Origin of the sequence: Microbacterium sp. NPDC076768 (assembly GCF_040687205.1) — a bacterium.
In the GTDB taxonomy this organism is placed as follows: domain Bacteria; phylum Actinomycetota; class Actinomycetes; order Actinomycetales; family Microbacteriaceae; genus Microbacterium.
In genome coordinates this window covers 54,003-108,534 of the sequence record NZ_JBFBMU010000001.1, presented here as the reverse complement: position 1 = coordinate 108,534, position 54,532 = coordinate 54,003, and the positions used below count along the sequence as shown (strand labels likewise).

Sequence of the window (54,532 nt, the reverse complement as noted above, 5' to 3'; positions counted from 1 at the left end):
TTCGGCGGCGTCACCGCCGTCGACGGTGCATCGGTGAACTTCAAAGAGGGGAAGGTCAACGGACTGATTGGGCCTAACGGCTCTGGCAAGACGACCTTCTTCAACTGCGTCACCGGCATGATCAAGCCGGATTCTGGGCAGGTGATGTACCGCGGCGAGAGCATCACCCGCAAATCTCCTGATCGGATCGCCCGGGCAGGTATCGGGCGCAGCTTCCAGCTGTGCCGGGTCTTTCCTCGCATGACCGTGATGGAGAACCTGCTCGTCGCCGTGCGCAGTCCCAGCCTGCTGCATCAACTGCGCTCGGCAGACGATCCCGAAGAACTCGAACGAGCACGAAGCTGGTTGCGTCGGGTCGGCATTGATCACCTCGAACATGCCGAGGCACGCAACCTGAGCTACGGCCAGCAGAAGCTACTTGAACTGGCCGGGGTGCTGATGGGGGAGCCGGACACGATCATGCTCGACGAACCAGCGGGTGGCGTGAACCCGGCCCTCATCGGGCGTATCGCCACGCTGGTGCGCGAGTTGAACGAAGAGGGCAAGACGTTCATCATCGTCGAGCACAACATGGAGATGGTCATGAGCCTGTGCGATCACGTGGTCGTCTTCGACCGTGGACGCCCGATCGCTGAGGGCACACCGGAGATCATCCAACAAGATCCGCGAGTCCTGGAGGCCTACCTTGGAGTCTGAGACGAAGAACCTGCTCGAGTTGCGAGACATCGAGGCGGGCTACGGACGTGCGGCGTTGGTGCTTCGAGGGCTGACGGTCGAGGTGCCGCCATCATCTGTGGTCTGCCTCGTCGGTCCCAACGGGGCGGGCAAGTCCACGGTGCTGAAGGTAGCGAGTGGAATGTTGAAGCCGCGCTCGGGCAGAATCCGCATCGATGGTCAAGATGTCACCGGTGATGGGCCGCAGAAGATGCTGCAAAACGGACTCGCGCACGTGCTGCAAGGGCACAGCGTCTTCCGCGAGATGACAGTCGGCGAGAACGTGATGCTCGGAGCCTTCACGATCAAAGATCAGGCGGTCATTCAAGAGCGCGTCGAGTTTGTGCAGAACCTCTTCCCGATCGTGGGGGAGCGCTGGAAGCAGCTTGCCGGGCTGCTTTCTGGTGGTCAGCAGAAACAGGTCGAGTTCGCGCGGTCGCTGATGGTGAGTCCGAAGGTGGTGCTCTTGGATGAGCCGTCTATGGGCCTCGATCCCAAGACCACAGCGAAGGTCTTCGAGCAGGTGGCCCGCATGAGAGACGCGGGCACAGCTGTGTTGCTCGTAGAACAGAATGCGCGACGTGCACTCGAGACGGCCGACATCGGCTGCGTCCTCGACCTTGGCAGGGTGCACATTTCGGGCCCTGCGCCCGAACTGCTCGCCGATCCGACGCTGGCGGCGCTGTACCTAGGGGGCAAGCCCTCGGCGGCCTGATCGACTCGACAAAGCGGGAGGGGGCGTCGTTCGCCGCCTCCCGCTTTGTGTTCCCCATCCGATTCATTCTTTCGGCGGCTACCCTCAAGGCATGCGTCGCTTCGTCGTTCTTCCGGTCCTGCTCGTATCCACCGCGGTTCTCGCGGGGTGCGCGCAGACTGCCCAGTTCGCCGGCGACGCGCTCGGAGTGGACGTGCAGGCGACGTGCACGACCATCGATGATGCCTACACCCAGTACCAGTCGCTCCTTGCCCAGGGTGAGGTTTCGGCGGAGCAGGCGGCGACCGCACGCGACGATCTGGTCGCCACGCTGGACGGACTTGCCGCAGACGTTGATGGTCAACTCGGCGACCTCATCGCCAGCGGCGCAGATCAGCTCGGTGGGCTGACCAACCTGCAAGCTCCCGAGACCATCGAGGCGGTCGAGCAGCTGAAGTCCTCGGCTTCCGCGTTCTGCGGCTGATCCGGAGTTCTCTCCGCGACCTCCCGACGCGATAACATCTGACTATGAACTTCAACCGTTCCGCATGGTGGTGGCTGCGATAGCAGCCGGTTGAAGCATGTTCACGGGCTGCACGGCAGTTCGTGACAGCACCAGAGAACTCCGTGTGGCTCCTTTGACAAGGAGAAGCACATGGAGTCATTCATCGCTACAGCGCAGCGCTCATCAGAGATCGCAGACGCCGCTGCCCAGCATCCTGAGAAGTACAGAGTTCTCACGGGGGAGCGGCCCACTGGACCCCTGCACCTGGGGCACTACTTCGGAACGATTCACGAGCGGGTGCGTCTGCAGCGCACCGGGGTCGAGATGTTCCTGGTGCTCGCGGACTATCAGGTCATCACAGACCGTGACACCACCGCCCGCGTGCGTGAGAACGTCCACGGTGCTGTGCTCGACTACCTCGCCGCGGGCATCGACCCAGACCGCGCGACGATCTTTGCCCATTCGGCTGTGCCCGAGTTGCACCAGCTGATGTTGCCTTTCTTGAGCCTCGTCACGGAGGCGGAGCTGCATCGGAACCCGACCGTCAAGTCAGAGTTCGAGTCGTCCGGTCGCGCGCTCAGCGCACTGTTGCTGACCTACCCTGTGCACCAAGCGGCCGACATCCTCTTCTGCAAAGGGAACCTCGTGCCGGTAGGAAAAGACAACCTGCCGCACGTAGAAATGGCGCGTGTGATCGCACGACGCTTCAATGAACGCTACGGCGATGTGTTTCCCGTTCCGGATGCGCTGGTCACTGCCAGCCCGGAGGTTCCAGGGCTGGACGGGAGAAAGATGTCGAAGAGCTATGGCAACGCGATTGCGTTGTCGATGACACCGGACGAAACAGTTGCGGCAATTCGTGGAACCCGCACCGACTCCGAACGTCGCATCACGTTCGATCCTCAACTCAGGCCGGGAGTCTCTGCCCTGCTATCAACAGCCGCACTATGCCTGGATGTATCACCGCTCGACTTGGCTGACCGGATTGGTGATGGCGGTAGTAATGCGCTGAAGAACGTGGTGGCTTCGGCCGTGAATGATTATCTTGAGCCGATGCGTGCGCGACGTGAGCAGCTTGCAAAGGATCCAGAGCTGGTGCGGTCTGTTCTTCGGCACGGCAACGAGAAGGCCCGCGCCGTTGCGGAGGTGACACTCGTGGAGGTCCGGGAGGCGATGGGAACCGTCTATTAGGCGGTAAGAGCGACTCCGCCGGCGATCAACGCAGCTCGGAGGGTCGCAACGTCGGTGTACAAGTGAGTATGTATCGACAGTCGCTCCGCGCCCAGGAGGTTCGAAGCGGAGTCGTCGACGAAAAGTACCTCAGATCCTTTCACCGATAAAGCGTCGAGCACGTGCTCGAAGGCCCGCCTGTCAGGCTTCGCGTGTCCGATCGTGGCCGAGTTGAAGATCGCGTCGAACTGGCACGCGATACCGAGGGCCGAAAGCTCTGCGCTGATGCTGTCCGTGCCGTTCGTCAGCACGGCCGTGCGCAGCCCGGCGTCGCGGACCTCCCGCATCAGCATGAGCACGCTGTCCTCTACCCGCGCGGGCTGCGCGCCCCATTCCTCGGCTGCTTGCGCAACACCGACCTGCTGCCCTATCCGGCGGATCCAGTCAGAACGAGTGATCTGGCCGGTGGTCACCTGATCGATAAGCGGATGCGCGAACGCGCAACTTGCCAACTTGCCGCGTTGCAGGTTGTATCGGTTCTCGATATCGGCCGTGTAGCTCGGGTCGAAATGACGGATCACGCCATCGAGGTCGAGAAGTACAACGCGAATCATTGAACCATCCTCGCGCACAGGGAATACCGAGATCGGTTCTCGCCTTACTTTCCACTGTGACTCTTTACGAATCGGCCGTTTTCGGCGCACTCCAGTTGTCCAATCGTGTCGTGATGGCACCGCTTACGCGCACTCGGGCGGATAACGATGGCGTGCCAACGACGACGATGGCGGAGTACTACCGGCAGCGAGCGGGTCAGGGACTTATTGTCTCCGAGGGCACCTGGCCGGCCTTCGAAGGCAAGTCGTATCCCGGGCAACCCGGCATCGTCACCGAGGCGCAGATCGAAGGATGGCGCGTTGTCACAGACGCAGTGCACGAAGCGGGCGGCACCATCGTCATGCAGTTGATGCACGGTGGTCGGGTGTCGCACCCGGCGATCTCCGGTGAGCCGCGCGTCGTTGCTCCCAGTGCGCTCGCCGCGCCTGGGCAGACACACACCGCCGAGGGCAAGGTAGACATGCCCGTCGCGCATGCCCTCACCCTCGACGAGATCCCCGAGGTGGTCGAGCAGTTCGCGCAGGCCGCGCGCAACGCGATCGCTGCCGGTTTCGATGGCGTCGAGGTGCACGGCGCGAACAGCTACCTCGTGCATGAGTTTCTCTCCCCGGAGTCCAACGTCCGGGACGATGTTTATGGGGGCTCACCCCAGAACCGCGCGCGTTTCGCGATCGAAGTAACCACCGCTGTCGCCGCCGCCGTTGGGGCTGAGCGCACCGGCATTCGGTTCTCGCCGCAGCACGAAATTCCTGGTGTGCGAGAGTCGGACGACGCTGATGCCTACGCAACCTACACGGCGGTCGCCGAAGGACTTGCACCACTCGGACTCGCCTTCGTTGATGTGCTCCACGTCGACCCAAAGAGTGATCTCGTGCAGCAGATCCGTCGCGTCTCTGGAGCACCGCTGATTGTCAACAACGGCTTTTCTGTCGCGACTCTGCGCGAAGAGTCTGAGGCGCTTGTCTCCGAGGGGTGGGCCGAAGCTGTCGCCGTTGGCCGCCCCGTTATCGCCAATCCCGACCTGGTCGAGCGCTGGCGCAATGAAGCCGAGCTCAACGAGCCACGGCCTCAGTTCTTCTACGGCTCCACCGCTGAGGGCTACACCGACTATCCCTCACTGGAAGCCGCACGCACACAGGGCTAACGGCTGCGTTAGGGGTTGAGGGGCAACGCAGAGCGGTGCAGATCGCGGACCTGCTGATCGGTCAGGGCTTGGTCCCAGATGCCGACCTTAGCGATCTCGCCCAGCCAACGCTCCGTGACACCGCTTTGGCTGCCGGGCCAACCGCCACCGGGGTATGTGTTCCCGATCACCCAATAGGCGGGCCGCCCGTTCGACTCGTATTGATAACCGGTCGTCACCGACGAGGCAGGCACGTTTTGTTCCGTGAGAGTCCCGGGCTCGAGCACGCCATCAATGTAGAGCTTGATGCCCTCTGGAGAGAGGGTAGCGGTGACCATGTGCCAAACCGGATCTAGGTAGTTATGGTAACCAGGAAAACCCTGAGCGGGAGTAGCGAGGGTGCGCTGACCGCCGGCGCCGCCGACGAAGACACCGAAATGGAGCCGGCCTGTGCTGTCAACATAGATCTTGCGGTCGTGCGACGTGCCATTCCCATTCTGTCTGTTGTTCATACCGATAAGCGCACCCCTTGTTGCGCTATCGCCACGAAACCACAGAGAGACTGTAAATTCGTTCCAGCGCGCGTCGGCGGTCCCTGTAATCCCGGCGACGTCGGGTGTGCCAACAGAGGCGTCTGTCTGGCCGAACCAAAGGCCCGTATCACCGTCGCGTCCGCAAGGTTGCGCACTTCCAAACTCATACCCGGTAACGGCTGTGCCTTCGACAACGCCGTTGTACCCCGCGCCTAAGGTGCCGAGATTCGTGGTGGCTGTCGATCCGGTTGGATCGCTGAGGGGATAGTAAATGATCGGGTTCGGTGTAAAAGCGGGTGAATCTGCGGCTTGGTTGCAGGTGAAGAGGGGCGCGGCGTCGAGCCCGTCGACCGGGGTAGTGATGGTGGGGCTGTCGGTGAAGTAGGCGATGGTGGACTGTGGCGCTGCGGCAGAGCCAATCGCGAGAAGAGGTATCAGCCCTAACGTTGCGAGCGGGCGTAGTGACTGCCGAGAGACCCGCTGCTTCTCGCTCGGTGAGTCCGCCGGCTCTTCGCTCCGCGAGCGCCATCCGATTACGAGGCAGGCTGCGAGGAGTGCAATGGCGCCACCGATGGCCCAGGGGGTGCTGGTGAGCTGAAGGAGGTATCCCGCGCCCGGTGCGTGCCCCACGACGGTGCGCGTCGAGTCGACAAGATAGACCTCGCTGTCTGCAGAACCGTTGGCATCACCTTTGAGGGTCAGGGCGACCTGGTCGCCGGCGGGCTCTGCCTCGACGACTCGGTGAGTGATTCGCACACCGTCGCTCGATATGACACTGACAATGTCGCCCGTCTGCACCTCCGTCGCGGCAACTGTGCGCGCAAAAGCGAGGTCACCGGTTTCTAACGTCGGCGACATAGAGCCACTCAACACAATCAGTGGAGTGATGCCAAGGAGCGCCAATCCGAGCGTCCACAGTATGCAGATTGCGCCGAGAATCGCGCCCAACGTGAGTATGAAAGAGCGGAGAAAAGGACGAGAGCGCGTCACGGTGCACCCACCTGCGTCGCGCGCACGATGAAGGCGGCGGTCCCCTGGGCGTTCAGCAGCGCTGTATCGGAGACCGTCGAGGCAGAAGAGTCGAGGGCGATGACAACACAGTAGGTGAACGACTCGCCTATGTTCAGGCGGTGCTTGTCCGGAGCAACCTCGAACGAGTTCGCGGCGTCTGGGCCAGCGATGGTTGCGTTGACCAACGTGCCGTCCCCGCACGATCCGGTGCGGTAGGAGTCGCTCGCCGGTGCAGTGAGTGGCTCAGGGTTTGTCGCGATGCCTCCTTCGTAGATCTCAAACCTGAACGATGGCCCGAGCGTACCGAGCGTGTATGCATTCAGGCGCACATCAAGAGGAATGGAGCCTGTGCCGTTGTTGGCGGCGACGATATTCACGGCCACGCTCTCACCAGGGAGCATGTCATCGGTAGTCCAGGCGTCGACAGCAAGTGTTCCGTCGCGGTTTGCGGGGCCAGCGAGTTCTCCGTTGACGGTGACGTCGAGGCTGCTCCCGGCGATTGCGCCAAGCTCTGCTGTAGAAGTGGCAGAAAACAGTGCCATCGTGCCGGTCGCGCCGAGGCCCAGCGCGAGGCCCATGCTGAGTCCTACTCGAACCCTGGTGCCGAGGCTCGCTCTGCGGCGGGGTTTTGAGGAACGCTCGCTCATTGTCGCGCCCCATCACTCACGGCGCTGTCTGCCGCTGTTCTGCGGCGGCGGGCAGCGGCGGTAAGGAAGGCACCAACGCTGAGGGCCACCACCGCAATCGACAGCAGTGCGGTGTTCAGCATTCCACCCGTCATCGGGAGTCCCGATGCATCCGGTGAGGTTGGTTCTTCAGGAATAACGGGCGGCGGCTCGGTGTGGCTGAGAGTGACAAGCAGATCGAAGTCCAGAGAGCGTGCTTGGGTGCTGTTTGGTGAAGAGAAGGGCAACGCAGCGCGCACCTGGATCGCACGGGTTTCGCCGGCGGCGATATCTGAGGCGGAGAGGTTCTGCAGCCCGGCCGTGCTCGTCGAAGTCCACTCACCGTTGTCGACGCGGGTGGAGATGATGAGATCGCCGATATCGATCAACTCATCGATCTCGGCGCTGAGAAAGTCGATCTGTAGCTCGGCGTCTTGTGCGGTGTCGTTACGCACGAAGAATTCAGCATCCCTGGTGTCACCAGGCACCCAAAGGATTTGGTCATCGAACAGCGGCGTTGCCAGCGTCTCTCCCCAGGTGGCGCCGTCGTTGCTCAACGAAATGCCCTCGACGGCGGATGCGCTCTGCGGAGTGAGAAAAACGAGAAGGAGCACGCCAAAAAGCGCTACTACCGAGTGCGGTAGCAACGTGCGCGTGCGCGTCTTCCCCGTCATCACTGTGTGGTCGTCTCCTCAGTGTGTTCGGTGTTCACGGATGCTGCTTCAGCTTCTTTCTCACGAGCTTGACGCCGTTCGCGCGCCGCCCCCCAGAACATCCACAGGGCGTAGACGATGAGGCCGATTGCGATCGCGGTGATGATCCACTGGCGTTCTCCACCGGTCAGGGCGGTGGAGACGTAGCCGAGGTAGGGCAACGAGTACCAAACCTCACCGCGCACCTGCACTGGCAGGCGCAGCTCGGTGTCTGGAGCGTCGTTGGCGTCACCCTTGGTCTCGAACAGCACGTCGCCGTCGAGCTGCTGAGCTATTCCGGAGACCCGGTGAGTCACGACCGTGTCTTCGCCGGACTCCAATTGCACCGTGATGACGTCGCCGACACGAATCTCCGAAGGGTCGACGGGCTTCACGATTACAAGCGTGCCGGGCGGGAGCGAGGGCTCCATCGAACTGGTGATGATGGTGTACGGGGTAGCTCCGGCTACTCGAGGCACAATAACGGCCGCGAGAATGATCGCCACAGAACCCAGAATCACCGTCCACGCCAGAACTCGACCCGCGAAGCTCAGTGCGGCGCGCATGGCGCTCCAGGCTAGTTCGGGTCAGACTGGGTAAGAGTGACCGTCAGGTCGTTGAGCACTGCTTCCCAGCTCTGAGTGTCGTTACCGTTGACGATAGGGGTTCCCGTTTCGTCGGTGCCATAAGGGAACGTAACGGAGAAGGCGGCAACAAGCGTGTCGCCATCGTTCGCCGCAGTGATGACGCCGTTGTCGGCGATTGCTGTGCCGCCGACCGTGTAACCGGCTGAAACCGTAGCGTTACCGCTGTCAGGAGTGGTGCCTCCCAGTGCCACGGTGCCTGGCGCGGAAAGTGTGGCGCTGAGGTTGTCTCCTGTAGCGCCGATCTCGAAACTGCACGATTTGGTAACGACATCGCCGGGGACCCAGTTGACGACCGTTTCGCCTTCGCTGGCGTTGCCGGCAGCGTAGACTCAGTTTGCGTCGCAGGTGGCCTCGGAAAGGGTCAGCGTGCCGGCCGTGATCGACCCACCAGCGGCGGTTCCGGTGGCGGTCCAGTAGGCGAGCGACGTGCCGCCTCCGAGGAGCAGGACGGCGGTAGCGGCGGCCGCTACGGCGCCTTTCGTCGACTTCTTCATGTGATTCTCCTGACGAGATCTTCGATTTTGCAAGACTGTGGGGGCATCTTTTCACCAGAGCGGTCCCAGTGAAACCCCTCGTAAACATCTCATGCCCCGCGGTGGTGCACAAGGCTACCTCATCCTCCTGGGGTGACAAAGGGCCTGGGTACTCCAGAAAACGGGCCTTAGTCGTCAGTGCGAAAGCCGGAGGCTTTGTGAGTGCCGTCACAGAACGGCTTGATTGAAGAGAGCCCGCAGCGACACAGAGCTGAGGTGCGTCGTCGTGTGACGATCGGTTCGCCGCTGGCCGTGCGAAGGTCGATGTCACCGCGAACGAGTAGCGGCCCATCGGGATAGGGGGTGATGGTGGTGCGCTCCTCACCAATAGTCATAGCGCCACCTCTTCGCGCAGGGACGAAACGTCTGCCGACCATGCGTCCAAGATGTGACTGCCGCCCCAGCCGTCGACTGTCAGGCAGGCTGCGGCACCGAAGAAGATGTCATGAAGAAGCTCTGGTCTGTCTTCGGCGAGGCTGCCGGCGAGATCGCGGGCGGCGATCTGCTCGTGCACCGCATCTGCTTCTACGTGCTCATCGAAGTAGTCGGAGACCTCTGCAGAGAAGCCCAGCCGTCGGAGCCCGTCGGCGTACAGCTTGCATGGAATCGACGACGTCATCTCGTAGGCGGCAAGATGCCCCACGATTGCTCCGACCAAGCGGCGGTTGAGACCAAACATCGACATCATGTTCAGCGAAGCGAGTGTGACGGCGGGAACCGCGTCTATGTGCGCCCCATAGGTGCTGTCGAGACCGGCAGCGCGCATCGCACGCGCGAAAAGCGTGGCGTGCACGCGGTCGGGGTGCCCGCCACCATACTCATCGGACTGGATCTCGACGATTGCGGCTTTGGCGCGTCCCTGCAGACGCGGAATCGCCCAGGAGTGCGGGTCCGCTTCGCGCAGTGTGTAGAGGGAGCGCTGGATCAGCATTTCCTTTGCCTGTTCCGCAGTCGCCTTGCGTGCGAAGTAGCGTGAAAGGCTCGGTCCCGTATCGCCGTCCGCGAGCGCGAAGAGCGCCCTTCCCACGGCGTCGACAGTCGGCTCTGGGAGTTCTGGCATCTCCACTCGCTCCCGAAGTTCGTTCTCGAACGCCGTCTCTAAAACGCGGCGAGTTCCCAGAAGCGCTGGGTCCCACTCCAGGTCGGCGTCGAGCTGGGGGAGGGAACCGTAAGAGGAGGCATAGAGCAGGAAAAGCGCGAGCTGAATGTCGTCATCTCGCGCGATGTCGCCGCTCGCTACAACTGCTTCTGTCGCCAGCGCAGTGTGGTTTACCGAGTCGTGCTCACCCGAGAAATGTGCAAGAAGTGCACGGCTCAAGGGGCCCCGATCGCCGAAGCCAAAGGAAGTGCTGGGCGCGGTTGCGAGGGCGGATGCGGTCATGTGTCGTGCTCCTATCAATACGTACACATGCATCATGCGTGAAGCAACAATTCGAGCACAGGGACTTGACGTATCGGCGTTTGCGAGGCAAGGAAGCGTCGTGACTAGGTTGTGGCGGAAACATCCGTCCTCGTGTTCCGCCGAATACCAAACCACGACACCACGCCACCGATCACAAACAGGCAAGCGGTGACCCAGGCCGCATTGTGGAAACCATCGAGATCTAGCGTTCCTCCGACAATCGTCGACAGCATTGCCACGACGAGTAGTCCTGCAACGCGCGAGATGGCGTTGTTGACGGCGGACGCAATACCCGAGTGATTCTCATCGATCGCGCCAAGAATCGCGGAAGTCAGCGGTGCGACCGTGAGAGAGAGGCCGAGGCCCATCACAATCATCGCCGGCAGCACCTGTCGCCAGTAGTCGAAGTCGGCGCCGACGAGGAGCAGCATCAATGCACCGACTGCCATCAGGAGCGGACCAGCCGTCATGAAGATGCGCGGGCCCCACCGACCAGCCCATTGGCCAGCCCGTGAGCTGACGAGAATCATCAAGATTGTCATGGGCAAGCTTGCAAGCCCCGCTGCGGTTGCGCTGAGCCCCGCGCCCTGTTGCAGGTACACCCCGATGACGAAACCGTTGAGTGACAAGGCGGCGTAAATGAAAAGCGTGGCCAGGTTGCCCCAGCCGAAGTCTCGTTCGCGGAACAGCCACAGCGGCATCAACGGCGTTGACGAGCGCTTCTGCCGCCAAAGGAAGAGGGCAAAAAGTGCAGCGCCGGCGGTGGCAGGAATCCAGATTGCCGGAGACTGCCAGCCAAGGTTCGGTTGCTCGATGAGCGCGAAGACCACAGCCCCGAGCCCTATCGCGCAGAGTGCTCCGCTCCACCAGTCCACCCGGATGCCGCGCGGATGCTCTGGCAATTTCAGCCTGGTGAGCAGTAGCAACGTGACACCGATGGGAATGACGTTGATGAGAAACACGAAGCGCCACGACAGGTAGTCCACGAACAGCCCGCCTAGAAGAGGCCCGATTAGTTGCGCTCCTGTGGTGAACGCGGTCCAGATTCCGATGGCACGCGACTGCACATCGGCGCGCATTGTGGCGGTGATCAGGGCCAGCGAGCTCGGCACAAGAAGTGCACCTGCTGCTCCTTGCGCAGCTCTGGCGATGATCAAGGAGAGGGGATCAAACGATGCGGCCACCGCGACAGAGGCCACCCCGAACGCAACGAGGCCGATGCGCATCACGAGCACACGGCCGTAGGCGTCAGACATCGACCCGGCCAGCAGGATGAGTGCGCTCAACGTGATGAGGTACGCATCGACCACCCACTGTTGAGTGGTGATGCCTCCGCCGAGTTCGCGACTAATCGCGGGGAGCGCGACGTTGACGACTGTTCCGTCGAGGAAGGTCACGAATGAGGCAAGCACCGCGATGGAGATCACGAGCCGCTGAAGCGGTGCCAAAGATGCCACAGACCGACCCTATCTGCGGCTCAGCCGGCGAGGCTCCTTTCGCGAGGATTCCCCTATATGGCCTATCGGACGGGTCCACGTCAACCCCCTCGGGGTAGATCGTTACTTCGGGATAGCGTGAGGGCACCGAGGCGTTGTTTGCGCCCCTAAGAGAAGGGAAAGATCGATGAACATCCTCCTGATCATCGTCATTGTCGCTGCAGTGATCCTCGCGATCACCGGAGGACTGGTGCAGTCGCTCCAGTTCCTGCTGTGGGTCGGACTCGTGCTGTTGGCTATTGCTGTCATCGCCTGGTTGATCCGATCAATCAGCGGTAACCGCAAGGTCTGACCCCGCTCAAGGTCTAAACCAAAAAATGAGCCCCGCCGGTCGGCGGGGCTCATTTTTTGCGTAGAACGCGAGAGTTTTACTTGTCGAAGGTGTCGCGTACGCTGTCGCCCGTCTTGTGAGCGGCGTCCTTCACGTTCTCGCCAGCCTGCTTGGTCGATGCCTTGACCTGGTCGGCCTGGCCTTCAGCCTCGAGCTTCTCGTTGTCGGTAACCTTCCCGACGCCTTCCTTGACCTTTCCGGCGGCCTTCTCGGCGGCGTTCTTGATGTCGTCTGCGGCACTCATGTGCTGCTCCTCTCGTCAACGGATGGGTTACTACCGACACTCTCACTGGTGTGAAAAAGTGACCACGGCATTGACAATCCGGCGAGGTCGTGGCACAACATCACACATGTGTCAGAGGGATGTGCGGGCCTGGACGTGCGCGAGCGCGGGGGCGGCCAGCGCTGTTGAACGACGCGCGAACTCGTCGAAGCTGCGCCGGCCAGGCCAATCGGCTGGCAACATCGATGGCGGTAGTCCTGGGTCGGTGTACGGAAGCACACGCCACCCATCGATAAGTTGCACGTAGGCCGCAAACGGTTCTGCGGGCAACGTCGTGAGCGACGCCTGGAAGGCAAGGTGCTCACCGCGCAGAGCATTCAGATCCCACCATTGAGCGGCGGCATCGACCAGCGACCCCGATGTGAGGGGAGTTGCAGCCTCGAACAGCGTGGCCCACTGTCGTGCGTCGAGCTCGTCCAGAATCTGCAACACTTCCTGCTGGAGATGACCGGGACAGATCCACAGTGCAGAAGACACTACCCCTGCACCGATCCAATGCAATCGTCGGCGGAGCTGGTGGCGGACGCTCCTGGCGCTCTCCGGAATAGAGAAGGAGATCAGACACCACGGAGCGTCGTCTGTCGTCTCCCGCATCTCGAAGATCCGCCGATCCCCACGTTCCAGCATCGCCGTAGCAGCCGGGTTAAGGCGGTAGCCGATCTGGTCTTCGCGCGCGGCGAGCAAAAGCCCCTTTTGTTTCAGGCGGGCGATGCCGGTGCGGGCAGGGCCAGCCTCGATCCCGAGGTCGGCGCTGAGCGCGACAAGATCGGCAGCGGAAATCCATCCACCGAGTGGACGCAGGAAGAGCCCGATGAAGGTGCGCAGCAGCGATGCTGTACTGCCGGGGCGGGCGTCGAAGTCATCGAGCACCCCCGCACCTGCAGGCTCAGAAATCACCGGACTCCAGCGCGTCGCGCACCGCGAGCACCCCGGTCAGCGTCTCTACGTGCGAAGTGCTGAGCGGTGAAAGACCCAGGCGAATGCCATCGGGGAAGCGGAAGTCCGGAATGATGCCGTCGTTCCACAGTGTGCGGGTCACCTCACGGAATGCCGGGTGACCAATCGTGACGTGACCTCCGCGCAGCGCTGCGTCTCGCGGACTGAGCAGTTTCACGCCCAGTGGGGCGAGCACTTCGTCGTATGCACGCACAGCGAAATCGGTCAGTGACTCTGACTTTGCACGCACACTGTCGATCGTTGACTCCTCGATGAGGTCGAGCATGCCCTGCATCGCCAACATCGACATGATCGGTGGTGTGCCGCTCAGCAGCTGCCGGATTCCGTCTGATGGCACGTACTCCGGTCCCATCGCGAAGATGTCTGCTGCACTCCACCACCCTTGGATCGGCTGGCGCAACATGCCGTGCAGATCACTGCGGAGGTAGGCGAACGCGGGGGATCCAGGGCCTCCATTGAGGTACTTGTAGGTGCAACCGACGGCGAGATCGACACCCCATTCGTCAAGCTGCATCGGAACCACGCCGGCGGAATGGCAGAGGTCCCACATCATCAACGCGCCTGCTTCGTGTACGGCTGCGGTGATGCCAGGCATATCTGCCAGCGCTCCTGAGCGGTAGTCCACATGGCTGAGTGACACGAGAGCGGTGCGCTCGGAGACCACTTGTTCGATGTCGGCGATGGTCACCCCGAGCACGGGGTCGGGTTCCAGCCAGCGCAGTGTCATCCCGGTCTCGGCCGCCACGCCTTCGGCGAGAAAGCGGTCGGTGGGAAAGTTGCCCGCCTCAATCACAATCTCGTTCCTGCCCCCGCTGGCTCCCTGAGCCCCTTCCGGTCCCTGAGCTTGTCGAAGGGTCAACACGTCCGCCCCCTGAACCGCCCCCTGAGCCACCCCTTCCGGTCCCTGAGCCTGTCGAAGGGCCACCCCTTCCGGTCCCTGAGCCTGTCGAAGGGCGGCGCGCATGAGTTTGTAGATGAGCACGCTGGTCGAGTCCGCGACCACCGTCTGCCCAGCGGCCGCACCGAGGGCGACGCTTCCGATGCGATCGCCGAGTTCCATCGGCAGTGCCATCCACTGCTCGTCCCACGACCGGATCAGTCGCGTTCCCCAGTCTTCGCGCACGAACGCTGCAATTCTCTCTGGAACGTCTCGCAACGGGCGCCCGAGCGAATTGCCGTCGAGGTAGGCCGTGACGCCAGGCGCGGTCGCGAATGCGTCGAGGTGAGGGCGGAGCGGGTCGGCTGCGTCGAGCGTGGTGGCAAGCTCCAGCAGAGCGGATTCGGGGGTCGTAGTCATGTCACACCTTCAGGTCTGCGGGGATGAGTGGGCGAGCGTCGACAGGATCAGCTGTCGCGGGAGAGCTATCGGGGATAACGAAAACGGTGCAAGACGGATCGCGCGGATCCGTAGGGGCGAGAGAGCGCCAGAGGGAGGCTTTGTCGAGTCCGGCATCACGAAGCGCAGAGACTTCGTCTTCGCTCAGATCGACGGGCGTCGCGCCGTTACCCATGTCGGTGCCATAGAGCACGGTGCCGCCAGTGGAGTGGAAGCGCCGCACGTTGTCGAGCGCGAGCGCACGCTCTGGACGTTCGTGAATAGACAATGTCGAAATCCACGTCGCCTTCTGCGCCTGCAGGGCGATCTCTTCATCGTCGAGGCGTTCGCTGAAAGGGGCGTGAGCGAGCATGGCGGCCCCGAGGCGCACGACCCGCTGCGCCTCGCCTTCGCCCTCGGCGTGCGCGACAACAGGAAGGTTGTGAGTATGCGCAAGTTCAACGATTGTGCGGAAGAGGTGATCTGAAAACACTGGCCCAGCGGAACGATTGCTGGCGATTTTGATGCAGGAAGCGCCCGCATGGGCCATTTCGGTCACGGCAATGCGGGCGGCGGCGGCATCGGCGACCTCGCGCACGGATCCGATCGGGGCCCATTGGCGGTCGGAGGGGTATCCACCAATCGGTGTAAGGAATGCTCCGGCGAACTTCGTGCGCACCGGGTGCCCCTCGAGCCCCGTCCACAATTCAGGAACATCGGCCTCAAACCGGTTCGGGCGGCCTGGATCGGCCGGGTGCGGGGTCGGTTTTCCTGAGTTGTGAGCGGGGGGCTGTTGTAACGCGGTGGGGTTGCCACCCAGATCTAGGACGCGGCTGAGGCGTGAGCGGTGCAAACACGAGGCGTCTATGAGCTGCAGATGCACGTGGTGGTCGGTGAATCCGCCGGTGACGACGCCGCTCAGCCGGGGGAAGCGGTCCGAGGGCGATGATTCTCGCAGCAGCACACGTCCATCGACAACCGAGACGACGCCATCGCGCCATTCGTCGCCGTCAAAGAACGTTGCGGCACGCATTAGCCACCGATTTCGGTGCGTACCGTGTAGAGCTCCGGAAAAAAGGTCAGATCAAGCGCGCGCTGCAGAAAGCCGACCCCACTCGACCCGCCGGTGCCGACCTTCATTCCAATAGTGCGAGCAACTGTTTTCAGGTGCCGGAAGCGCCAGAACTGGAAGTTGTCTTCCAGATCGACAAGGTCCTCGCACGCTTCGTAGAGGTCCCAGTAGGTCCCTGGGTTTTGGTAGATCTCGCGGATCGCCGACACCAGAGCGGGAGTCTCGCGGTACGGCTCTCGAACATCCCGTTCCAGTACGTCGGAGGGAATAGGAAGCCCTCGCCTGGCTGCAAGGCGCAGAAATTCGTCGTAGAGCGTGGGCTTTTCCCACTCTGCCGTGAGCATCGCCAGGTTCGCCGGATGGTCGCTGAAGACGCTCAGCATCTTCTCGTTCTTATTGCCCAGCGCAAACTCGACCGCGCGGTACTGCACAGACTGGAACCCGGAGGAGTTGCCGAGAGCTCCGCGAAACTGCGCGTACTCGGTGGGTGTGAGCGTCGCGAGGACGGACCACTGCTGCGTCATTACGTCTTGGATGCGCTTGATCCGCGCGATGCGCTTGAGCGCCTCGCGCAGGTCATCGCTGGCGAGTAGCTCGCGTGCGGAGGACAACTCGTGCACGAGCTGCTTGAGCCAGAGTTCAGTCGTCTGGTGCTGAATGATGAACAGCATCTCATCGTGATGCTGGGGCTCGCTGACCGGATGCTGAGCCGAGAGCAACTGGTCCAGCGCCAAATACGATCCGTAGGTCATCCGGCCAGATAGGTCGGTAACGATCCCGGATTCGAGGGGGCGTTCGTTCTCGGTGTGCATAAGGAAAACATATCACCAACGTGGCGAACGTCACCAAAGTGATATGTGCCGTCAGGTGTCGGGAGAATTCCTCCCACAGAGGCGGAGCGGGCTGTGTGCCCCGACAAACGGCCTTTCTCCCGACAAGTGGTTAGCGGCGGGTCTGGGAATCGAGAAAGTCGAGTGTGGCCTGAAGGGCGGTTTGCGCGTCTGGCAGGTCGAGGTGGAACTGGTACTCATGGGGGAGTGCCGGTGTGTGCTCCATCGGCCAGAAGAGTGTTGTCACCTCGACATCGAGCTCGTCGAGGCGCTGGGCCATCGGGATCGACTGCAGCCAAGTGAGGCCATCGCCGTTGCCGCCGGAGATGTAGGTCGCCGGGAAGTCTTCCGTGACCCAGTCGATGGTGGACATGGTGGCCCCGGTCGAATCCTCGGCCCACGTCTTCGTGCCCGAATATGCCCACATGGCCGACTTGAGCCCCCAACCAGCGATGCCGTCTAGCTGGGCAAGGCGCGACAGGTCGTACACGCCGCAATTGAGCACGGTGGCAACGATCTGCGTGCTGTCCACTGCAGGGGTCACGCCCATCACTTCGGCGTAGTCCTGATTCGTCGTCAGTGCGGTCATCTGACTCGCCAGTTGTGCGCCCGCGGAGTCTCCCGCAAGCACGATCTGATCGGCATCGACACCCAGCTCTTCCGCGTGTTCGTCGATGTATGCCAGGGCTTCGTTGAGCTGGTGTAGGGCGAGCGGATAGACGCCCTCTGGTCCAATCGTGTAGTTGACGGCGATGGCGGCGTATCCCTCGGCGGCAAGGATGCGCATATACGGATCGACGTTCTCTTTGGAGCCAGAGATCCAGGCCCCGCCGTGGATCCAGACGACGGCGGGTAACGCTCCGGGTTCGTCCGCAGGGCGAAAGACGTCCATCGTAGTGTCGGCCCCGTCGCTGCCGTAGGCGACGTCGAGCTGCTCCGAAAGCGAGGCATCGGAAACGTACTTGTCCATCTCGGCGGCAGTCTCATCACCGCCCTGGGCAAAAACGGCGCGGATGACCATGCTGGAGGGCCACGGGGTAATCGACCCGACGATAGCGACCACTGCGAGCACGCTGACGACGCTCGCTAGCGCTACCTTCGTGCGGTGCCACGGCCTGCGGGTCTTGGTGGAGTGGTCAGATTCTTCGGGGTGCGTCTTGGCGTGCATGGGCCCTCCCGCACCTCAGTGTGCCAGTGTTCGGGTGCCCCTGTTCAGCGTATGTCGACGCATTTAAGCCGTGAGCGCGCGGGTGAGCTGGTGTAAGCCGTACTCGAACGCGCGGTCGACGTCGCCGCCGAGGCGGAAGGCGCCGGATAGCTCCATCTGAAGAAATCCTGTCGCCCATGCAGTGAAGAGTCGCGCTGCGTCGAGAGCGTGCTCATCGCCCACGACCGCCGTTGCTGCGTGGAGCAGTGGCGCGGCAGAGCGGGTCAACGCGTCGTGCGGGGATGCGGAGGTGAACATGATTCTGAACCCTTCCGGGTGCTCTTGCGCGAAGCTTCGGTAGGCGCGAGCCAGGGTATCGAGATCGCTCCCGGCAGTTTCGAGGCGCTGAGTGAGGGCGTCGATAGAAGCCTCTGCCACCGCGGCATGAAGGGCCTCTCGATCCCGCACTCGCTTATAGAGCGATGGCGCGCGGACTCCGACGCGGGTGGCAACGGCTTGCATAGTGAGGCCTGCGGGCCCATCGGATTCGAGGATCTCTCGCCCGGCGGCGACGATCTGCTCAAAGGATGTGCGGTCAGGAGTAGGCATGACGTCCTCCGGGTTAGCTATTGACAATAGCCATCATAGCTATGTAGCTTAGCCATCGCAATCATTTGAGAGGAACCATCGTGAAACTCGCACCACACCTGCACCGCTTGGGTAACGACATCGTCGCTTCGTATTTGATCGACCTGCCAGAAGGGATCACGCTGATAGACGCCGGGCTTCCCGGTCACTGGCATGATCTGCAGCGCGAACTCACGCTGCTCAACCGGCCGCTTTCTGATGTGCGTGGCCTCATCCTGACGCACGGTGACAGCGACCACATCGGCTTTGCTGAGCGGCTGCGCCACGAGGCCGGAGTTTCGGTCTTTATTCATGAGGCTGACAGCAAGCGAGTGCGCACTGGTGAGAAGCCGAAGACACCGTCGGGCCCAGCGAAGTTGCGCCCCACACTGGAGTTCTTTGCCTACGGCATTCGCAAGAATGCTCTGCGCACGCGCTACGTCAAAGAGGTCGTGGAGGTGACAGACGGCGCGGTGCTAGATCTGCCCGGTGCACCAACGGTGGTTGGAGTGCCTGGGCATTCTCCTGGCAGCATCGCGGTGCACGTGCCTCGCGCCGGAGCACTGTTCGTGGGGGATGCGATGACTACCCGTCATGTGCTCACCGGTGCGACGGGAGCACAGCCTGCGCCGTTTACCGACGCGCCCGCGGAGGCTCTGGCATCGCTTGACCGCTTGTCTGCACTCGACGCTTCTTGGGTGCTCCCTGGCCATGGCGCCCCATGGCAGGGCTCACCAGCCGACCTCACGAAGGCCGTCAGCGCCTTCGCCGCAGCTCCCTGAGCCTCCCCGGCCCCTGAGCTTTCCTGGCCCCTGAGCTTTCCTGGCCCCTGAGCCTCCGCAGCTCCCTGAGCCTCCCCGGCCCCCTGAGCCGCCCTGGCCCCTGAGCTTCCCTGGCCCCTGAGCTTGTCGAAGGGCTCGCGCTCAACCTTTAAAGAACGACTGCGCGACCAACGCAAGGTCGTAAAGATCGCTCACTCCGGCGAGTTCACGGGCGGAGTGCATCGAAAGGATCGGAATGCCCACGTCGACGGTGCGGATGCCGAGACGAGTCGCGGTGATCGGTCCGATGGTCGACCCACAGGGCACGCTGTTGTTGGATACGAACTCCTGCGAGGTGACTCCCGCGCGTTCGCACCAGGTCAGCCAGGAGGCTGTGCCGACAGCATCGGTGGCGTATCGCTGGTTGGCGTTGAGTTTCAGGATCGGACCGGAGCCCAGTACCGGTTGCACCACGGGGTCGTGTTTAGCCGCGTAGTTGGGGTGTACCGAGTGGCCGACGTCGCTCGATAGGCACCAGGAGGAGGCGTAAGCCTGGCGACGGGTCGAACCGTCTGCGCCGAGGTTGGCGTACACGCGCTCAAGAATGTCTTCGAGGAAGGGGCCTGCGGCTCCGGAGCGAGAGGCGGATCCGAGCTCCTCGTGGTCGAAGGCGGCCAATATCGCGATCGGTCCCTGCTCTGGTGTTTCGTGGTCTGCCAGAGCGACCACCCCCGCGTGCACCGAAGCGAGGTCGTCGAGGCGGCCAGAAGCGAAGAATGCGCGGTCCTTGCCGAATACGGCGCCGCGGGCAGAATCAGCGACAACCACGTCGTATCCGCGGATCTCTGCGACGGGTACTTCGGCAGAGGATGCGAGCTCGGCAAGCACGTCGGCTTCGGCGGCGTCGCCAAGACCCCAGACGGGCTGTGTTTCGGTCTGCTTATCGAGGGCGAGGCCGTTGTTTACGCCTCGGTCGAGGTGGATCGCCAACTGTGGAAGTCGCAATAGGGCGCCAGTGTCGGCGAGGACGACGCTGCCGTCTGCAAGCGCGAGCCGTCCGGCAAGGCGAAGCTCGCGGTCGAGCCATGAATTCAGCAACGGCCCGCCGTAGACCTCGACTGCGGCCTGGAGCCAGCCGCGAGAGCCGGTAGTGGGCTGTGGCTTGAGTTTGAAGCCCGGAGAGTCTGTGTGTGCACCAAAGATCTGCGCAGGAGTGGTCGCTGCGGCATCTGTGGGGACGGTCCACGCAATGGCTGCGCCATCGCGCACGACGACGTAGCGGCCTCCGGCAAGCGCCGGCCACGAATCTTCCTCGTGGAGCCGGGTGAACCCTACTGCCTCTAGCCGTCGCGCAACCTCCGCAGCCGCGTGGTAGCTCGATGGTGAGGCGGCGACAAAGTCAGCGAGATCCTCGGCGTGCGCGAGTGCGGCGGGCGAAACTGGCATGAAGAGCCTTCCTGAAAGCGTGCGTCCTTCGAGCGTACTCGCCGCGCGTCTTCGTGCTCCGTCGCGGTTCAGCGGAAGCTGACGAGGCCAGCGTGCGCGGCCGTCACAAGAATCTGCACGCGGTCGCGCAGGTGCCACTTCGACATCATGCGGCCGAGGTGTGCCTTGACCGTGCCCTCTGAGACGATCAGCGTCTTGGCGATCTCTGAGTTGGACATGCCCTGCGCTAGGCAGTGCAAGACCTCTGTCTCACGATCAGTGAGGGGTTCCAGGGCATCGGCGTCTGCGGTGACCGGGGTCGAGTCGCGCACGTGGCGGATGAGCATTGACGCGATGCGCGGCGAGAGTGAGCTGGCTCCGCTGTGCACTTCGCGGAGGCCGGTGACGATGTCCTCAGCGCTCGAGTCCTTCAGAAGGTAACCGGAGGCTCCTGCGCTCAGCATGGGGAGCACAGTGTCGCTCCCGTCGAGGGTGGTCACTGCGAGCACGCGGACATGGGGCCAGCGTTCTGCGATGACGCCCGTAGCCTCGATGCCATCCATCTCGGGCATCTGGACGTCCATCATTACGACGTCTGGTTGCTCGCGCTCGACGGTGGCGATTGCCTCGAGGCCGTCTTCTGCTTGTGCGATCACGGTGATATCGGGGTCGCGCGAAACGAAGTGCGACAACGCCGATCGAACGAGTGGATCATCATCTACGATCACGACGCGGATTTCCTGCTGCATGAGGGAAGCCTAACGGCGAGCGGCACATCTGGACTCTATGTAGACCTTTAGCCAAAAACCTTTGGTCTTGAGGCAGATGTGCGCCGTGAGCGATGTCGAGAAGATTAATACAGACATCGACAAACGACTACAAAACGGAGGTGAACGTTATGTCTTTTTGGCAGCAGGTTGGCAAGCTCATCGGTCTCTACCGCTAGATTACCTGGCGAATAGGAGATAATGAACCATGGCCTTTGACCAGTCGCCCCGGATTCCTCGGGAGCATCTTCGACTGAATCGAGGCGAGACGCTCAGTACGCTCGAGCGGATCGTGGTCCTGGCGATCGTCTTCATTATCATCGCCCTCGACATCATTGGGATCGTCACTACTCCAGGTGCCGACCCCGTTACCTCTCTGGCAAGCGTTGCTTCAACAGCGGTACTTGCCCTCTATCTCTGGTCTCCGCTCATTGCGACTTGCGCGATGGGCGTCGTCTTTGGACTGTCGTTTCTGACGCAAACAGAAACCCAGGTCCTCCTCACCGCTGCGGTCGCCGCGGCTCTCGTCATGAGGCTCGGCTGGACCTCGCTGATCATGGCGTACACCGGGGGATTCCTGGTGGCGGCCACGATCATCGCCTACGGGGAAACTGCGGTCCCGGTAAATATTGGTATATACCTCATCTTCGCGACCATCGCTGGCGCGGTAGGGTTCGCATTGCGGCTGGCTTTCGCTCGCGGAAGTCGTCTAGAGCGCGAACTCGAGGCGCGCGCTGAACAAGAGCGCGAGGCGGTTCTCGCCGAGCGACGTTGGATCGCCGGCGAATTGCACGACAGCATCGCGCACCACCTCACCGTGGTGGCCTTGCATGTGCAGATGCTCGAAGATCCTGGCGCAAGCGCCGATTCGCAGGAAGCGATTCGTGTCGCAGCGCGCAAGGCAATGACTGATCTTCGCTTCGTCATCGAGCTCGCCGATGACGGCCCGCGGTCGTCGAACGTGCAGACTGGCGATCTCGCCGCCGCGATCGATGAGGCGCAAGGCGAGTTTGAAGCTGCAGGTCACTCGGTCGACCGTGAAGGGGACCCTCGTGACGAGCGGATTCCTCGCGCGGTAGAAATTGTGCTCGCACGGATCACGCGCGAATCGGCCACAAACATTCTCAAATACGCAGGGCCCGGTGAGGTGCAGATCCACCTTGCCGTGGACGATGACATTGCGCTGTTGACCATTCGCAGTCCGCTTCCGTTGACACCACGGCGCGAGCTCTCCTCTAGCCGCACTGGCCTCGGCCGGATGGCTGAGCGAGTAATGGGAGCGAGTGGTGAATTCAACGCGGGTGAGGTTGACGGATTCTGGGTCGTGTCGGCCCGACTTCCGGTTGCTTGATGCCCTAGAGTTTGGGAACACGCGGTTCCGCTTCCGTTAGCCTCTGGACGAAGGTCTAGGGGATTTTTGACGTTCGACTCTGTGGAGTCCGTTGTTTCGCGCTCTAGCCTGGTGTTTCCCCAGATAAAGCGTCCCCAGCGCTGCGATCGCGAGCGCGATCTTTCTGGCTTTCGAATCTTCATCGCGCTCGCGATCGCTTTTTGCTGTCTTGGCCTGTCTTCTGGCGGCGGCGAATGCAGGGTAAACGGCTGTTGAACTCTGTCGGGCGCGGAGCGTGTCTTGCCCTGGCACCTGGGAGAGTTTTGGTGATGTTCCTCCGCCCGAAAGGCCCTCATGGAGTCTCGCGCTCTCCCTGCGCTCACCAGTGTCGTAGCCACCAATTGGGGCTCGTGACATGGGAACGTTGCTGATCCGCCCGCCAGGCCACAGAAGAGACGTAGCGTTGCGTCCTGCCGCCTCCGCGATGGTGTGGGTGGGGGAGGGGCGCGCGCACGAAACGATTGCTGTACCAGGCGTCGCGCTTGCCGACCACGATGTGCTGGTAGCCGTCGAGTTATCGACCATCTGCGCCTCCGACGTGCATGTCGTCGTGGGGGAGCGATCTGCGCCAGCCCCGCTCGTGCTCGGGCACGAGAGTGTCGGGCGCGTGATCGCCACAGGTGACAAGGGCGCGTCGGCGGTGGACGGTGCTCCGGTGCGCATCGGCGACAGGGTCGTCTGGGCTCAGACGGTAGCGTGCGCGCGTTGCGATCAGTGTGCGGAAGGAATGCCGCAGCGATGCCGTGAGCGCGTCGAGTACGGACACGAGCGGATCGGGGCGCACGGCGAACTCAGCGGTGCGTTTGCAACCCACATTCAGCTCCGGGAAGGCACCGCCATTGCGCGAGTGCCCGAGACGCTCCCGGCCACCGCCCTCGCTCCCGCATGCTGCACTGCGGCGACGGCATGGGCGGCAGTGGCAGAAGCGGCGAGTCAGCGCGATCTCGCTCACGCCACGGTCCGGGTCTACGGCGCCGGGCTGCTTGGCCTCTCTGTTGCCGCGATTGCGGCAGATCGGGGGGCGACGGTTGAGGTGCACGATGCTGATCCGCAACGGCAGGCGCTCAGCCTGAAGTTCGGGGCATCTCTCTCGCTACCGAAGCGGCCAGATGTCGTCATCGAGACGTCGGGAGTCGCCGCGGCTGATGCGGTGCGTAGCGCGGCAACGGGCGCTCTCGTCGTGTTGCTCGATGGGGCACTCTCGTTCGCGGCACCAATGCGGAACGACCTAGAGTTGGACGCCGAAGACGTCGTCCTTCGTGCCCTCACAATTACGGGTGTTCGCGGCACCACAGCCGAAGACCTGGGTGAAGCAGTCGCGTTTCTCTGTGGGCGCGGGCGCGCCTACCCGTTCGCGGAGGCCGTCGGCGCCATCCACCCTCTGGCTGATCTCGATGAAGCGCTACGCGAAGCGGCAGAGCCGAACTCACCGCTCCGGGTCGGACTCCGCCCCGGGCGCTGATTGAGAGATGCACTCGACGATCTCGCCGGTGGTCTCGACCGAGAGCGAGCGCGCGATATCCGCCTGACTGACGATTCCCACAAGCCGCCGCTCGGCGATCACGGGCAGGCGACGCACCCTGTTGTCGCGCATCCGAGCTAGTGCAACCTGGATGTCGTCGTCTGCATCGACCGTGATCGGCGTCCCTTTGGCAAGCGCTTCTACCGGAGTGGTCTCCGGATCCATTCCCTGAGCGATCGCATCGACCACAATGTCGCGATCGGTGAGCATGCCCTTGAGCCGGCTATCTTCGCCGCAGATCGGCAACGCTCCCACATTGAGGTCTGCCATCACCGAGGCTGCAATGCTCAACGAGTCATTTACCCCGATGCAGCGCGGGCTCGATGTCATCAGATCGCGCGCCGTGGTCATCGCTCCTACTCCTCTTCGTAATCGGGACGAGGCGGCTGCAGCGGCTGGTCTGAGTATTCGCCCCCCGCGCGACCTCCGTAAGGGCGACCGTGGTCAGCGAACTCATCTCTTGCGAAGACGAGCGTCCACGGCCCTGCGGTGAAGTGGGCTCCCGTGCGCAGTGTCTCGGAGTCTTCGTCCTTGTGCGTGGCATCGACACCGAGCGAGGCGTTCGTCTCACCGGAGCCGTGCATTGTCAGCACATAATCGTCGCGGTCGTCGTGCGTAATCGTGGCGTGCACGGGGTCTGTGTCTGCGAGGCGCAACTCGTTGCCTTCCGCTGCGCCAATGCGCACGGAGTCTGCTTCGATAGCGAACTCAGAGCGTTCATCATCACGTGAGATGCGCAACCGTGGGTTTCCTGCACCCCACTCCGCATGCGTCGTTGTCGGCGTGTAGCCGCCCTCGGGGCGGTCGTCGATGTGTCGTGCGTTCATTCCAGTGCCCTCCTCGAGCTCGAGTGAGTCGACAGTAGGCCGCATGCGCCGGTTGTGCAGAGGGGGTTGACTTCCGGTACGAGAACACACCATCACAAAGGTGCGGATATTGCAGTGCGAAGCAGATGGATGCGCGAGAATAGAGCGAAGCCATTGTCTCGGCCAGACAACTACCAAGGAGTGCACGGAATGGGAAAGTTCGTCTACGAAGGTGGCGTGAAGACGGAAATCGAAGACCGTGCGCTCACGCATATGCAGCTCGTCATCACCGCGAAGCTGCGTCGAGGGGAGCCTTTTCCCTTTAGCTGGCGTGAAGACGCGAGTGTGGGAGGTGGGCGCACCACGGTGTGGATTCAGCCGGGGAGCGCACTTGTTTTCAAGTACTTCGGTAGCCGTCAGCCCTCCATCAACCGCGCCTGGATCGAGGCCCTCGCATTCACGGCGAACTCGCCGAGCGGGCTTTACCTCGTCCCAGAACCCGCCGAGCTGGGAGATGAGCCTGGTAGCGGAGACGTGCCGGTGACGCCGCCGCTGTGAGCGTTGTCTCGTCGGCTTTGACGAGCCATGAGCTGTTAGAAGCCGTTTAGCGCATGTCAACCCCCTGACGCTGGCTGTGGGGTTCGGCGATGGTGGTTCCTGTTCGACATATCGAGGAGGAACGCTGATGAGTGAAGACACCACAGACCCCCGCCACGCGTACCGCGAAGATGGGTTCCCCGCGCAGCACCAAAACCAGCCGGGCCTTACGGAGTTGACACGCCCAGGCCCCGACCATGGCGAAGACAGCTATGTCGGCCACGGACGCCTTGAGGGGCGACGCGCGCTCATCACCGGCGGCGATTCGGGTATTGGGCGAGCAGTGGCGATTGCCTTCGCTCGCGAAGGAGCCGACGTCGCCATCGCCCACATGCCTGAAGAGCAGGATGACGCGGAAGACACCCTTGCGTTGGTGCGCGAGGCTGGTCGTACGGGAGTGAGCCTTGCCGGGGACCTGCGCGACGAAGCATTCGCGACCGAGATTGTCACCACAACGCGTCGTGAACTTGGCGGGCTGGACATTCTTGTTCTCAACGCCGGATATCAGCACGACATCGACGGCTTCGAAAGCCTGGAAACCGAGCGGATGCGGCGGGTTTTCGACACCAACCTTGCCGGAATGGTGTTTACCGCACGGGCCGCCTACCCGCAGCTCGAACCGGGGGCCAGCATCATTGTCACAGCCTCGGTGCAAGCTTTCAACCCATCGCCAGGCCTCATCGACTACGCCATGACGAAGGCTGCTCAGGTGGCTTTCGTGAAGGCTCTCGCCGAAGAGGCGGGGCCGCGCGGCATTCGCGTAAATGCCGTTGCTCCTGGCCCAATCTGGACGCCGCTGATCCCCGCGACAGGGTGGGACGCCGAGCGTCTTGCGACTTTTGGAGCGGACACGCCGCTCGGGCGGGCTGGTCAGCCTGCGGAGCTCGCAGGGGCATACGTGTACCTTGCCTCTGACGACGCCTCGTACGTCTCGGGCTCCGTCACGGCAGTCACCGGAGGAAAAGCGCTCTAGCGCCCTCCGCTTTGGCGGGTGGGAGGGGATGCGGCACTTAGGCTTGCCTGGTGAAGGAGCCCGCCGTATCTCGTCCCCTCGTCGGGGTGGCGTTGGTCATCGGATCGACGCTGTCGCTCCCGTTCGGCGCCGCAGTTGCGGCGCAGCTGTTTCCGGTGCTCGGCCCCTGGGGCGTGACGTCACTGCGGGTGGCGATCGCTGCCATCCTGCTGGTGATCATCGTGCGTCCGAAGCCACGCGGGTGGAATAGATCGCAATGGCTGGCCGCGGTGCTTTTCGGGGTCTCGTTGGCGGCGATGAACGGCTTCTTCTATGCGGCGATCGACCGCATCCCACTGGGGCCAGCTGTGGCGATCGAGTTCCTTGGTCCGCTGGTCCTTGCGGCCGTGCTGACGAGACGGATCGCGGATGCGGCGTGGGTGGGGGTCGCCCTCCTTGGCATGGTGGTGCTGGGTCTTGACGGCCTTATTGGGGCAGAGCCGCTGGATCCCCTCGGCGTGATCTTCATCTTGATCGCTGCGGGCTTTTGGGCCATGTACATCCGGATGAGCGCGCGGGTTGGCGCCCTCATCCCCGGAAGTAGCGGGCTGGCGATGGGATTGCTCGTCGCCGCCGTGTTGCTCATCCCCGTCGGGGTTCCGGCGGCCGCGACCGCGCTGGCGGATCCGCAGCTGTTGTTGCTGGCTGCTATCACGGCGGTGCTCTCCTCTGTGATTCCGTACAGCTTTGAACTCGCCGCCCTCCGACGGCTCCCGCAACGAGTTTTTGGAGTGCTGCTGAGCCTCGAACCCGCGTTCGCGACTCTCGCCGGGTGGTTGATTCTCGGGCAAGACGCGACTCCGCTGCGGATGCTGGCGGTCGCCTTGGTGATCGCCGCGAGCGTCGGAACCACACTGGCGGTGCGGAGGGACCACCGGGATGGCGGCCCCTCCAGCACTTCCGGCCCTTTTACCGCCCCGATACCCCTGCCGGACTAACGGGAGAGCTCTGCCAGGGAAAGCGTCGACGAAGAGTCACGCGCTGCACAAGAGTCCAGACGACCGTGACAGTGAGATACAGCCCGGCGGCGAGCGGGACAAAGACGGCAAACACCGCGGTGAGGTAGTGCATGGCTGCAGCGACGCGCAACATGCCTGGACTGTTCATCGGCGAGTTGTCCCCCTGGGTCGGCACGGGGCGAAAGACACGGCGAGACACTTCAGCGGTGGCGATCATGACGGCGAGGAGCACGGCGTAGACGACAAGAGTGGCAAGGGTCGCGCTGCCCCCCAAAAGCGCCGACACCAGGCTCGTGCCGAGGGGAGCGCCGAAAAGATCCTGTGTCAACAGTTCGTTCGGGTGCCCTGCGATCTCAGTACGAAGAAACAGCGTGTAAAGAATCCCCACGACCGGTGCCTGCGCCAGCACCGGCAGGATGCCAGCAAACGGCGAGGCGTTCTCCTCCCGGTACAGGGCGAGGGTCTCTTTCTGCATACGCTCGGGCGACTTCTTATAGCGACGCTGGATCTCACGCAGCTTCGGGGCGAGCCGAGCCCTGGTCTGCTCGGCTTTGGCCTGAGAGATGCCGACGGGAATCAGGATCGCGCGCACCAGCAGGGTGACGAGCACGACGGCGAGGGCGGCGGCAGAGGCGACGGCGATGGGGGTGAGGAGGTCGGTGAGGCTTGTCAGCGCGCGGTAAGCGGCATCGAGAATGGCGGCGAGTGGAGCAAAGGCAAAGGGGTCCATGAAGTGTCCGTTCAGAGCGGCGGGAAGGGTCGACGAAAGCCGCGGTTCCCGTGTGAACGGACTACGCGGCGGTCGCGACTCCCGGCGCGCGAGGGCGCGGGTGCCCTGCGGCATCAGGATCGCTCTGTGTCAGGAGGGCGCCGATATCAATGGCACGCAAAGGATGCGGTGCGTCTGCAGCCGGTCCAGGACCGACATTGAGGACAACGGCGAGCGTCAGCGCGGCGACCGCCAACAGGGCAACGACAAGGCTGAGCGTTGCGGCATCCGGCACTGAGGCGAGACCGAGCGCGGTCGCGAGAAAGGCCATCATCTGCCCGAACAACTCGCTCATGTGCGCCCCCTTCTCTCGGTGAGATTACCACCAGGCTTCTGCCGTAGGCCTCCACAGGCGTAGCGTCGAGGTATGAGTGACCTTAGTGCCCTGCTCGGGATCGAGCATCCGATCATCCTCGGGCCTTTTGGAGGGCTTTCATCCCCGGCGCTCACCGCTGCCGTCAGCGACGCGGGCGGCCTCGGATCCTTCGGGTTTTATGGCTACGATGGCGCCCGGATCCGCTCCACTGGCTCCCAGCTGCGCCGTGCAACCGACCGGCCGTTCGCGGTCAACATCTGGCTCCCCACGGGCGATGAGGTCGCGCCCAATGCCCAACATTCGGTCTTTGCGCAGGCGCTCCAACCGTTTTACGAGGCGGTGGGTATCGGTTTGCCCGCTCGCCCAGAGAGCTACGCCCCCTCACTTGAGGAACAGCTCGACGCGATCTGGGAGATCGCGCCCGCAGTACTCAGCGTGGTCTTTGGTGTGCCAGATGCTGCAGTCGTCGCCGAGGCACATAGCCGGGGCATCCGGCTGGTGGGAACCGCGACGACGGTCGCCGAGGCAGTTGCGCTCGCCGATGGCGGTGTCGATGCCATCGTTGCCACTGGTGCGGAGGCTGCGGGGCATCGGGTATCTTTTCTGCGCGCTGCAGAAGAGTCGCTGATTGGCACGTTCACTCTGGTGCCGCAGGTGGTTGACGCTGTTGATGTGCCCGTCATCGCTGCAGGTGGGATTGCCGACCGCCGGGGTGTGGCGGCAGCTTTCGCGCTTGGAGCTGCGGGTGTGCAGGTCGGAACCGCCTTTCTGGCGACACAGGAGTCAGCCTCGAACGAGGCTCATCGACGCGCGATCCGTTCGACTGCCGCCGAAGACACTGTGCTCACGCGGGCAATGAGCGGTCGTCTTGCGCGGGGGGCGCGAAACCGTGCTGTGCGAGCGATTGAAGCGAGTGGCACAATCGCGCCGTTCCCCATGCAGAACTGGCTGACCGGGCGCTTCCGCTCGGCGGCAGGAGAGCAGAACCTGGGAGAGCTGCAGTCCCTGTGGATGGGCCAGTCCGCCCCGCTCAGTCGCTACGACACGGCTGCCGAAGCATTCGCCGAGCTCGCCCAAGGCCTTCCGCCCCACCCCTAGTTCGCTCCCGTCGCACTTTCTGTCGCTAAACCACGTACGCAACCGACAGAAAGTGCGACGGGAGCTTCAGTAGGCGGGGGCCGGAGGTGGGGACCGGAGGGGGGTTAGAGGATGACGGTGGATTTGCCGTGGACGATGACGCGGTCTTCCGCGTGCCACTGCACGGCGCGCGCGAGGACCAGACGCTCGACATCGGCTCCACGGCTCTGCAGATCTGCCGCGGATTCAGAGTGGGTGACACGCGTGACGTCCTGCTCGATGATGGGTCCCTCATCGAGGTCTGCCGTGGCATAGTGCGCGGTCGCACCGATCAGTTTGACCCCACGATCCTTCGCGCGCGCATACGGATTTGCACCGATGAACGCCGGGAGGAATGAGTGGTGAATGTTGATCACTGGCGCTTCGAGGCTCGTGATGAAATCGTCGGTGAGGATCTGCATGTACCGGGCAAGGACGACAAGGTCGACGTTGCCGCGCAACAGCTCGAGCTGACGCTGTTCCATCGCTGCCTTGTCGCCAGAGGGGATGTGCACGAAGGGCACGCCGAACATGCGGACGGCCTCGGCGAGATCCGGGTGGTTGGAGACAACCATGGTGATGTCGATATCGAGTTGACCGCGCTGGGTGCGCCAGAGTAGCTCCATCAGGCAGTGGTCGTACTTCGACACAAAGATGGCGACCCGCTTGCGCTTGGCGACATCGTGCAGCGACCACTCCATGCCGAAACGATCGGCTACATGCGCGATGTCGGCTTCGAGAGCGGGGCGCGCGGCCGCGAGACCATCGAGGTGGATCACGGTGCGCTGAAAGAACCGTCCTCCCTCAGAGTCGGTGGAGTGCTGGTCAAGCGAGATGATGTTCGCGCCGTGCTGGGCGAGAACGCCAGCCACGGCGGAGACGATGCCGGGCTGATCGTCGCAGGCGATCAGCAGGCGGGCGGTGTCGGGCTGAGACATGAGGGCTCCTCGAGGGTGTGCATCGATTCTGCCGTGGATGCGTCGAGCGGGCGAATCGATGCACGCGACTCGCTACGCTGAGTCAGTGGAAGCGAGTGACTTCGGCCTGGTGCTGATCCCCCTGTTGGCCGTTGCTGCACCCCTGCTTGCACGCGGGGTGCGCTCGGTGGTGCGAGTGCCGATCGTGGTGTTCGAGCTCGTGCTCGGCATTTTGGTGGGGCCAGCGGTGCTCGGCTGGGTAGAGCCGGGTGAGTTGCTGGAGAAGCTGAGCGACTTCGGCCTCGCCTTCCTGTTCTTCGTCGCTGGTACCGAGATCGACTTCAAGACGGTTGCAGGTAAGCCGCTGGCGCGTGCGTCTCTTGGGTGGGCTGTCAGCGTCGTTCTGGGCATCGGCCTGGCCTTCTTTGTCTCACCGGGCGACGGGATGGTCGTGATCGGCATTGCCCTCAGCTCGACAGCCTTGGGCACCCTGATGCCGATTCTGCGCGACGCGCGCGAGCTGGACACTCCTTTCGGGCGGGCGATCAGCACGGTCGGCGCCGTCGGCGAGTTCCTGCCACTGATCGCTATCTCGATCTTCCTCAGCACCAGAACAACACCCTTGGCCACAGCGATTTTGCTCACGTTCGTTGTGCTGGCTGGGTTGGCCGTCTTGCTGGCACGCCGCGTGCCACACGGTCGCCTGCACGGCATCGTGCGTGCCACTCTGCACACATCAGCCCAGTTCGGGGTGCGGTTCGTGCTCCTGCTGATCGCCGCTCTCGTGGCTCTCAGCGTGGTGCTCGATCTCGACATGTTGCTCGGGGCATTCGTTGCCGGAGCGGTGTGGCGCATCATCATGGCTCGGGCGCCGAAGAAGGATGCCGAAGAGGTAGAGAGCAAGATCGAGGCGATCGCCTTTGGCTTCCTCGTGCCGATTTTCTTCCTTTACACCGGAGTGACGTTCGACTTGCAGGCGCTCCTCACCTCGCCATCGGTGCTGGCGCTGGTGCCTATCTTCTTGGTTGCGCTGTTGGTGATCAGAGGCTCGGCAGCTCAGCTGTCTGCGCCTGAGGGGGCGAGTGTGCGTGATCGAGCAGCGCTCGGTTTGCTCGCTGCCACCGGATTGCCGATTATTGTCGCGGTCACCGCCATCGGAGTCGACCAAGACATGATCGACACAGGGACAGCCGCTGCGCTGGTGGGAGCTGGCATGCTTTCCGTGCTGTTGTATCCGCTGATCGGCATGACGCTGCGCGGCGATAGAGATGAGGTCGTCGGACCGCAACGGGTCGGGGAGTCTCCGCAGGGGGAACTGTGACGACGGCTTCGTCGTTGCTCGCCGATGCAGTGCAAGAGCTCCGCGGCGCACCGAAGGAGGGCCTCGGTGAGCAACGAGACTCTCGGTGGCGCGGGCGACGTATCGTGCGCGTCGGTGAAGCCTGGCACCTTGGAGTGCTATTGCTGACGGAGACGCACGTTCTCGCCACGGCCGAGGTCTTGCGTGCGGCGGAACCTGGGCGCCGTGGCTACACGGCCGAGTCGGCGCGCCAGCGTGCAGAGCGCCGGGCTGAGGCTTTGCGAGGCGGGTTCGCTGAAGGAGACGTCGTCCATGTCGGATGGAGTGTGGTTGACGTCATCGCCGTCGATGCGGGCGCAGCATCAGGGCCGTTGGCGCTCGTGGATGGTGTCCCCGCTGTGCGATGGAGCAGTGCCGGAGGGTTCATGCCGCTCGAGGCATACCTGCGCGAGCGCGTCGCGCTGCTGCGCGACGCGCCAGCACGCTGACCTCACCCGAAGGTCTGAGCGAAGCGCCGCAGCAACGCTGCGCCTTCGGTGACCGATGCGGAGAGCACTTGACGCTGCACTGCGTCGAACTCTTCAGGGTCAAAATAACCGGTGTGCCGGTAGAACGTCATTCGATCCGCGAAGTCACGAGGCGTCGGTTCTGGATGAAACTGCGCGGCGTACATATGCGTGCCTACCCGGTAGGCCTGCACCGGGCATGCCTCGTTGGTCGCGAGCAGTACAGCGCCAGGAGGAGTGTGCTCTGCACTCTCTTTGTGGGCGGTGAAGACGGTGAGTGCCGCACCACTCGGGCCGAAGACCGGGTCTTCCAACCCCGCAGGGGTCGCAGTGATGACCGTGGCGCTGGCAGGCTCCGGGGTTGCAGTGCCGACCTGACCGCCCAACATCCGTGTCAGCACTCCGATGCTGAAGCAGGTGAAAAATGCGGCGATCTGCGCATCCATCGCCACTGCCGCCAGCTTCTCTAAGTCGGCTTCTACACGTTGCTGCTGTGCGGACTTGACCGTGTCGGAGACGTTGAATGGCGAACCACCCACCACCACACCTTTGTATCGCGACAGCTGCTCAGTATCGAGGGACGTCTGAAGGAGGTCGAGTCTGTCCACTACATCCGCGCCGAGCGCCCGACGAAAGGAGGCGTGCTCAGCGTCGGCGGCCCCTGTCTCGGGCCGGACGCAGACGTAGAGAAGCGAGGGCATCAGGAAATTCTAACGAGTGTGAAGTCGCGCGGCCGACGCGGTCACCGCGACGAATTCGCCGTGCGACCGCGAACGATGCCGATGAAGGTTTCGACGTCGGGTGTCGTATGTTCGCGGTTCCAGGCGAAGGCGACCGTTGACACCGGACCATCGGTGAGTAGTCGATGATCGGCATCTTTGCGGTGATGCAGGCGAGCGAGCGACATCGGGACAATGACGATGCCCACCCCGGATGCGGCCGTGACCACGGCCTCTCCTGTGGTGAGGGCAGAGAATCTCGCCGGGGTCGTGCCAGGTAGATCGAGAGGACCGAACACATCGTCGCTCAGCTCGATAAGGGTCTCGCCGACGAGATCCGCGGGGGTGAGCTCTTCGACAGCCATCAGATGAGAGTCAGCCGCGGCCACGACCACAGGCACCTCGTCGTAGAGCGCGATCACGTGAAAGGCATCGTCATCCCGCAGAGGCAAGCGCACGAGGGCCGCATCTACCTCGTCAAGTGCCGCACGTTGGGTAGACACCTCAATCGGGACGAGGTCTATCGAGACATGTGGCATGCGCTTCTTCCACGCATCAATCCACTTGCCCGGTGTCGCGCCGGGGACCACGCCCAGCCGAAAAGTGCGCGGCGCCTCTGGCTCTGGCCGCGCGGCGTCGAACACAACCTTCTTCGTCGGTTGCTTCGGTTTCTGTTTCGATGCTGTGGGGCGCCTCGAAGTAACGCTCCTGCGCGAGCCTTTCGACGCGCGGTTACCCTGGTTCGCCATAGTCCCCAGAGTACTCGGCGCGTCGGTCAGGCTCGTGACGCCCTCAGGCTGCGAGCCACAGGCCCTTCTGATTCGTCGCCACAGTGAGACCGGCAGCGACCGTCTCGTCATCGCCAATTCTGGCCCCACGCACAATGCGCGCTCCGGCCCCGATCTCGGTTCGTACGCCTACATGAGCGTGCTCGCCGATAGCGGCACCCTGACCAACGTGTGCGTGCGCGTCGACAAAGGCACCCTCGCCGATAACGGCGTCTTCATCAATCCATGCGCCACGCGCGATTATTGCTCCGGCGCCGACGCGGGCGCCGGGCTCGATGTACGCGCCAGCCTCGATGTGCGCCTTCGGGTGCACTTTCGCGCCATGCGCGACGAGGCCGCGGCCGTTCGCGTGTTTGCGGTATCGCAACGTCGCGCCAAGGTCGTTTTCGATGTCGATGTAGTTCTTACCCACGAATCCTCCCGTGTTCTGGAGTTATCCCGATATACCAACAACCACGACCTCGGCAGATTCATTCCCACGGATGGATGTTTCTATTTTTGGCAACTGGGGCACCAGTAGGTGATGCGTTCGCGAGTCGGATCTGCGCCTTGCTCGCCGCGTCGAATAGGGGTGCCGCACCGGCGGCAAGGTCGCCCTGCCCTGCCGTACACCCAGGTGGTGTGGCCGCGCCGGTTCACGCCGGTGAAGGTGCGATCTGCGCGGTCCCTATTTGCACGAATTGTGCGGACACCGAGGTCGAGGAGCGCGACAACGTCGACCTCTGGCGTCGGCGTAGTCGGCAAGATCCCGCGAATAAAGAGGAGCTCTGCCGCGTACTCGTTGCCGAAGCCCGCTACATTTCGTTGATCAAGGAGAGCGACGTGGATGCTGCGGTCGTCAGATCCCAGCCGCCTGGCGGCCTCAGCCGCGTCCCAGTCGTCGGCGAGCGGGTCTGGTCCAAGGTATCCGACCAGCTCGCTCTCGTCGCGTGTGCGGACGACTTCAATCTCGGCGAGGTCGACCCCGACAGCCTCATACTCTGAGGTGCCAACGATCGCGCGTACCTTGAACGCGGGATGGCGCCACTTCTCGCCGGGGCGATAGATGAACCACGCGCCGTCCATGCGCAGATGCGAATGCACGGTGGCCTCACCGATGCGCAATAGGAGGTGCTTGCCGCGCGGAGCGGCGCCGAGCACTCGTTGCCCGCTGAGGTCAACGGTCGCGAACCGCGGCACCCGCAGGTCGAATCGCGTGACTTCCGCACCCGCGAGTGCCTCATCGAGGCGTCGCGCGGTGCGAAAGACCGTGTCACCTTCCGGCATCGTCCACCCCTTGGGTCCCTGACCCTGCCACTCCATCGCCCCCTGAGCTTGTCGAAGGGCGCCCTGACCCTGTCGTCCCTTCGGTCCCTGAGCTTGTCGAAGGGCCTCCGCCAGCGCGCACAAGCATGTCGCGCGCCAACATCGTGCTTCCAGCCACCGCGGCTGGCATGATCGCAATGGCACCACCAGGGATGAGGAAGCAGAGCTGAGTGGCGACGCCAAAACCCAGCACGCGTGCGCGATTTGCCGAGAACAGCGCGGCGCGATCGAGGGGGCTCAGTTCGCGGGCGTCAAACGCGCGTCCTGTCAGTTCGCGCGCGAGGAGCCGGCCGGTGAGCACTACCCCGCCGATGGCAGCGAAGAAGCCCCCGACGGCGGGCAGGAGTCCTACCAAGAGCACGAAGATCGCGATCAAGATACCCAGCAGGATCAGGCGAAGTCCTTCGCCGATGGTCGTCCAGAAGCTGCCGCCATCTGATGGGGGAGCTCCGCCGAGATCTACCTCTACCGCGTGCCAGATCCGCTGATAGAACGGGTCACCGATGGTCAAAGTGAGTGCAGTGAAGACCACGCTTGCGAGCGCGAGCGCGGCGGCAACGACGACGAATCCGACGGCTGTTCTCAGCAACCCTCGCCACGGTTCGCCCCAGCCTTCTGCGAAAGGGGTGAGCCAGGCTGCAATCGACGGCATACCGATCACCAGAGGGATGAGCGCCGCCGCCAGGATGAGGAGGGCGATAATCGCGGGAATCAGCCCGAGCGCCATCAGCCCAGGGCGCGTGCGCCACAGCCCGAAACCGCGCAGGAGGGTGCGGACTCCAGTGGTGAACTCTCGGATCATGGCTCTAGCGTAGGTCTCAGCGGTTCAGGTGGCTTTGCGAAGCGTGTAGCCGCGCGGTGTGGCGACGAAGCCTGCTTCTTGGAGCGCGTAAGCGAGCTCGGTGCCGTAGATTCCATCGCCGTTCACCTTCTCGACGGTGAGTGTGTCGAGGCGGCGGCCTCGCGCGGTTGCGGCGAGATCAGATGCTGCGGCGCGCAACACCTGGCCATCTTCACTGAAGGAGAGAACGGTGCGGCCGCCGCGTTCCAGCGAAAGCACGAGATCGCCGTCGACGAGCACCACGAGACCGCCAGCTTTTCGTCCTGGGCGATGCGACACACCCTCCAGCTTGGGCCAACTGAGCGCAGCACCATAGGGGTTTGCGGGGTCGGTGGCGGCGAGGGTGATGGCGTGAAGTGGCGGTGGATCGGCAAGCCCCGCGTAGGTACGCAACCTGTCGACCGTGGCAGAAGCAGCGAACTGCGCGGCACCGAGCTTCTCGATCACGTAGCCGCGGCGGCAATGACCGGCCTCCTCGAATCCGGCAAGAACTCGATATGTCTGCGCGAACCCGCCTGGAACTCCTTCGGCCTGGACAGCACCGCGCGTCACCACGCCGTAGCGGTCGAGAAGAAGGCCAGCAGTCACCGTCGCGCGCCTGGCGGGATCTTTCTCCGTTGCAGGCAAGAGTGACCAGCGACCGCCCACCGATGTGGGACGAGGAGCCGAACCTGTGAGTGACATACCGCGGTACGTACGAGCTCTCGGTGCTCGCCGCTTCACCTTGTGTGCCTGTGAGCCGCCGGCAAGTAACGAACGGATCGGAGCAAAGGTGTCGTTTGTGACATGCCCCTGCCAGGTCAACGACCAGAGCGCTTCGACGATCTCCGTCTCATTCGTCGGTCGAGGGGCACCGCCGTCGGACACCATGTCTTTCAGCTGTCCGGCGAAGTAGGCGCCCCCGGCCCCGAGCGCATTGAGGACGCGCGATTCGAGCGAATCAGCGGCTACTTCGGCCTCTGGCTCAGGCAGGGTGAACGGTGCGAGCTCCGTCGGGTGCAGCGATACCCACCCATCGCGACCGGGAAGTGTTCCGTGGCCAGACCAAATCACTTCCCCTGACGCGGTGAGTTCGTCGAGCATCGTGGGGGAGTAGTCGCGCACGCGGGAGGGAAGAACGAGCGATTCCCACGCGCTTGCGGGGATCGGAACGCCGGCGAACTGCTCGATCACCGTGAGCACACCGTCTACGCCCTCTAAGGGGCACCCCAGATGCTGCCAGTCCGGCAGGAATCGCGCATACGCCTCGGGAGAGACGGGCTCGACAGAGCCACGGATCGCTGCAAGCGAGCGCATGCGCAACCTGCGCAGCACCTCGGTGTCGCACCATTCGATGGCATCGCCGCTGCCGGCGGCCTCCGGAAGAAAGTACCCGCTGGTGAGGCGTCCGGTGGTTTCCAGACGTTGGAGGGTGTGCCTGGCGACGGCTCCGCCAATGCCGAAACGGGAGGCGACAGCATCGGTCGTGAAGGGGCCGTGGGTGCGAGCATGACGAGCGACCAAATCACCCAGTGGATCGGCGATGGGCTCCAGAAAAGCCACAGGGATGCCAGTGGGCAGCGCTACCCCCAGGGCGTCGCGTAGCCGTCCCGCATCTTCGATTGCCGCGACGCGGCTCGTGCCAGCGATCGGCACAGGGATCGCGCGACGTGTGGTGACCAGATCGTCGAGGAGCGACGCCGCAGAACTTGTACCGACAGTCTCAGGATCGAGCCGAGCCGCGACCTCTTCTGCATCCAGCGGCCCGAGCAGACGCAGCAAATCTGCCACACCCTCGACACCCCGTGCGCGGCGGTCGGGGTCTAGACGTTGCGCCTCGCGCTCAAACTGCGCGATGACCTCGGGGTCCAGCAGTTCGCGAAGTTCGATAGTGCCGAGCAGCTCGCCCAGCAGCGCGGGGTCGACAGACAGCGCGGCGGCTCTGCGCTCTGCAAGCGGAGAGTCGCCTTCGTACATGAATGCGCCAACGTAGCCGAACAGCAGGTCTCGGGCGTATGGCGATGGTTGACCTGGCTCTGTTTCGACCAGGCGGATCCGGCGGTCAGCGATTGACGATGCAAGTTTGCGTAGCGAGGGCAGGTCGTACACATCTTGCAAGACCTCGCGCAGGGTCTCGAGGATCACAGGAAAGGTCGGGTGACGCCTGGCGACTTCGAGCAATTGCGCCGACCGCTGTCGTTGTTGCCACAGCGGAGTGCGCTTGTGGGGATTCATCCGCGGGATCAGCAATGCTCGTGCCGCGCACTCGCGGAACCGAGAGGCGAACAGCGCGGAGCCTCCCACTTCTTGCGTGACTAAGAACTCGAGCTCTTCCGGGTCGAAGACGAAGAGTTCTGCCCCTGGCGGCTCGGCCTCGGCATCGGGGATGCGGACGATGATGCCATCGTCACTCGCAACAGCCGAGCCCTCGACCCCCAGTCGCTCGCGCACGCGCGCGTTGATCGCCAGCGACCACGGGGCATGCACCTTCATGCCATAGGGGGAGTGCAGAATGACCCGCCAGTCGCCTACTTCGTCGCGCCCGCGCTCCACGGTGAGCGTGCGGTCGGTCGGCAGCGTGCCTGTTGCCTCGCGTTGCTCGGTGAGGTGAGCCATGAGGTTCGCCCTCGCCATCTCATCGAGGCCAGCATCGATGAGCCGTTGAGCAGCCTTCTCTGGCTTTGCCGAAGAGATCTCGCGAGAAAAAGCCCCCAGGGCTTCGCCGAGTTCGAACGGGCGCCCGATGCCATCGCCATGCCAGAAAGGGAGCTTTCCTGGTTGACCGTACGCCGGGATGACATTGACTCGATCGTGCGTGATCTCGGCAATCCGCCAGCTCGTCGTTCCCAGCGTGAATACGTCGCCCACCCTGGACTCGTACACCATCTCTTCGTCGAGTTCACCGACTCTGGCGCCGGTCTTCTCTCCCGCCACGAAGACGCCGAAAAGACCTCGATCGGGAATGGTCCCGCCACTGGTCACCGCGATGCGCTGCGCGCCGGGGCGACCAGTCAGCGTGCCAGCATCACGGTCCCACACAAGGCGAGGGCGTAGTTCTGCAAACTCGTCTGACGGAAAACGTCCGGCCAAAAGGTCGAGCGTCGCCTCATACGTGGAACGGGGGAGCGACTGAAATGGCGCAGACCGCCGCACAGTCTCGAACCACTCCTCGACACTGATGGCACCGAGCGCGCTTGCGGCAACGGTCTGTTGGGCAAGGATGTCGAGCGGATTGCGCGGCACCTGGATCGCCTCGATCTTGCCGGCGAGCATCCGTTCCGTGACAATCGCGGTGTGCAGAACGTCTCCACGATGCTTCGGGAAGAGTGCAGCACGACTGATTTCACCCACCTGGTGCCCTGCGCGGCCCACACGCTGGAGCCCTGAGGCCGCCGACGGTGGGGCTTCGACCTGAATCACGAGGTCGACTGCGCCCATATCGATGCCGAGCTCCAGGCTGCTTGTCGCCACGACGCAGCGCAGCACACCGGATTTCAGCTCTTCTTCGACCTGAGCGCGTTGCTCTTTCGACACTGACCCGTGGTGAGCCTTCGCGAGTACAGGGGCGGCGCCAGCACTCGCACCTGCCTGTGCCATCAGTTGGGCCGGTACCGCGGACTGCGGCACCTCTACTCCTGTTCGCTCCGAGTAAATCTCGTTGAGACGCCCCGTAAGTCGCTCAGCGAGACGGCGCGAGTTGGCGAAGACGATTGTCGATTTGTTTTGCAATACGCGGTCAACGATTGCCTCTTCGACATGAGGCCACACCGAGCCGGTGACCTCGGTGTACTCGAAGGTCTCTGACTTCTCCTGTTGCCCAGCCTCCTGAGCGGGGCCAGGAGGGGGCGGCGGATTGGTCATGTCGTCCATCGGCACGACCACGTTCAGATCGAAGGTCTTGGATGCTGGTGGTGCGACGATTTCGACAGGAGCGGAGCCGCCGAGAAAACGTGCGACCTCGTCAATAGGTCGCACGGTGGCAGAGAGTCCGATGCGCTGGGCTGGTGATTCCGCGCCGTGAGCCTGCCGCAGCGTGTCGAGTCGTTCCAGGCTGACTGCGAGGTGCGCGCCACGCTTTGTGGCGGCAACAGCATGCACCTCGTCGATGATGACGGTATGCACGCCGCGCAAGGTTTCGCCCGCGCGGCTGGTGAGCATCAGATAGAGCGACTCAGGGGTCGTGATCAGAATGTCTGGTGGATCGGATACGAGTTTTCTGCGGTCACTGGATGGTGTGTCTCCTGAGCGCACGCCGACGGTGGCTGCCGGGGCGGCAACGCCCAGACGCCTCGCGGACTGTCCGATACCGATCAGTGGCGAGCGCAGGTTGCGCTCCACATCGACGCCGAGCGCTTTCAGTGGCGAGATGTAGAGGATGCGGGTGCGCGGTTCTCCTTTGGCAGGCGGCGCTGCATCGGCCATCCGTTCCCTGAACACACTGTCTATGGCCCAGAGGAACGCCGACAGGGTCTTTCCTGACCCCGTTGGGGCGACGACGAGTGCGTGCTTTCCTGCCGAAATTGCCGACCAGGCGCCGGCCTGTGCGGCGGTGGGCGCAGGAAAAGCCCCCCGGAACCAGTCTTGCGTCGCCGGGGTGAAACGTTCGAGCACGTCGCTCATGGTTCCATCTTGGTGGAGGCCAGGGACATCGGCTCCAAAGATGGTCTTCGGGTGGCTGTTTAGCGCGGTTTTGGCTCGAGGAACGAGGCCGCCACGCGGGCCATGCCCTCTGCTTCTGGGCCGGAGATGCCACGCAGAGCTGGCGAATCGAGCGCGAGCACGGCAACGCCATGCATCTGGCTCCACGCAGCGAAAGCGAACGCTTCACCTTCGTCTTTCGCGAGTCCGTATCTCTCGGAGAGTACGAGGGCAAGAAGATCTCTGGTGCCGATGCCCGACTCGGTGAGTGCGTCTGGTTGGCCAGGCGGGAGGCACTGCGCGCCATCGAACATCAGGCGAAACTCGAGAGGAATCCGTTGGGCGAGTCCTACGTAGGCAGCCGCGACATCACCCATCGTGAAGTCGTCACGCTCGCGTAGCTCCATCAAGATGGCTTCGAGCTCGCCAAACCCTCGCAAGGCAAGCGCGCGGAGAAGAGCACGCTTGTCGGCGAAGTGACGGTAGGCCGCCGAGTGGCTCACTCCCGCTCTCCGGGCAACTGCACGCAAAGACAACTCGCCGTTCGGGTCTTCTCCGGCGATCTCCGTGGCGGCATCGAGCAGCGCGCTGGCCAGGTGGCCGTGGTGATAAGAAGTTGAAGTTGCCATTGGAAACATTATGCCATACGGTAAATGTAGTTCAAAGTTACCGCTGGAAACATGGAGGATCTCATGCACGTAGTTATTGGTAGTGGAGCGCTGGGTATTGCAACCGCCCTTGCGTTGAAGGATCTCGGCCAGACCGTTCGGATCGTAAGGCGCGCAGGTACTCAGGACCTCACCCCGCCATCACCTGAGATGGAAGTTGTCACGGCCGACTTCTACGACAGCAAATCTCTCGCCACCGCGCTCCGTGGTGCTGATGTCGTCTACCAGGCAGCTCAGCCGCCCTACACGCAGTGGTTGAAACAGTTCCCCTCTTTGCAGGCCGCGATCCTCGATGCATGCGCCGAAGTTGGCGCCAGCGTAGTGCTGGGAGACAACCTCTACTGCTACAGCCCGCCGACCGGTGTGATTCGTGAAGACAGCCCGCAGATCCCGACCTCCCGCAAGGGAAAGGTGCGCAAGGAGATGTCCGATGCTGCGCTTGAGGCACACCGCCTCGGACGCGTGCAGGTCGCGCTCGTTCGCCCATCCAACTTCTTCGGACCCCACTACCAACGCAGCGCGCAGGATGTCTTTATCCCGGCAATGCGTGGCAAGTCGATGATGTTCCTCGGGCGCACTGACCAGCTGCGGTCATTCTCGTATGTTCCCGATGCCGGCCGCACGATGGCTGCAATCGGCACCAGCGAAAAGGGCTGGGGTGAGGCGTGGATCGCGCCTGTGCAGCCAGCCATGACGCAGCAGGGTTTCGCTCGGCAGGTGTGGAACGCCGCTGGACGCTCTGGGGAGCCGAAGATCAGTCGCCTGTCGAAGACCGGTGCTTCGCTTCTGGGCATCTTCTCGCCGCTTGTGCGTGAATTGCCGGAGATGATGTACGAGTTCGAAAAGCCGTTCGTTGTCGACTCCACGAAGGTCGAGGAGACGTTTGGTGTTGCGCCGACCGACTTCACCGTGGCTGTAAATGCCACTCTCGATGCATGGCGAGGCCAGGCGAACGCCATCTGAACCGTGCACAACTCAGGAATTGTGAGCAGGATTCGGCCTTCGGGCCACCAACCAGGTCGGATCCTGCCGGTTTTCCTGAGTTATGAACGCGGGTGGCCGTCAGGCGGCGGTGATGTTGTCGAGCCAGTTCGAGAGGAACCGGTGCACGTCTGTGAGCTCTTCCTCGGAGATGCTGTGGGTGAGCCCGGTGTAGACACGACCGGAGAGGTTGCAGTGGCTGGGGAGCCACTGTGCCGTATGTGCCACCAGCTCGGCAGGAATCACATCATCATGGGTGCCTCTGCCCCAGAAAACCGGGGGACGTAGTTCTTCGAGCGCCTCATCACCAGGCAGGGTGCCCGGTGCCGCGTAACCACTCAGTGCCACCACAGACCCGAAGCGCTCTGGGGCCAGCCGCAGCGCCTGTAGTGAGACAGCGGCGCCTTGGGAAAATCCGAGAAGCGCGACAGAGGGGGCATCGCCCACCACTGCATCTAGCCAACGCAGAAAAGCTTCTGCCGCACGGGTCACAGCCTGGGGGCTGCGACCGTCTAATCCTTCGATGGGGTACCACGATCGGCCAGGCATCGGCCATGGTGGTGCGAGGGGCGCGGCAACCGAGGCAACAGCGATGCCCTCTGGGAGGTAGGGGACGAGGCCGAAGAGGTCGTGCTCGTCTGCCCCGTAACCGTGCAGTAGTACGAGCAACGGCAGCTGTCCCCGCTCGGGGGAGGACCATCTGGTCGCCGTGTCATCGATCGTCAGATTCTCGCTCACACCGTCATCTTGCCAGGTGCCGCCGACGTACGTCTGGTGTTGGTATGCAGAGACGGCTGGTAGAAATGACACATGTCGGTCCGCACACCTGATCCCGATCCGGAGCCCGAAGACGAAGGTCTCGGCGGTTTCCGTGACGCGCATCCGCCCGTTCCAGACGGGAACCCCGGTTGGTTGAGCGAGTTTGAACTTGAAGAGGCGCGACGTCGCCTGCCGATGCTCTACGTCGAGGCAATCCCCGTGCGCACCGACGGTGCTGGACAGGTGACAGAGATTGGGATTCTGTTGCGTTCCACTCCGATGGGGGAGATGACGCGGACTATTGTTTCTGGCCGCGTCCGCTTCGGGGAGACGGTGCGCGAAGCGCTCTTCCGGCACGTCGAAAACGATCTGGGCCCGATGGCCTTCCCGCTGATGCCACCCCAGCCGCTCCCTTTCACCGTGGCAGAGTACTTTCCGATTCCTGGCGTCACAGCGTTCCACGATGACAGGCAGCATGCCGTTTCGCTTGCGTTCGTTGTGCCAGTCACCGGCACCTGCGAGCCTCGTCAAGACGCGCTTGAGGTGACCTGGTTCTCACCCGAAGCCGCTGCTTCGGACGCGGTCGTCGCCGAGATGGAAAGCGGCCGAGGCACACTCATCCGCCAAGCGCTCGCGAGCCTCGGCCTGCTGCGTTAGTCGCGCTTACGCGCTGGTGAGGCGAGAGAGCTCTGCAACGAAAGCGTCGACATCTGACTCTTCGGTGTCGAATCCGCACATCCAGCGCACCTCTTTGCGTGCGGCGTCCCAGTCATAGAAGCGGAACACATCGCGCAGCTGATCGGCAACGCCGTCTGGCAGGGTCGCGAAGACCCCGTTGGCCTGGGTTGGCTGGGTGAACCCGACACCGGTGATCGCCCCGTCGGCGATGCCGGCCTCGATCTTCGTGCGCAGGCGTGCCGCCATCGCGTTCGCATGCTGAGCGTTGCGAAGCCACAGGTCGCCCTCAAGAAGCGCAATCAGCTGTGCGGAGATGAAACGCATCTTCGAGGACAGCTGCATGTTGAACTTGCGTGAGAACTTGAGCCCATCAGCGGCCTCTGGGTTGAGGACGACGATCGCCTCGCCCAACATGGCGCCGTTCTTCGTGCCGCCGAAGGTGAGAACGTCAACGCCGGCGTCTCGTGTGAACGCTCGCAGCGGCAGGTCGAGGGCAGCAGCCGCGTTCGAGATGCGGGCGCCATCAAGGTGCAGCTTCATGCCGCGCTCATGCACGTGATCGGCGATCGCACGAATCTCTTCCGCTGTGTACACGGTGCCGAGCTCTGTGCTCTGCGTGATCGAGACAACCAAAGGCTGTGCGCGGTGCTCGTCTCCCCACCCCCAGGCCTCAAGATCGATCAGTTCAGGGGTCAGTTTGCCGTCATCAGTGGGAACGGTGAGCAGCTTGAAGCCGCCGATTTTTTCAGGAGCCGCCGCTTCGTCCACATTGATATGGGCCGTCGAGGCCGCAATGACCGCGCCCCAACGGGGGAGCATCGCCTGCAGCCCTGTGACGTTTGCGCCGGTGCCGTTGAAGACCGGAAAAGCGTGCACCTCGTCGCCGAAGTGGTCGCGAAAGACCTCATGCAGACGGGCGGTGTACACGTCTTCGCCGTAGGCGCTTTGGTGGCCGCCGTTCGCCGCAGCGATGGCCGCGAGCACGTCGGGGTGGATACCGGAATAGTTGTCACTGGCGAAGCCGCGAATCGCGGGGTCATGCTGGATGCTCACGTGACCACCCTAATTGTCGAAATGATCGTCACTGCACTCAGCTCAGATCGAATACACGGTCGTTGAGCTCGGCCGCATCGTCGTTCCAGAGCCCGACGACCCGTGCCGCCAGGGTCTCTGGGACAAGCGACTTCGTGCGGAACACCACGGACGCAGCGCGCAGCGGCTCTTCGGCGTCGCGCGCGGCTTTGGCGTATCCCTGCGCGACTGCTCGCGCCCAGGCTTCGCTCGCTGCCTTGATCGCGGCGTAGCTCGCGCCTCCGGCAAGTGGCCGCGCGACAACGGTCGAGGAGACGATAACGAAACGCCCAGCCGTCGAGGCGCGCAAGGCGTCGTCGAAGGCTCTGCTCGTGGCGCGGACCGCATCGAGCGCCGGCAATAGCGCGGCGAAGTCGGCATCGGACTGACCTGCCAGGCCCCCTCCGCCCCGCCAGCCACCGACCAGCGGAATCACCGCATCGACGCTGCCGATCCTGGCGGCCAACGCCGTCATTTCCGTGAGAGAGGTTGCATCAGCGACGACGACCTGAGCTCCCGCCTCTGCGACCTCTTCGAGGCGCTCGGGCGAACGGCCGGTGGCGAAGACGCGCGCGCCTTCGCTCACCAGGGCGCGCGTAGTCGCGAGTCCTGCTGCGCCGGTCGCCCCCGCCAGTACGACGGTGCGTCCGCCAGCGTTCGAATCGGCATGTTCAGACATTTTGTACCTCAGGGCAGTGACGGGGGCGGGGTTACTAGTCGTCGGTTCCGCGGATGCCGACGGTCGATTCGATGATGGGCTTCATCTTCTTGTCGAGCGCTTCGAAGAACATCGACAGCGGGAACTCGTCGTCCAAGACCGCGTCGGTGTATCCCTTCGGAGCACCGGAGAGGATGTCGTCCGGTAGGCCTCGCGCCCAGCGCGACGCCGGGTGCGGGGTCAGTACCGAGCGGACCAGGTCGTATGCCGCGAGCCAGTGCGTTGTCTTCGGCCGGTCGATTGAGCGCCAGTAGAGCTCGTCAATCGCGTCGCCCAGCGCGACGACCGCATCTGGCACGGCATCCCAGTCGAAAGCGAGCGCCGTATCCGTCCAGTGCAACACTCCTCGCTGATGCAGCCAAGCGAACAGCAGCTGACCGCCGAGCCCGTCGTAGTTGCGCACGCGTGAACCGGTGATCGCGAAGCGGAAAATACGGTCGAAGATCACGGCGTACTGCACCAGGCCAGCGTGCTCGAGCATCTCCTGCTCTGACGCAGTGAGCTCTTCGTGGGATGCGGCGCGTGCGCCGAGTGACCGCTCGATCTTCACCGACTCGCGGAAGGCGGTGAGATCGCACCGCAGCTCTTCCAGCGAGTAGAGGAAGAACGGCATTCGCTGTTTGATCATGAACGGATCAAACGGAAGGTCGCCACGCATATGCGTGCGGTCGTGGATGATGTCCCACATCACGAACGCGCGCTCTGTCAACGCCTGATCGTCGAGCATTGCGGCTGCCCGCTCTGGCAGGTCGAGCTTGGTGATTTTCGCCGCAGCCCGCGTAACGCGACGGTACCTGGCGGCCTCGCGGTCTTGGAAGATCGCACCCCAGGTGAAGGTTGGGATCTCGCGCATCGCCACCGTTTCGGGGAACAACACCGCAGAGTTCGTGTCGTACCCGGGGGTGAAGTCCACCAGGCGCAGCGAAACGAACAGCTTGTTGCCGTAGTCGCCCGCTTCGAGAGCGGCGATGAATTCCGGCCAGATCGTTTCCACGATCAGTGCTTCAACGAGCCGTTCGCTTGATCCGTTCTGCGTATACATCGGGAACACAACGAGGTGGCGGATGCCGTCGATCCGATGCTGCTGCGGTTGGAACGCCGTCAGGGAGTCGAGGAAGTCCGGCACGCCGAAGCCTTCAGCAGCCCACCGGTCAAAGTCAGCGATCGACGCCGCAAGATACTCAGCATCGTGCGGGAAGTAAGGCGCGAGCGCCCGAATCCCGTCGGTGATCTCCGCGACCAGCTCCGCCGCCCGCTCCCGCTTCGCTTCGCCCCCACCTTCGGTCGCTGAGCTTGTCGAAGCGTCCGCTGAGCCCCCCGCTTCGGTCGCTGAGCTTGTCGAAGCGTTCGCTGAGCCCCCCGCTTCGGTCGCTGAGCCCCCCGCTTCGGTCGCTGAGCTTGTCGAAGCGTCCGAAACCGAACCGTCTTTCACCTGCAGAGTACGAAGCTCGATCACAGCGGCTTTGAGCTGAGCCCACGCTGCGGTGTTCTCGACGTCTGCTGCGAGGGTGCGCGCTTCGTCCTCGACGACCTCGGGTTCGCCGACGATGGCCTGGACAGCGGAGCTGTGGGCAGATATAAGGGACATCGGGACCTCCGATCGGAGCTTTTAACGGAAACATTCCGGCATATGCAGAGTAGTGACGATAATCTTACAGCTATGGATGATCCTGTCGACCTCGCAATTTTGTCCGCGATCTCCCGAGACGGTCGCGCCACACTCTCCCAACTCTCCGACGTCGTGGGGCTGTCGGTTTCGGCCGTGCAGTCGCGTCTGCGGCGACTGGAAACGAGGGGAGTGATCTCCGGCTACCGGGCGATCCTTGACCCTGAGCAGGTCGGCACGCCGCTGGCGGCCTTCATCGAGATCACGCCTCTCGACCCCGCGCAGCCAGACAATGCGCCGGAGCTTCTCGATCACCTTGACGCGATTGAGGCGTGTCATTCGATCGCGGGCGATGCGAGTTACATGCTGTTCGTGCGGGTCCCCTCGCCACGTGCGCTGGAACAACTTGTACGCGATGTGCGGTTGGCGGCAAATGTCAGCACGCGCACCACGGTGGTGTTGCAGACTTACTACGAACACCGCCCCATCATTCCGGTGGGCGCAGCAGGCTAACCAGGTCACCACCGAACCAGGAGTGCTCATGTCGTTCCAGGCATACCTCGACAACATCGAGACCAAAACGGGGCTCACGCCACGGCAGTTCATCGAGCTAGCGACAGCACAGGGCTTTGACCAGACGAGCAAGGCCGGGCCAATCGTCGCTTGGCTTAAAGAGGAGTATCAGCTCGGCCAAGGCCACGCGATGGCACTGGTGCATGTGGTCACGAAGGGGCCGCAGATCAGTAGTAAGCACGTCGGAAAGGGCGGCTCTCACGGCGATGTGTCCGACATGCTCTGGCTCGACGGCAAAGACAGCAACCCTGGCCTCTGAGGCTCGCCATGGGATGGCCCAGTAAGATTCGGTAAGTGGCAGCATCCTCTCAGCGCAAGAAGAAGACCCGGCGCTCGGCGCGTACCTCGACCCGCACGAGCGGTAACCCCGCGAGGCGCCCGGTGCTTGAGGCAGCTCCCGTCACTGCATCTGATTGGATCGGCGCGGCACGCCTACGCACGCTTCCTCTGGCAATCGCCCCTGTTGTGATCGGCACCGGCGCCGCGCGTAGCACCGGCCCGGAATTGCACTGGGTTATCGCCCTTGCCTGTCTCGCCGTTGCGGTGTTTCTACAGATCGGTGTGAACTTCACCAACGACTACAGCGACGGAGTGCGTGGTACGGATGCGCACAGGGTCGGCCCCGCTCGGCTTACCGCCTCGGGGCGCGTACGGCCCCGCACGGTCCTGACCATCGGACTCGTGTTCTTCGCGCTCGCCGCACTAGCGGGGCTCGCGATCGTCGTTCGCACAGAGCAATGGTGGATGCTGGCCGTTGGTGCGGTGAGCATCATTGCCGCCTGGTTCTACACCGGCGGCAAGCGGCCATACGGCTACTACGCACTCGGCGAAGTTTTCGTGTTCGTGTTTTTCGGCCTCGTCGCCACGCTCGGCACCACTTGGGTGCAGGTTTTCGAGCTACCGGTACAGGCCTGGCTGGGGGCGATTGCGACCGGTCTCTTCGCCTGCGCCGTATTGCTCGCCAACAACCTGCGCGACATCGATCAAGACCGTGAAGTGGGCAAGCGCACGCTGACAGTGCTGATTGGTCGCCGCGCGACGCAGGTGCTGTTCACGCTCTTTGTGCTGGCCCCGTTTGGCATCGCCGTGTTCCTGGCGCTGCTGTTCCCTGTGGCCTGGATCTCGCTCCTGGCGCTGCTCGCTGGGCTACCAGCTATTGCGATCGTCTGGTCGTACCGTCAGCCGAAAGAGCTGGTCACCGCCCTCGCGCTGACCTCGCTGACGTCGGTGCTGTACGCCGTCGCGCTGTTCTGGGCGTTCGTCAGCTAATATTCACGCGTGATGCTCCGGCCGTAGGTTGCGCGCTTGCGCATCACACGGGGAGGAATCATGGAGATTGTGTCTCAGCGGACGACACCACCTGTTGTCTATGTCCCGATCAATGGCGAAGACCACGAGGGTAGAGCCAGCATTGCGCTACTCCGCCTCACGACGGGTCAACTCGCCGTCGCGGCTTACTCTGCCCTCGATCGTCTCGAGAGTGCGTTGGGCGCACGGCAGGCATGGATGCTTTTTCGGACGCCGGAGCTCGAGGAGCAGGCGTCCGCGATGAACATCACCCGCATCCTCATGGATCCGCGTCCTGATACACAACCCCAGCATCGAGGCGGTCTGCGATGACAAAGATCGAGTTTGAGACGGCTGAAGTTCGTTTCGCCGCCTCGGAGTTGCAGGATGCGGCCGAGTTGCTTGGGGGTGCGACACGCGCTGTGCCTGAGTCGGTCGACGCAGGGGAGGGGTCGCAGCCGATCGCGGATGTCCTCGGCCGGATGAGTGAATGGACCGGGTTGCTCGCTGGAGTGCACAGCGACATCGCCGGGCTGCTGGAAGACATCGCCGCTCGGATCATCGACGATGAAGAGACTGTGTCCGAGGCGCTGGAGGGCATCTCATCTGAACTTGGTGATTCTTGATGCCCGGTTCGTGCGTCATCGAGGTGGGGGGAAGCCCCTCTGCGATCCGTAACGCAGCAGAGTGGCTTCGCCACAAAGCGGAGAGCGCGGCCAACGAAGCCGACGTTATCGATGGCCTCATCGCAACTACGTCGTACACCTACTGGCAGGGGCGGGCTGGCGACGCGTTCAACGAGGTCGTAGGCCGTATGGTCGCGGCATCTCGCGAGGTGGCGGACCTCGCAGGCCCGTTCGCCGAGACGCTGCAAGTGTTCGCGGGCAAGGTCGAGCGTATGCAGGAGAAGTTTGAAGGATTCCTCGCGCATGCTGCGGCCGTGGGGCTCAGAGTTGCGGACACCACAGTCTTCGCGCCAACGTGGTCGGGTGCCGTCCCGCAGAGTGACGCGGACGTTTCCTGGAGCGAGTGGCGCGATTATCAGAAGCGTCTGCGAGAGTATGACCGGATTCAGAACGACGTGGTGCTGTGGCACGGAGACCACAAGGCCTGGATCTATACGAACCTTGTCGGCTACGCCGCAGGGCTTCCGGGTGAGGCTCAGGTTCAGTCGCTGAACGACGGCATTCGGACGGCCGCAGGTCTTGGCTTTAGTGCGGCCAATAGGTACCTCGACGTGCGTTGGGAGCAGAAGGTCGCGAACTTGACGTTCCAGGCTGAGGGGTACGCATTCCTAGCCGACGAGATGTCTCGAAAGTCGTATGCATCAGGAGACCCAGCGCTCAGGGCGACGCTGCTGAAGGCCATCGAAGATGGCACTCCAGAGCAGTTCCACAGTCTCGCGGGGAAGCTCAGCTCGGTGGCTGAAGTCACCAAGTCGCTACGCAGCGTTCTCGACACCGTCGGCGGCCCAGTTGCCGACATCGGCCTCGGGGCGTGGGCGATCGCCGATGGCAAGGAGCCTGTCGATGTGCTGGTCGAGGGGGCAGGAGGCCTTGGCGCGGTGGCTATCAGTGGCTGGGTCGCCGCTGGCGCAACCGTCCCCGTCTGGGCGGTCGGTGGAGCTGGTCTTGCCGGTGGTGTCGCGGTTGGTGCGGGTTGGGAGTCAACTCCCGCTTCCTGGCGCAATGGAATCTACGAGTTCACCGAGGACGGCTACATCATCGTGGGTGACATGGGCGAGCAAGTCGGGGACTGGTTCGTCGACCGATCCCTGGACATCGGGCAATGGCTAAAATGACGCTAGCCAGCCTGATGGCAAAAAGGGAGCCCCTGATGCCGATCAGGCCTTGTCGTTACCCGGCACACTGTCGTCGATCGCTTGGTCTTCTGCGTCCGCGTCGGCGGATTCACCTGAGGCGCGCATCTCGCGGCGCTCGTGCAGTCGCGTCGAGGCATCCGTGAGCGGCGCACGCAGGAACAGCATGGAAATGCTCGCGCCGATCAGCGCAGCAAAGATCGCGGCAAGCCACCAGAACTCACGGAAGATCGGAAAGAAGAACCAGAGGACGGCGAGCGGAACAAGGAACGCCAGCAGCCGCAGCACGGTGTAGACGAGGAAAGGTGCGGGCTTCTTCACCCGTCCAGTGTACGGGCGCTGCGCTATGGACTCGGTGTGATCAGCCGCTGATGCCCACGCGGGAAAGGGGGATGCCGCGCACGATTCGGCGCCACGGATGCTCACCGACCGACCAGAGCTGCCGTTCGTTGAGGTCGAGTGCCAGATCTTCGCATCCGACGGGCAAGGGCGCCGCCGCCCGCTGTAAAGAGTTACTGCCGCCGCTCCACAGGGTTCCTGGTTTCACCCCATCCGACTGCGACACGAAGTGCTCGCGACCCAGTCTGACGGCACCCTGCATACGGGCGATGTGTGGCACGAACCGGTCAAGTTCGACGAATCCGCCATCGTCTTCCGGGATGTGGAATTCTCCGATCTGGCCCTGCTCATCGGTCTGATATTCCCCGATGAGCACACGGGGCAGTGAGGATCCTGCCTCGTCGAACGCACGGCCGATAAAGGAGCATCGCAGATCTACCTGGTGCATCTTGGTGCGCACCGCGACGAGGGCAGTGCGGCGAGCGCCGCCGCCTCCTCCGCCAGCGAGACGGCGAGCATCAGCCCCTCGGATGCTGTGGAGATCCGTGAGATTGAACTCCCAAATGCCGCGCTTGGTCGCAGCGGCGAAGAGTCTGTCGCCGAACCAGGCGATTCCGCCCGCGTGGATTCGCGCTGGGTGTAGCTGGCCGTCGTCTCCGAGCTCGGCGAGCAAGATGTCCAGGGAGCGTGAGCGTTCTAGATCGATGAGGGTTACGCGGGAGGCGAGGTGTGTGCCGGCAAGGTCTTGTCGAAACCAGCTCACGGCCAGCATTCGTTTCCCTCGCCACGTGCCCACATCGATACCTTGCGGATACCAGTGTCTGGTCCAGGCCCTGGCGCTGAGCCAACGCAGCTCGACGCTGTCTCGACGCCGCTGATGAACGGGGCGCCAGGCAGATCCGCAAGGCCAGAGCATGCTCCCATCGTCGCGGATATGCCGTGCGCTCGCGAACCGAAGAAACCTTGCGTTCACCTCCGCGTCGATGTGCGGCAATGGGGGCCTGGCACCTTGGCGAGAAACCGCCCGTCTGCTGGAGTCCTGTGCGAAAGCCTCTTGTCACCGTTATCTTGCCCGCCAAAGACGCTGGCGAGTACATCGGTACGACCCTGGAAACCCTCACCAGGCAGTTCGACGATCCCGTTTCGCTGAAGCTCGTCGCCATTGATGATGGTTCGCGCGACGACACCGGCGCGCTCATGCGGCAGTACGCCGACCGGTTTCCGCACTCCGCTGTCTTGCGTAATCCGGTCGCGCGTGGTCTCGCCAGTGCCAGAAACCAGGGCCTCGCACATGTGGAGGGCGATGCGTTCTGTTTTCTCGATGGGGACGACTGGATGCAGCCGGGGCGACTCGAGGTGTTGCGGTCACACTTGCAGGAGCTTCGCTGCGACTTCTTGCGCACCGATCATGTCACTGTGACCGGCATGCAACGCACGCTGGTGCGCGCGCCATACCCGTGGCGCGACCGGGTAGTGCCTCCCAGGGCAGCGATCCTTCCGGAGAACGAGCCGACGATGGTCGACTATCCCTACGCCTGGGCGGGGATTTTTCATCGCAAGGTCATCGATGCAGGGTTAGCGGAGTTTCCGGAGGGATTGTTCACAGCGGAAGACCGGCCATGGATTTGGAACCTCCACCTCCGAGCTCAGTCTTTCGCCGTCGTCGACGCGCCGGCGCTGCTCTATCGGCGTGGCGTAAGCACCTCCCTCACGCAGGTACGCGACCGACGTCAGCTCGACTTTGTCCGGGCGATGAACGAGGTCATTGCTACGGTCCAGCGCGATCCGGAGGGAGAGCGTTTCATGCCGAAGGCGGTATGGACAGCGCTGGCCCTCAGCTCTCATCATCTGGTGCGTGCGCGGCAGATGAGGCGGGGGCTGCGGGGCGAGATGAAGACCGGCATCCGAGACCTGCTCCGCACGCTCCCTGCTGACGATGTGGCTGCCGCCGTCGCGCGACTTGATGGACCACGACGGCGGGTCCTCGCGGGAGTCCTTCGACAGGCAGGGCACGCCGCGTGACTCAAATCTTCGCGCTGCACAGCGCTTATGGACTCGCGACGGTAGCGGCAGCGATCGACGCGGGGCTTGTCGACGCAGATGCCGAGCGCATCCTCGTACCGTTCGTGTCATCGCGGGTGCCGGAGACAGCGGTCGGGATTGCAGACGAACCGGCACTCCGCTCTCTGCGGGATCGGTTTGACCGCGTAGAGCGACTGGAAGATATCCTCGGGCCGCTGCATCCCAGCGCTTGGGAACCAGCAGACGCTGATCTGCCGATGCTGGAGCGGCTGATTTCACGCGCATGGAGCCTCGATACCGCTGATCTAGAGGTGCTCGTGCAAAGCCCGCAGGTGGCGCCAGCGCGCACGCTGATGTCGCTGTTCTCGCGCGCGCGGATCACGATCATCGGCGATGGTCTGATGACGTACTCGCCGATGCGGGTGCAGTTGCCACATGCGGTGTCGGCACGCATTCAAGGGGTTGTCTACGCCGACGTCGTGCCAGGAGTGCGTCCGCTGGTGGCTTCTCCTGCCGCCGTGGTCGTTCCGGTGCCGCCCGCCTCATTTGCGGCGGTGCTCAGCGAGACAGACACGGGCGAACTCCTATCGCTGGCCGATGGCGCACCGACCGTGCTGGTTCTGGGGCAATATCTTTCGGCGCTGGGACTGGTGACTCCAGATGCAGAGATCGACCTTCAGAAGCAGCTGATCGATCGCGCGGTGCGCTGGTCGCCGCAACGTATCGTCTTCAAACCGCATCCTGCCGCGCCTCCGTTACTGACCGCGGCTCTGCGTGAAAGGGCAATCGCGAAGGGAACGGACTTCGTCGAGTATCACGGGCCACTGGCGGCGGAGCTACTGGCCGAGCGCATCGATGCCGTGGCGGTGGTTGCCGGATTCTCGACGGCGCTGCCCACCGTGAACACCCTCTTCGGGCGCGCCATTGGTTCCGCAGGATGCAGCACGGTGCTGGCGGCACTAACCCCGTTTGAAAACAGCAATCGAATCCCCGTCACGCTGGTCGATGCGCTCACCCGCGATGATTCGCCGTACGCTTCCCCTGCACAATTGCAGCTGTTGGTCGACGCTGTCGGTTACGCGATGCAACCCGAGATCGCCGGTCATCTTCGCGATCGTGCGGAAGAGTTTCTGCGTGGCATCGAGCCAGAAGAGCGGCATCGCTACTTCACGCCGCGGAGGCTCGCAGACTTGCGTCTGCCCGGTGCGCCGCGCGA

Annotated in this window: 60 protein-coding genes and 1 pseudogene (2 of these 61 only partly in view); 25 read left to right on the top strand and 36 right to left on the bottom strand. The window is 63.3% G+C overall.

The genetic code is table 11. The annotated features are described in order from the left end of the window. From AB0O87_RS00650 to trpS, 4 genes are all read left to right on the top strand, one after another. Positions 1-696: the 3' portion of an ABC transporter ATP-binding protein gene (locus tag AB0O87_RS00650; protein ID WP_363510639.1), read on the top strand. Its footprint begins 69 nt before the window's first position; the window shows 696 of its 765 coding nt (coding positions 70-765); its start codon lies off the left edge, out of view; the stop codon is at positions 694-696. After that, entirely contained in the window at positions 686-1,429 is a 744-nt protein-coding gene (locus AB0O87_RS00645) for an ABC transporter ATP-binding protein (protein WP_363510636.1), read from the top strand. The genes AB0O87_RS00650 and AB0O87_RS00645 overlap by 11 nt, the downstream gene beginning before the upstream one ends. A gap of 91 nt (positions 1,430-1,520) precedes the next feature. After that, entirely contained in the window at positions 1,521-1,892 is a 372-nt protein-coding gene (locus AB0O87_RS00640; RefSeq protein ID WP_363510633.1) for a hypothetical protein, read from the top strand. Positions 1,893-2,063: 171 nt separating this feature from the next. Then, a complete protein-coding gene (trpS, locus tag AB0O87_RS00635) occupies positions 2,064-3,104 on the top strand; it encodes a tryptophan--tRNA ligase (RefSeq protein WP_363510630.1) in 1,041 nt (346 codons plus the stop codon). Here trpS and AB0O87_RS00630 read toward each other — a convergent pair. Continuing rightward, positions 3,101-3,697, bottom strand: coding sequence for an HAD family phosphatase (locus AB0O87_RS00630; protein WP_363510627.1), 597 nt, complete (start codon positions 3,695-3,697; stop codon positions 3,101-3,103). The two genes, trpS and AB0O87_RS00630, sit on opposite strands and share 4 nt — an antisense overlap. A 56-nt stretch (positions 3,698-3,753) precedes the next feature. Between AB0O87_RS00630 and AB0O87_RS00625 the strand changes: the two genes are divergently transcribed. Further along, a complete protein-coding gene (locus tag AB0O87_RS00625; RefSeq protein ID WP_363510625.1) occupies positions 3,754-4,842 on the top strand; it encodes an alkene reductase in 1,089 nt (362 codons plus the stop codon). A gap of 8 nt (positions 4,843-4,850) precedes the next feature. Here the strand turns inward: AB0O87_RS00625 and AB0O87_RS00620 are convergent, their stop codons facing one another. The 8 genes and pseudogenes from AB0O87_RS00620 to AB0O87_RS00585 form a co-directional block, all read right to left on the bottom strand. Continuing rightward, entirely contained in the window at positions 4,851-6,344 is a 1,494-nt protein-coding gene (locus tag AB0O87_RS00620) for a signal peptidase I (RefSeq protein WP_363510622.1), read from the bottom strand. Next, positions 6,341-7,012 carry a SipW-dependent-type signal peptide-containing protein gene (locus tag AB0O87_RS00615; RefSeq protein WP_363510619.1) on the bottom strand — a complete coding sequence of 224 codons (672 nt, stop codon included), beginning with the start codon at positions 7,010-7,012 and terminating at the stop codon, positions 6,341-6,343. Before AB0O87_RS00615 ends, AB0O87_RS00620 begins: the two co-directional genes overlap by 4 nt. Further along, complete coding sequence (locus tag AB0O87_RS00610) at positions 7,009-7,704, bottom strand: hypothetical protein (RefSeq protein WP_363510616.1); 696 nt, start codon at positions 7,702-7,704, stop codon at positions 7,009-7,011. The genes AB0O87_RS00615 and AB0O87_RS00610 overlap by 4 nt, the downstream gene beginning before the upstream one ends. Continuing rightward, positions 7,704-8,288: a signal peptidase I gene (locus AB0O87_RS00605; protein WP_363510613.1), complete on the bottom strand. Its 585-nt coding sequence runs from the start codon at positions 8,286-8,288 to the stop codon at positions 7,704-7,706. Before AB0O87_RS00605 ends, AB0O87_RS00610 begins: the two co-directional genes overlap by 1 nt. A gap of 11 nt (positions 8,289-8,299) precedes the next feature. Next, positions 8,300-8,863 (bottom strand): annotated as a pseudogene (locus tag AB0O87_RS00600) (alternate-type signal peptide domain-containing protein). 167 nt (positions 8,864-9,030) lie between these two features. After that, complete coding sequence (locus AB0O87_RS00595) at positions 9,031-9,237, bottom strand: CDGSH iron-sulfur domain-containing protein (protein ID WP_363510610.1); 207 nt, start codon at positions 9,235-9,237, stop codon at positions 9,031-9,033. Next, the gene (locus tag AB0O87_RS00590; RefSeq protein ID WP_363510606.1) at positions 9,234-10,283 is read right to left on the bottom strand and encodes an iron-containing redox enzyme family protein; all 1,050 of its coding nucleotides are present in this window, start codon (positions 10,281-10,283) and stop codon (positions 9,234-9,236) included. The genes AB0O87_RS00595 and AB0O87_RS00590 overlap by 4 nt, the downstream gene beginning before the upstream one ends. A gap of 104 nt (positions 10,284-10,387) precedes the next feature. After that, on the bottom strand, positions 10,388-11,761 hold the full coding sequence (locus AB0O87_RS00585) for an MFS transporter (RefSeq protein WP_363510599.1): 1,374 nt from the start codon (positions 11,759-11,761) through the stop codon (positions 10,388-10,390). Positions 11,762-11,927: 166 nt separating this feature from the next. Between AB0O87_RS00585 and AB0O87_RS00580 the strand changes: the two genes are divergently transcribed. Continuing rightward, positions 11,928-12,092, top strand: coding sequence for a hypothetical protein (locus tag AB0O87_RS00580; protein WP_363510596.1), 165 nt, complete (start codon positions 11,928-11,930; stop codon positions 12,090-12,092). A 76-nt stretch (positions 12,093-12,168) separates the two neighbouring features. Here AB0O87_RS00580 and AB0O87_RS00575 read toward each other — a convergent pair whose 3' ends face one another. From AB0O87_RS00575 to AB0O87_RS00545, 7 genes are all read right to left on the bottom strand, one after another. Beyond that, positions 12,169-12,375, bottom strand: a complete 207-nt coding sequence (locus tag AB0O87_RS00575; protein WP_363510594.1) for a CsbD family protein — start codon at positions 12,373-12,375, stop codon at positions 12,169-12,171. A gap of 111 nt (positions 12,376-12,486) precedes the next feature. Further along, complete coding sequence (locus AB0O87_RS00570) at positions 12,487-13,311, bottom strand: PaaX family transcriptional regulator C-terminal domain-containing protein (protein WP_363510591.1); 825 nt, start codon at positions 13,309-13,311, stop codon at positions 12,487-12,489. Further along, complete coding sequence (locus tag AB0O87_RS00565) at positions 13,301-14,668, bottom strand: aminotransferase class V-fold PLP-dependent enzyme (RefSeq protein ID WP_363510588.1); 1,368 nt, start codon at positions 14,666-14,668, stop codon at positions 13,301-13,303. Before AB0O87_RS00565 ends, AB0O87_RS00570 begins: the two co-directional genes overlap by 11 nt. 1 nt (position 14,669) lies before the next feature. Further along, entirely contained in the window at positions 14,670-15,719 is a 1,050-nt protein-coding gene (locus AB0O87_RS00560) for a hypothetical protein (protein ID WP_363510585.1), read from the bottom strand. After that, entirely contained in the window at positions 15,719-16,570 is an 852-nt protein-coding gene (locus tag AB0O87_RS00555) for a tryptophan 2,3-dioxygenase family protein (RefSeq protein WP_363510582.1), read from the bottom strand. The genes AB0O87_RS00560 and AB0O87_RS00555 overlap by 1 nt, the downstream gene beginning before the upstream one ends. Before the next feature lie 130 nt (positions 16,571-16,700). Further along, positions 16,701-17,756 (bottom strand): alpha/beta hydrolase, encoded by a 1,056-nt coding sequence (locus AB0O87_RS00550; RefSeq protein ID WP_363510579.1) that lies wholly within the window; start codon positions 17,754-17,756, stop codon positions 16,701-16,703. Between the two features lie 63 nt (positions 17,757-17,819). Beyond that, positions 17,820-18,344 (bottom strand): WHG domain-containing protein, encoded by a 525-nt coding sequence (locus tag AB0O87_RS00545; RefSeq protein WP_363510576.1) that lies wholly within the window; start codon positions 18,342-18,344, stop codon positions 17,820-17,822. A gap of 80 nt (positions 18,345-18,424) precedes the next feature. On the opposite strand from AB0O87_RS00545, the gene AB0O87_RS00540 reads away from it, so the two are divergent. Then, positions 18,425-19,144 (top strand): MBL fold metallo-hydrolase, encoded by a 720-nt coding sequence (locus tag AB0O87_RS00540; RefSeq protein ID WP_363510573.1) that lies wholly within the window; start codon positions 18,425-18,427, stop codon positions 19,142-19,144. 141 nt (positions 19,145-19,285) lie between these two features. Here AB0O87_RS00540 and AB0O87_RS00535 read toward each other — a convergent pair whose 3' ends face one another. Both AB0O87_RS00535 and AB0O87_RS00530 read right to left on the bottom strand, forming a co-directional pair. Further along, positions 19,286-20,569 (bottom strand): M18 family aminopeptidase, encoded by a 1,284-nt coding sequence (locus AB0O87_RS00535; RefSeq protein WP_363510571.1) that lies wholly within the window; start codon positions 20,567-20,569, stop codon positions 19,286-19,288. 68 nt (positions 20,570-20,637) lie between these two features. Further along, a complete protein-coding gene (locus AB0O87_RS00530; RefSeq protein ID WP_363510568.1) occupies positions 20,638-21,297 on the bottom strand; it encodes a response regulator transcription factor in 660 nt (219 codons plus the stop codon). 226 nt (positions 21,298-21,523) lie between these two features. On the opposite strand from AB0O87_RS00530, the gene AB0O87_RS00525 reads away from it, so the two are divergent. Together AB0O87_RS00525 and AB0O87_RS00520 are read left to right on the top strand one after the other, a co-directional pair. Further along, positions 21,524-22,666 carry a histidine kinase gene (locus AB0O87_RS00525; protein WP_363510565.1) on the top strand — a complete coding sequence of 381 codons (1,143 nt, stop codon included), beginning with the start codon at positions 21,524-21,526 and terminating at the stop codon, positions 22,664-22,666. A gap of 394 nt (positions 22,667-23,060) precedes the next feature. Continuing rightward, positions 23,061-24,167, top strand: coding sequence for an alcohol dehydrogenase catalytic domain-containing protein (locus tag AB0O87_RS00520; RefSeq protein WP_363510562.1), 1,107 nt, complete (start codon positions 23,061-23,063; stop codon positions 24,165-24,167). On the opposite strand, the gene AB0O87_RS00515 is transcribed toward AB0O87_RS00520, so the two are convergent. Then, entirely contained in the window at positions 24,132-24,578 is a 447-nt protein-coding gene (locus AB0O87_RS00515) for a CBS domain-containing protein (RefSeq protein WP_363510559.1), read from the bottom strand. The genes AB0O87_RS00520 and AB0O87_RS00515 overlap by 36 nt on opposite strands. Before the next feature lie 5 nt (positions 24,579-24,583). Continuing rightward, positions 24,584-25,054: a hypothetical protein gene (locus tag AB0O87_RS00510; protein WP_363510556.1), complete on the bottom strand. Its 471-nt coding sequence runs from the start codon at positions 25,052-25,054 to the stop codon at positions 24,584-24,586. 189 nt (positions 25,055-25,243) lie between these two features. Between AB0O87_RS00510 and AB0O87_RS00505 the strand changes: the two genes are divergently transcribed. The 3 genes from AB0O87_RS00505 (at position 25,244) to AB0O87_RS00495 (ending at position 27,580) form a co-directional block, all read left to right on the top strand. Continuing rightward, positions 25,244-25,591, top strand: a complete 348-nt coding sequence (locus AB0O87_RS00505; RefSeq protein ID WP_363512830.1) for an ATP-dependent DNA ligase — start codon at positions 25,244-25,246, stop codon at positions 25,589-25,591. 127 nt (positions 25,592-25,718) lie between these two features. Further along, positions 25,719-26,603: an SDR family oxidoreductase gene (locus AB0O87_RS00500; protein ID WP_363510553.1), complete on the top strand. Its 885-nt coding sequence runs from the start codon at positions 25,719-25,721 to the stop codon at positions 26,601-26,603. A gap of 50 nt (positions 26,604-26,653) precedes the next feature. Further along, positions 26,654-27,580 carry a DMT family transporter gene (locus AB0O87_RS00495; RefSeq protein WP_363510551.1) on the top strand — a complete coding sequence of 309 codons (927 nt, stop codon included), beginning with the start codon at positions 26,654-26,656 and terminating at the stop codon, positions 27,578-27,580. On the opposite strand, the gene yidC is transcribed toward AB0O87_RS00495, so the two are convergent. Both yidC and AB0O87_RS00485 read right to left on the bottom strand, forming a co-directional pair. Then, on the bottom strand, positions 27,552-28,331 hold the full coding sequence (gene yidC / locus AB0O87_RS00490; protein ID WP_363510548.1) for a membrane protein insertase YidC: 780 nt from the start codon (positions 28,329-28,331) through the stop codon (positions 27,552-27,554). The genes AB0O87_RS00495 and yidC overlap by 29 nt on opposite strands. 61 nt (positions 28,332-28,392) lie before the next feature. Further along, complete coding sequence (locus AB0O87_RS00485; RefSeq protein ID WP_363510546.1) at positions 28,393-28,665, bottom strand: DUF6412 domain-containing protein; 273 nt, start codon at positions 28,663-28,665, stop codon at positions 28,393-28,395. A 72-nt stretch (positions 28,666-28,737) separates the two neighbouring features. Between AB0O87_RS00485 and AB0O87_RS00480 the strand changes: the two genes are divergently transcribed. Beyond that, complete coding sequence (locus AB0O87_RS00480; protein ID WP_363510543.1) at positions 28,738-29,784, top strand: nitronate monooxygenase; 1,047 nt, start codon at positions 28,738-28,740, stop codon at positions 29,782-29,784. A 104-nt stretch (positions 29,785-29,888) separates the two neighbouring features. On the opposite strand, the gene purU is transcribed toward AB0O87_RS00480, so the two are convergent. Further along, on the bottom strand, positions 29,889-30,740 hold the full coding sequence (purU, locus tag AB0O87_RS00475) for a formyltetrahydrofolate deformylase (protein WP_363510540.1): 852 nt from the start codon (positions 30,738-30,740) through the stop codon (positions 29,889-29,891). Positions 30,741-30,825: 85 nt separating this feature from the next. Between purU and AB0O87_RS00470 the strand changes: the two genes are divergently transcribed. Further along, complete coding sequence (locus AB0O87_RS00470) at positions 30,826-32,040, top strand: cation:proton antiporter (RefSeq protein WP_363510537.1); 1,215 nt, start codon at positions 30,826-30,828, stop codon at positions 32,038-32,040. Beyond that, positions 32,037-32,507, top strand: coding sequence for a glutaminase (locus AB0O87_RS00465; RefSeq protein ID WP_363510535.1), 471 nt, complete (start codon positions 32,037-32,039; stop codon positions 32,505-32,507). The genes AB0O87_RS00470 and AB0O87_RS00465 overlap by 4 nt, the downstream gene beginning before the upstream one ends. 2 nt (positions 32,508-32,509) lie before the next feature. On the opposite strand, the gene AB0O87_RS00460 is transcribed toward AB0O87_RS00465, so the two are convergent. The 7 genes from AB0O87_RS00460 to AB0O87_RS00430 form a co-directional block, all read right to left on the bottom strand. After that, positions 32,510-33,226, bottom strand: a complete 717-nt coding sequence (locus tag AB0O87_RS00460) for a GMP synthase (RefSeq protein WP_363510532.1) — start codon at positions 33,224-33,226, stop codon at positions 32,510-32,512. Between the two features lie 41 nt (positions 33,227-33,267). Beyond that, positions 33,268-33,888 carry a LysR substrate-binding domain-containing protein gene (locus AB0O87_RS00455; protein WP_363510529.1) on the bottom strand — a complete coding sequence of 207 codons (621 nt, stop codon included), beginning with the start codon at positions 33,886-33,888 and terminating at the stop codon, positions 33,268-33,270. Between the two features lie 148 nt (positions 33,889-34,036). Beyond that, on the bottom strand, positions 34,037-34,444 hold the full coding sequence (locus AB0O87_RS00450; protein WP_363510526.1) for a DapH/DapD/GlmU-related protein: 408 nt from the start codon (positions 34,442-34,444) through the stop codon (positions 34,037-34,039). A gap of 80 nt (positions 34,445-34,524) precedes the next feature. After that, positions 34,525-35,298: a DNA-formamidopyrimidine glycosylase family protein gene (locus tag AB0O87_RS00445; protein ID WP_363510523.1), complete on the bottom strand. Its 774-nt coding sequence runs from the start codon at positions 35,296-35,298 to the stop codon at positions 34,525-34,527. Continuing rightward, the gene (locus AB0O87_RS00440; RefSeq protein ID WP_363510521.1) at positions 35,285-36,139 is read right to left on the bottom strand and encodes an EI24 domain-containing protein; all 855 of its coding nucleotides are present in this window, start codon (positions 36,137-36,139) and stop codon (positions 35,285-35,287) included. The genes AB0O87_RS00445 and AB0O87_RS00440 overlap by 14 nt, the downstream gene beginning before the upstream one ends. Before the next feature lie 24 nt (positions 36,140-36,163). After that, positions 36,164-40,777, bottom strand: coding sequence for an ATP-dependent helicase (locus AB0O87_RS00435; RefSeq protein WP_363510518.1), 4,614 nt, complete (start codon positions 40,775-40,777; stop codon positions 36,164-36,166). Positions 40,778-40,836: 59 nt separating this feature from the next. Next, positions 40,837-41,424: a helix-turn-helix domain-containing protein gene (locus tag AB0O87_RS00430; RefSeq protein WP_363510515.1), complete on the bottom strand. Its 588-nt coding sequence runs from the start codon at positions 41,422-41,424 to the stop codon at positions 40,837-40,839. 63 nt (positions 41,425-41,487) lie between these two features. Here AB0O87_RS00430 and AB0O87_RS00425 point away from each other — a divergent pair, with 63 nt between their 5' ends. Beyond that, entirely contained in the window at positions 41,488-42,426 is a 939-nt protein-coding gene (locus tag AB0O87_RS00425; protein ID WP_363510512.1) for an NAD-dependent epimerase/dehydratase family protein, read from the top strand. A 99-nt stretch (positions 42,427-42,525) separates the two neighbouring features. Here the strand turns inward: AB0O87_RS00425 and AB0O87_RS00420 are convergent, their stop codons facing one another. Continuing rightward, positions 42,526-43,182 carry an alpha/beta fold hydrolase gene (locus tag AB0O87_RS00420; RefSeq protein ID WP_363510510.1) on the bottom strand — a complete coding sequence of 219 codons (657 nt, stop codon included), beginning with the start codon at positions 43,180-43,182 and terminating at the stop codon, positions 42,526-42,528. A 72-nt stretch (positions 43,183-43,254) separates the two neighbouring features. Between AB0O87_RS00420 and AB0O87_RS00415 the strand changes: the two genes are divergently transcribed. Continuing rightward, the gene (locus AB0O87_RS00415; protein WP_363510507.1) at positions 43,255-43,860 is read left to right on the top strand and encodes an NUDIX hydrolase family protein; all 606 of its coding nucleotides are present in this window, start codon (positions 43,255-43,257) and stop codon (positions 43,858-43,860) included. Between the two features lie 6 nt (positions 43,861-43,866). Here the strand turns inward: AB0O87_RS00415 and AB0O87_RS00410 are convergent, their stop codons facing one another. Genes AB0O87_RS00410 through AB0O87_RS00400 form a run of 3 tightly spaced genes read right to left on the bottom strand, consistent with a single transcriptional unit; the run spans position 43,867 to position 47,258 of the window. Further along, positions 43,867-44,934, bottom strand: a complete 1,068-nt coding sequence (locus AB0O87_RS00410; protein ID WP_363510504.1) for a low specificity L-threonine aldolase — start codon at positions 44,932-44,934, stop codon at positions 43,867-43,869. A 37-nt stretch (positions 44,935-44,971) separates the two neighbouring features. Further along, entirely contained in the window at positions 44,972-45,631 is a 660-nt protein-coding gene (locus AB0O87_RS00405; protein WP_363510501.1) for an SDR family oxidoreductase, read from the bottom strand. Positions 45,632-45,665: 34 nt separating this feature from the next. Next, the gene (locus tag AB0O87_RS00400; RefSeq protein WP_363510498.1) at positions 45,666-47,258 is read right to left on the bottom strand and encodes a DUF6421 family protein; all 1,593 of its coding nucleotides are present in this window, start codon (positions 47,256-47,258) and stop codon (positions 45,666-45,668) included. A 72-nt stretch (positions 47,259-47,330) separates the two neighbouring features. Between AB0O87_RS00400 and AB0O87_RS00395 the strand changes: the two genes are divergently transcribed. Genes AB0O87_RS00395 through AB0O87_RS00370 form a run of 6 tightly spaced genes read left to right on the top strand, consistent with a single transcriptional unit; the run spans position 47,331 to position 50,937 of the window. Further along, positions 47,331-47,789: an Lrp/AsnC family transcriptional regulator gene (locus AB0O87_RS00395; protein ID WP_363510496.1), complete on the top strand. Its 459-nt coding sequence runs from the start codon at positions 47,331-47,333 to the stop codon at positions 47,787-47,789. Between the two features lie 28 nt (positions 47,790-47,817). Next, positions 47,818-48,108, top strand: a complete 291-nt coding sequence (locus AB0O87_RS00390) for a DUF4287 domain-containing protein (RefSeq protein WP_363510493.1) — start codon at positions 47,818-47,820, stop codon at positions 48,106-48,108. A 35-nt stretch (positions 48,109-48,143) separates the two neighbouring features. Then, entirely contained in the window at positions 48,144-49,118 is a 975-nt protein-coding gene (locus AB0O87_RS00385) for a 1,4-dihydroxy-2-naphthoate polyprenyltransferase (RefSeq protein WP_363510490.1), read from the top strand. 60 nt (positions 49,119-49,178) lie between these two features. Then, entirely contained in the window at positions 49,179-49,469 is a 291-nt protein-coding gene (locus AB0O87_RS00380; RefSeq protein ID WP_363510487.1) for an SAV_915 family protein, read from the top strand. Beyond that, entirely contained in the window at positions 49,466-49,762 is a 297-nt protein-coding gene (locus AB0O87_RS00375; RefSeq protein WP_363510484.1) for a hypothetical protein, read from the top strand. The genes AB0O87_RS00380 and AB0O87_RS00375 overlap by 4 nt, the downstream gene beginning before the upstream one ends. After that, a complete protein-coding gene (locus AB0O87_RS00370; RefSeq protein WP_363510482.1) occupies positions 49,762-50,937 on the top strand; it encodes a hypothetical protein in 1,176 nt (391 codons plus the stop codon). The genes AB0O87_RS00375 and AB0O87_RS00370 overlap by 1 nt, the downstream gene beginning before the upstream one ends. A gap of 42 nt (positions 50,938-50,979) precedes the next feature. On the opposite strand, the gene AB0O87_RS00365 is transcribed toward AB0O87_RS00370, so the two are convergent. Both AB0O87_RS00365 and AB0O87_RS00360 read right to left on the bottom strand, forming a co-directional pair. Continuing rightward, positions 50,980-51,276 (bottom strand): DUF4229 domain-containing protein, encoded by a 297-nt coding sequence (locus tag AB0O87_RS00365; protein ID WP_363510479.1) that lies wholly within the window; start codon positions 51,274-51,276, stop codon positions 50,980-50,982. 40 nt (positions 51,277-51,316) lie between these two features. Continuing rightward, a complete protein-coding gene (locus AB0O87_RS00360) occupies positions 51,317-52,210 on the bottom strand; it encodes a hypothetical protein (protein ID WP_363510476.1) in 894 nt (297 codons plus the stop codon). Positions 52,211-52,335: 125 nt separating this feature from the next. Here AB0O87_RS00360 and AB0O87_RS00355 point away from each other — a divergent pair, with 125 nt between their 5' ends. Both AB0O87_RS00355 and AB0O87_RS00350 read left to right on the top strand, forming a co-directional pair. Further along, complete coding sequence (locus AB0O87_RS00355) at positions 52,336-53,316, top strand: glycosyltransferase family 2 protein (protein ID WP_363510473.1); 981 nt, start codon at positions 52,336-52,338, stop codon at positions 53,314-53,316. Continuing rightward, positions 53,313-54,532: the 5' portion of a polysialyltransferase family glycosyltransferase gene (locus tag AB0O87_RS00350; protein WP_363510470.1), read on the top strand. 124 nt of this gene lie beyond the right edge of the window; 1,220 of the gene's 1,344 nt are visible here — the first part of the coding sequence; its start codon is at positions 53,313-53,315; the stop codon falls past the right edge of the window. The genes AB0O87_RS00355 and AB0O87_RS00350 overlap by 4 nt, the downstream gene beginning before the upstream one ends.

Bases quoted from the DNA above. Each gene is read 5' to 3' on its own strand.
- AB0O87_RS00535 (WP_363510571.1), bottom strand. From the start codon at position 20,569: ATGCCAGTTTCGCCCGCCGCACTCGCGCACGCCGAGGATCTCGCTGAC.
- AB0O87_RS00605 (WP_363510613.1), bottom strand. From the start codon at position 8,288: ATGCGCGCCGCACTGAGCTTCGCGGGTCGAGTTCTGGCGTGGACGGTG.
- AB0O87_RS00530 (WP_363510568.1), bottom strand. From the start codon at position 21,297: ATGCAGCAGGAAATCCGCGTCGTGATCGTAGATGATGATCCACTCGTT.
- AB0O87_RS00640 (WP_363510633.1), top strand. From the start codon at position 1,521: ATGCGTCGCTTCGTCGTTCTTCCGGTCCTGCTCGTATCCACCGCGGTT.
- yidC (WP_363510548.1), bottom strand. From the start codon at position 28,331: ATGGACCCCTTTGCCTTTGCTCCACTCGCCGCCATTCTCGATGCCGCT.
- AB0O87_RS00485 (WP_363510546.1), bottom strand. From the start codon at position 28,665: ATGAGCGAGTTGTTCGGGCAGATGATGGCCTTTCTCGCGACCGCGCTC.
- AB0O87_RS00510 (WP_363510556.1), bottom strand. From the start codon at position 25,054: ATGAACGCACGACACATCGACGACCGCCCCGAGGGCGGCTACACGCCG.
- AB0O87_RS00360 (WP_363510476.1), bottom strand. From the start codon at position 52,210: ATGCTCTGGCCTTGCGGATCTGCCTGGCGCCCCGTTCATCAGCGGCGT.
- AB0O87_RS00425 (WP_363510512.1), top strand. From the start codon at position 41,488: ATGCACGTAGTTATTGGTAGTGGAGCGCTGGGTATTGCAACCGCCCTT.
- AB0O87_RS00595 (WP_363510610.1), bottom strand. From the start codon at position 9,237: ATGACTATTGGTGAGGAGCGCACCACCATCACCCCCTATCCCGATGGG.
- AB0O87_RS00505 (WP_363512830.1), top strand. From the start codon at position 25,244: ATGGGAAAGTTCGTCTACGAAGGTGGCGTGAAGACGGAAATCGAAGAC.
- AB0O87_RS00500 (WP_363510553.1), top strand. From the start codon at position 25,719: ATGAGTGAAGACACCACAGACCCCCGCCACGCGTACCGCGAAGATGGG.
- AB0O87_RS00610 (WP_363510616.1), bottom strand. From the start codon at position 7,704: ATGACGGGGAAGACGCGCACGCGCACGTTGCTACCGCACTCGGTAGTA.
- AB0O87_RS00590 (WP_363510606.1), bottom strand. From the start codon at position 10,283: ATGACCGCATCCGCCCTCGCAACCGCGCCCAGCACTTCCTTTGGCTTC.
- AB0O87_RS00515 (WP_363510559.1), bottom strand. From the start codon at position 24,578: ATGACCACGGCGCGCGATCTGATGACATCGAGCCCGCGCTGCATCGGG.
- AB0O87_RS00395 (WP_363510496.1), top strand. From the start codon at position 47,331: ATGGATGATCCTGTCGACCTCGCAATTTTGTCCGCGATCTCCCGAGAC.
- AB0O87_RS00520 (WP_363510562.1), top strand. From the start codon at position 23,061: ATGGGAACGTTGCTGATCCGCCCGCCAGGCCACAGAAGAGACGTAGCG.
- trpS (WP_363510630.1), top strand. From the start codon at position 2,064: ATGGAGTCATTCATCGCTACAGCGCAGCGCTCATCAGAGATCGCAGAC.
- AB0O87_RS00415 (WP_363510507.1), top strand. From the start codon at position 43,255: ATGTCGGTCCGCACACCTGATCCCGATCCGGAGCCCGAAGACGAAGGT.
- AB0O87_RS00525 (WP_363510565.1), top strand. From the start codon at position 21,524: ATGGCCTTTGACCAGTCGCCCCGGATTCCTCGGGAGCATCTTCGACTG.
- AB0O87_RS00440 (WP_363510521.1), bottom strand. From the start codon at position 36,139: ATGATCCGAGAGTTCACCACTGGAGTCCGCACCCTCCTGCGCGGTTTC.
- AB0O87_RS00545 (WP_363510576.1), bottom strand. From the start codon at position 18,344: ATGCCTACTCCTGACCGCACATCCTTTGAGCAGATCGTCGCCGCCGGG.
- AB0O87_RS00405 (WP_363510501.1), bottom strand. From the start codon at position 45,631: ATGTCTGAACATGCCGATTCGAACGCTGGCGGACGCACCGTCGTACTG.
- AB0O87_RS00460 (WP_363510532.1), bottom strand. From the start codon at position 33,226: ATGCCCTCGCTTCTCTACGTCTGCGTCCGGCCCGAGACAGGGGCCGCC.
- purU (WP_363510540.1), bottom strand. From the start codon at position 30,740: ATGTCTCAGCCCGACACCGCCCGCCTGCTGATCGCCTGCGACGATCAG.
- AB0O87_RS00560 (WP_363510585.1), bottom strand. From the start codon at position 15,719: ATGCGTGCCGCAACGTTCTTTGACGGCGACGAATGGCGCGATGGCGTC.
- AB0O87_RS00430 (WP_363510515.1), bottom strand. From the start codon at position 41,424: ATGGCAACTTCAACTTCTTATCACCACGGCCACCTGGCCAGCGCGCTG.
- AB0O87_RS00615 (WP_363510619.1), bottom strand. From the start codon at position 7,012: ATGAGCGAGCGTTCCTCAAAACCCCGCCGCAGAGCGAGCCTCGGCACC.
- AB0O87_RS00630 (WP_363510627.1), bottom strand. From the start codon at position 3,697: ATGATTCGCGTTGTACTTCTCGACCTCGATGGCGTGATCCGTCATTTC.
- AB0O87_RS00380 (WP_363510487.1), top strand. From the start codon at position 49,179: ATGGAGATTGTGTCTCAGCGGACGACACCACCTGTTGTCTATGTCCCG.
- AB0O87_RS00400 (WP_363510498.1), bottom strand. From the start codon at position 47,258: ATGTCCCTTATATCTGCCCACAGCTCCGCTGTCCAGGCCATCGTCGGC.
- AB0O87_RS00480 (WP_363510543.1), top strand. From the start codon at position 28,738: ATGAGTGACCTTAGTGCCCTGCTCGGGATCGAGCATCCGATCATCCTC.
- AB0O87_RS00565 (WP_363510588.1), bottom strand. From the start codon at position 14,668: ATGACTACGACCCCCGAATCCGCTCTGCTGGAGCTTGCCACCACGCTC.
- AB0O87_RS00445 (WP_363510523.1), bottom strand. From the start codon at position 35,298: ATGCCGGAAGGTGACACGGTCTTTCGCACCGCGCGACGCCTCGATGAG.
- AB0O87_RS00550 (WP_363510579.1), bottom strand. From the start codon at position 17,756: ATGCACGCCAAGACGCACCCCGAAGAATCTGACCACTCCACCAAGACC.
- AB0O87_RS00370 (WP_363510482.1), top strand. From the start codon at position 49,762: ATGCCCGGTTCGTGCGTCATCGAGGTGGGGGGAAGCCCCTCTGCGATC.
- AB0O87_RS00555 (WP_363510582.1), bottom strand. From the start codon at position 16,570: ATGCACACCGAGAACGAACGCCCCCTCGAATCCGGGATCGTTACCGAC.
- AB0O87_RS00435 (WP_363510518.1), bottom strand. From the start codon at position 40,777: ATGAGCGACGTGCTCGAACGTTTCACCCCGGCGACGCAAGACTGGTTC.
- AB0O87_RS00390 (WP_363510493.1), top strand. From the start codon at position 47,818: ATGTCGTTCCAGGCATACCTCGACAACATCGAGACCAAAACGGGGCTC.
- AB0O87_RS00575 (WP_363510594.1), bottom strand. From the start codon at position 12,375: ATGAGTGCCGCAGACGACATCAAGAACGCCGCCGAGAAGGCCGCCGGA.
- AB0O87_RS00375 (WP_363510484.1), top strand. From the start codon at position 49,466: ATGACAAAGATCGAGTTTGAGACGGCTGAAGTTCGTTTCGCCGCCTCG.
- AB0O87_RS00580 (WP_363510596.1), top strand. From the start codon at position 11,928: ATGAACATCCTCCTGATCATCGTCATTGTCGCTGCAGTGATCCTCGCG.